Raw genomic sequence first — 57,671 nt, 5'->3', positions numbered from 1 at the left:
GACCGGCGACAGGCGCGTGCGTGCTCTGCGCCAATGGCCACCAGCGGCCATCGTGGCGGTACTCCAGCCGCCAGCGTGCCGGCGGCGCCACGCCGCTGTCCGCACCCGGCGGATGGTCGGCCCAGAACAGGATGCGGCTGCGCTGCAGCGTCACCGGTTGCGCCCAGCTGTACTGCAGCCACTGCTGCGGCGGGTTGTGCGGTGTCCAGCTGCCCCATAGCTGCGGCGGCAGGGGATTGCGCTTGACCCGCCCGTCGTTGAGCGCGGCGATCCAGTACTGGTGCGGGATGTCCGGGCCGTTGGACGCGCTGGCCTGCGCATAGCGGGCGACGTTGCGCTGCGGTGTCAGCGGCGGCTGCGGTCGGCGCGTGGCCACCACCGGCAGAATCCGCGCCGGCTGCCGGGTGTTGTCCCACTGCAACCGGTCGATCGCCACGCTGCGGCGGAAATGCCCGCCGCCCTTGGCGTCGGCGGTGTGATAGACCAGGTACCACTGGCCATTGAATTCGACGATGCCCGAGTGCGAGGTGGTCGAGGAGACCGGCGGCAGGAGTACCCCGCGGTAGGTCCACGGCCCCAGCGGCGACGGCGCGCTGCCGTAGGCGATGCAGGCGTGGTACAGCGTCGGCGTGCAGTCCGACGCCGGCCCGGCACGGTTGCCGGCATAGGCCAGGTAGTAGGTGCCGTTGCGCTTGAACAGCCACGGCGCCTCGAAGTAGCCGTCCAGCGTGGTCACCGCCACCGGCTGCCCCTTCGGCGTGACCATGTCGCGGTCCAGCTCGATGCCGAACAGCTTGCCGAAGGTGCCCCAGTACAGGTACACGCGGCCATCGTCGTCGACCAGCACGGTCGGGTCGATGTTCTGGATGGTGTTGGGCACCGGCCGCGATTGCGACAGGATCGGTCCCTGCGGATGCGCGTCGCGCCACGGCCCCAATGGGCTGTCGGCCACCGCCACCCCGATCGCGAACGGATCGGCATTGCGCGAGTGCGCTTCCTGCACCGGCGCGTACAGGTAGTAGCGCCGGTCCGGGCCCTGCACGATCTGCGCGCCGTAGGCATGACCGGGTGCGGCCCAGGCGAACACCTGGTGCGGTCGCAGCAGTGCCGGATAGTAGGTCCAGCGGCCACTGCCGACGTCGTCGGTAACCAGCAGTTGCCAGCGGTCCATGACGAAGTCGTTGACCTCCGGCGGTGCTTCATCGCGGCCGGCGATGATGTAGAGCTTGCCATCGGCGACCAGTGGTGCCGGGTCGGCCGCATAGTCGCGGCCGTCGGCCAGGATCGGATTGCCCGGCGCCTGCACCGGCCGCGACCGCGGCACTGCCGGTGCGGCGCCCGCGAGCAGGCCGATGCAGGCGCCCCATGCCAAGAGTAGCGATGCGACCACCCTGCGCATGGGAGGGCGGCTCATGGCGCCGCCTCCGCCTCGATCACCAGTTCCAGTCGCACCGGCAACGCGCCGCTGCCCTCGCGCCCCTGCGCCTGCCCGACCACGCTCAGGCGTCCGGGCTTGGCATAGGCGGCCGGCGCCAGCGGCGCCCAACGTACCGGCACGCGCTCGCGCGAGCCGTCGTTGTACTGCACGGAGACCAGTTCCGGCAGCACCGGCGCCTGTCCCGCAGGCACGTGCAGCGGCGGCGGCGCCTGCACGGTGGTGAGCTGGCCCGGCGCGGTCGCGCGGACCCAAACGCTGGCGGCCACCGGCACGCCGCCATCGGCCAGGCCTTGCACCTGCACGCGGCCCTCGCCGGCCAGCGCCGCCGCATCGACCTGCGACCAGCGCACGCCCAACCAGGCCCAACGGCCGTCGGCGAAGTAGCCGGCGATGCGTGCCGGCAGCGTCGGCGCCTGCCCGGGCGCGATACGCACGTCCACCGCTTCGGTCGCTACCGCGCGCTCGGCGAATACCTGCCATTCGTCGAACCCTACCGCGTAGTGACCCTCGCCCTGCGCCGCGGTCTGCAGCACCGCGCGCAGGGCCGTGGTGACCACCGGCGCGAACGCCACCCGGCTCGGCACGCCATTGCCCTGCACCGGATAGCCGCCGCGCACCGCGATGTCGCGCCATTGCGTGCCGTCGCGGTATTGCAGCGTCCACGCGCGCGGCAACGCCACCCCGCCCTGCGGTTGGTCGTCCCAGAAATACAGCGCCGCCGCGTTCAGCCGTTGCGCTTGCGGCCACTGGTACTGCACCCACACCGAGGCGGGCTGCGCGCGTCCCCAACTGCCCCAGCGGCGGTCGGCGGCGGGCTCCTGGTCCGGCGCCGGCAGCAGTCCATCGTTGAGCGCCTGCAGGCGGTGATGGCCGGCGGTGAACTGCGCGCTCGGCGTAGCCTCGCCCTGCACCTGCAGGGTCTGCCCGGCCGGGGCCGTTGCCGCGATCACCGCGACCTCGGCATGCCCCTGCAACGCGCCATCGTCGGCCTGCAGTTGCAGGGTGTAGGCGCCGGGCGCAGTGAAGCGCACCTCGGTCGTGGCCGCCTGCGGCTGCTCGAACAGCGCCGCGCCACCGGGCGGCACCTGCAGCGTGCGCCAGTGCAGCGCGAGCGTGCCGTTCGGCAGTGCGTCGTCGCCGACCTGCCCAGCTAGACGCACCAGGCCGCCGGCACTGCTGCCGTCTTCCTGCCAGGCCTCGACCTGCGGCGCCTGGTTGCCCTGCGCCGCCGGCACCGCGGCGCCGCTGGCATAGGCCTGGATCTCCTTGATCCCGGTGCGCAGCGCGCCTGCATGGGTCACTTGCACGCGCCAGCGCTGCGCGCGCAGCGGCGGGAAACGGATGCGGTTGCGGTTGCCCTGTGCGATCGGCGTATCGCGCACCTGGCCCGGCACGGTCTTCCACACGCCGGCGTCGAAGTACTGCAGCACGTACAACCACGGCGGCGCGTAGCCGGCGCGCGTGCCCGACGGGAAACCATGCTGTTCGCCCGGAGGCGACGAACTGCGATAGAAGTACACACGCACGTCGTCGAGCGTCTGCGGCCGACCCAGATCCAGCTCCAGCCAGTCGCTAGCGGCGGGCGAACCGGCCGTGCCCCAGAACGGCTCGTTGGCGGTGCTGCCGTCGACCGCGGCCATGGCCGGGAACCCGTCGGCCGCATAGCTCGCGCTGACCGCCGCACCCTGCGCCAGGTTGCGCGCGCCCGGCGGCAGCGCGATGTCGAGCCCGGCATCGGCGAGTACCGCACCGATCCGCGCCTGGCCTGGAAAGCGCACCTGCTGCGGCGCCTGCAGCGCCAGCCGATGCGCGGCCAGCACCTGCATCTGCGCGGCACCGGCATTGACCACATCCGGCAACGCCTGCACGCGACCGCTGGCCGGGTCGTACAGCAGGTGTGCCAGGCGATCGACGGTGAAGGCCAGTTGCCCGTCCAGGTACAGCGAATAGCCCTTCGGCGCAGCGCCGCCGTAGCGGCGACCGTCGCGGTCCCAGACGATGCTCAGGTCGCGGTCGCGGTAGCGCAGCCGGTCGGCGGCGAAATGGTCCCAGCCGATGTCGATCGGATACAGCTCGATCAGGGCATCGCTGCGCGGACGCAGGCCCATCGCATCCTCGATCACGGTGAAGTTGGTGGCGCCGAGCTGGGTGTGGTGGATCCACGAACGGTAGCCGATGCGGCCGCCATCGGCGGCGCTGCCCTGCGCCCAGAACTCGTTCTGGTCCGGGTAGCGGTTGTCGCCGTCGATGTAGTGCGCCCACGCGTTCCAGTACAGCAGCGTGCGGTAGCTGGACGCGTCCAGATACGGGCTGGGGTAATCGCGCAACACGCTGCCGAGCAGGCGGAATGCCACGGTGGAATTGATCACCGAGAAATTGTTGCTGCCCCCCTCGCCGCGCGCCTGCGCATCGGCCTGGTTGGCCGTGTAGAACGGGAACAGCGGGAACTGCCGCGCGTCGGCGAACAGGCGCAGCGCACGCACGTACTTGGGGTCGTCGTCGGCATCGCCGTACTTGGGCATGAGACCGACGCTGAAGGGGTAGTAGTTGTTGGTCTCCTTCCAGTCCACCGCCAGGCGCGGTCCGTCGGCCTGGCGCTGCTTGAGCAGGTCGCCGTGCAGGCCCATGCCGTCGGCCTTTGCGCTGTGGTCCTGCCACAGCACGTCGAGCACGGCGCGGCGGATCTTCGCCGCCAGCGTCTGCATGCGCGTGGCAGTGGCGGCGTCGCCGGCCACCTGCGCGGCCTGCGCGGCGGCCAGCGCATTGGCGTACACATAGGCGCTCTCGCTGCGGTCCATGCGCGGGGCGCCATGGCGCTTGGCCCAGTCGAAGGACACCGCGTCGGCGTCGTTGCCGGTCATCGCCGCCCAATCGTATTCGATCAGGCCATTGCCGTTACGGTCGTAGGCACGCAGCAGCGCCTCCACGTCGGCGCGGGCGTAGTGCGCCAGCTGCCCGGCGATCGCCGGTGGCCCGCCGTGCACCTGGTAAGCACGCCAGGCCGCGGCACTGAGATATTGCGCGTAGGAATTGGACCAGTTCTCCGGTGCACCGGGGTTGTCCACGTACTTGCCGCCGCCGGCGGTCTCGCCGGCGCCGAGCCAGGAACCGTACGCGTACAGCGGATCGCGCAGGTACTTGAGGTCGTCGATGAACATGCCGGTGGTCAGCACGATGGCGTTGTCGTAGCCGAGCACGCCTTCGATCGCCACCGGGAACTGGTAGTCGTTGCCGGGCACCGCCGCATCCAGGAAATTGAAGCGCAGCAGCCACCAGCGGTAGAACAGGGTCTTGTCGAGATTGTCCTCGGGCGTGTCCAGGTACGGCAGGTTGTCGGCCCACCAGCGGTTGTAGGCGACGACGTGGTCGCGGTAGGCCTGCTGCGGTGACTGCGCGGCGATGTGCCGGTATTCCTGGAGCGACGCCGGCAACTCGTGGGCGATCAGCCCCAGCTGTACTTTCAAGGTCGACGCCGGCCCGTGCGCCGGCACGGCCAATGGCCGCGCGATGCTCGCACCATCGACCGAGAAGCCATCGCCGGACAGGCGCGGGAACAGCGTGGTGATGGCGTTATGGGTGACGAAGGCGCCGGTCAATTCGGCACCGTCGGGATGCGTGGCCATCGGTGAGGCCGCGCGCAGGGTCAACGTGTGAGCGACGCCGTCGGCACTGGACACCGTGACCTCGGCCACCGCCACGTTCTGCTCGGTGATGAACTTGATCAATTGCAGGCGCACGCCGGCACCGGCGTAGACGCTGCTGAAATAGCTCGGCGTCTGTCGCCGCTGCGCACTGTCCTCGACCAGCGCGATCGGCACGCCATCGCGCTCCAGTTGCAGGCGGAACAGCGCGTCGTGGCCGGTCTTGTGCACATAGGCCACGTCGCCGACGAAGCCAGGCTCCTCCGGCTTGTGCGTGTACAGGTAGGCGGCGCGGCCACGGGTGAACAGCCAGTTGTTGCTGTCGCCGAAGCCGCCGCCGGTGCCCTGCCGCGCCAGCAGGCGGTCGATCCAGAAATCGCGGCCGGGCGCGCTGCCGGCGCCCGCCGCCAGGTCGGCGGTGAACACCCGCTGCAACTGGCCCTGCCCCCGCCCCGGCGCGAACGCCACGCCGCTGTCCGGCAGCGGATGCGCATCGCCGGTAAAACGCGGCATCCCGATCGCGGCATTACTGGACTGCAGACCTTCGCCATCGCGGTCGAGCACATCGACGCTGGTGGCCGACGCTGAAACCGCCACCGCGAACAGCAGGCAACCTAGAAGGGCGGCGCCGCGCCGCACGCGCGACGCGACGCCACCGAGTGCAGACAGGCGACTCAAAACTCGGTCCTGATCCGCGCCCAGAAGTAACGCCCAAGCGTGTCGTAGGTGAACGCATCGGTGTTGGCCGCACTGGCGTAGCCGTAGTACCGCGGCGGCGTGCGGTTGCCGAGGTTGTTCACGCCCAGCGCCAGGGTGCTGTGCAGGCGCTCGAACTTCCGGCTCACGCTGGCATCGTGGTAGGTCACCGTGCCAACCGGGAAATACACGCAACTGCCGTCGGCGGCGGTGTTGACACAGAAGTCCTCGTAGGCGCTGCCGACCGTGGTACGGCCGATCAGACGGGTGTTCCAGCTCGCGTGCCAGGGACCGTTGTCCCAGTCGAGCGTGAAGTTCGCGCGCCAGCGCGGCAGATTGCCGTAGCTGGATTGTTCGCCCACATAGTTGTGCGGATCGCCGCTGAATTTGTAGCTGGACAGGTAGGTGGCATCGACGCCGGCACGGAAGCGACCCCACGCGGTCTCGGGCAAGGCGTACTTGATGCCAACGTCGTCGCCGCGGATGTCGACCTTGCCGCTGTTGATCGCGAACGGCACGGTCACGCTGACCAGTTGCCCGGTGGGGCCGCGCTCGATCAACGGGCAGTAGGCACTCTGGCCATCGTAGCAATACTGCAGCACCTGATTCAGGCCGACGCCGTTGATCATGTCGTCGAGAGTGACGCGCCAGCTATCCAGGTTCAGCGACAGCCCCTCGGCCCAGCCCGGGTCGTACACCGCGCCGATGTTGTAGGAACGGCCCTGCTCGGGCTTGATCGCGAAACCGGCGTTGGCCGAGCCGGTGGTGAGCACGGTGAAGGTGGAGGTGTTGACGAAACGGCCATTGGTCGGCACGTTGGCGCAGGCCGCGGGATTGCCGCCGCCGGTGTAGCCGTTGCACGGATCCGTGTAGTCGGCGACATCGTCGACCACGCCGTTGTACGGCGAGCCGTACAGGTCGCCCAGCGCCGGCGCGCGGAACACCTGCGAGCCGGTGGCGCGGATCAGCAGGTTGTCGATCGGCCGCCATTCCAGCGCGACCTTGCTGTTGGTGGTGCTGCCCCAGTAGTCGTAGCGCGAGTAGCGCGTGCCCAGGTTGAGGTTCAGCGCCTGCGCGCCGGTCACGCCCTTGAGCAGCGGCACCAGCACTTCGGCGTAGGCCTCCTTGATGGTCTCGTCGTGGCCCTGGTTCATGATGCAGCCGTCGTTGTAGTCGCAGTTGCCTTCCGCATCGGCGGCCGCCACCGGATTGCTGGTGCCCTGCGAGAAGCCGTTCTTGCGGAACGACAGGCCGAACGCGGCCTGCACCGTGCCGGCCGGCATCGCGAACAGGTCGCCGTTGACGCTGGCCTCGGCGAACTTCATGGTGCTCTCGTCGATCAGGTCGACCGCGCTCTGGGTGGCCTTGATCCCGGCGATGGTGGCCGGATCGTCCGGGTTGAACACGTTGATCGGGGTACAGCCGGCGATGACGTTGCCGGGCGTGCCGCACTTGAGGGTGCCGTCGCTGTCGCGGAACGAGGCGCCCACCGCGTTGTTCAGCGCCGAGGTGATGGAGAAGCCGTTGCGCACCAGGGTGTCCTTGTAGTGCGCGTAGCCGGCCGCCGCGTCCCACTGCCAGCTGCTGTCGCCGAACTTGCCGCGCAGGCCGGCGACGATGTTGGTCTGGTACATCGTCGAGGTGTAGACGCGGGTGTTGGCCGGCACCGAGCGCAGCAGGTAGCGGCTGAGCTGGGCGCCGAAGGGGTTGTAGTAGTTCTGCGCGGCGTTGGGCAGTTCCAGGCCGTAGGCGGTGAGCTGCGAGGTGGTCTCGCTGCGGGTCCAGAACATGTCCAGGTAGCCCTGCACGTTCGGGGTGAAGTCGAAGCTGGCGTGCGCCGAGGCGTTGGTGCGCTGCACCGGGGTGATCAGGTACTGGCCGGTGTACGCGTTGTAGCCTTCGACCGCCTGGCTGTAGGTGTGGAAGTCGCTGGCGTTGACCTGGCCAGGTGCCAGGTTGGCGTTGGGGGTCAGCACGCTGCCATTGCTGAGGAAGGCACGGGTGCCGTTGCCGCGGCGCTCCACCACGTCGCCGTTGAGATAGCTCTGCGCGGTGCGCGCATAGTCGCGGTCGCTGTCGTACAGCGCGTTCATGGAACTGCGGCTCACGCCCAGGATCAGCCCGCCGCGGTCCCAGGTCTTGCCCCACTCCAGGCCGAGCGAGCGGCGGTTGCCGTCGCCGTGGGTGCTCAGGCCGTAGTCGGCGGTGGCGGCGAAACCGTCGTACTTGTCCTTGAGGATGATGTTGACCACGCCGGCGATGGCGTCGGAGCCGTACACCGACGAGGCGCCGTCGGTGAGCACCTCGATGCGCTCGACCATCGCCGCCGGAATCGCGTTGACGTCCACGCCGGGCGCGGCGGCGACGCTGCTGGCCGGCCCGGCCATGCGGTGGCCGTTGACCAGCACCAGGGTGCGCTCGGGGCCGAGATTGCGCAGCGAGACCAGCGCACGACCGTGGCTGAAGCCGGAATTGAGCGCCACGTTGGGCATGTTGCCGGCCATCGCCGGCAGCTGCTGCAGCAACTGGCCGAGCGTGTTCTGGCCGCTGTCCTCGATGCGCTGGCGGTCGATGGTAATGACCGGGCTGGCGGTCTCGGCATCGACCCGGCGCAGATGGCTGCCGGTGACGCTGACCCGTTCCAGCGTAGTCGCCTGAGCGTCCTGCGTCTGCGCATCCTGCGCCTGCACCGCTGGCGCGAGCAGGGCCAGCGCGGTGCAGATGGCCGCAGCCAGTGGACCGGGTTGCGGCGCGGCGCGCCAGGAACACGGGAGCAGCGGCACAACGCGTTCGAGCAAAGACGGCATCGGAAATCTCCTGAGCGGCGGCCTGGCGATCGCTGGAGCGCCGCCCTTCCCCAGGCGGCCGCCCCGACGCCAGCACATGTGGCGGATACGAAAACGGACGTGTCCACGCAGGCGCCGCCGGACGGGACGATCCCGACGCCGCCTGCACGGCGACGCGCACGACCCATGCGCTGCGTCCCCGGTGACGTGCAACGAATCTCCCCCTGGACATTCACTGCACGGTCACAATGTGCGCGTAGGACGCGCGCGGCGTCTTGTCGTATTTATCGGGAAAACGTGCGGAATACCGCATTGCCCCGCGGGCCGGCGGGACGTTTCCGACTTTTTCGCCACTCAGCCGTAGACGGCCGAAATCGCCGCCGTCGCCGCGCTGCCGGCCGGGACCAGCACACGCTCGTTGCGCGGCCCGGACAGCACCGCCAGTTGTCCGTCCAGCCGCACCTCCTGCAGGCGGGTGCCAGCCGGCACGCGCAGGGTCAGCCAAGTCCGCGCCGGGCGCTGCGCCGGCAGCGTCACGCTGCCGTCGATGCGCTTGCGCGCCGGGTCCCCATGCAGGCTCAGCGACACCCTGCCCCAGCGCGTCGGCGCCGCCTCGATCGCGATCGTCTCGCCGCTGCCCAGCCAGTCGCGCGGCAGCGCCCGCGCCAGGAACAGTTCCTCGCCGGCGCTGTCCTCGAACACCAGCATCCAGCGCAGCAGCAGCGGGATGGTCATCTGCGCGGGAATGCAGAACAGCGGCATGCCGCCGGTGATGCCGCTGACCTCGCCCGCCGTCCAACTGCCGCGGGTATGCACGTGGTAGCGGTGCGCGTACAGGAACAGCAGGTATTCCTCGATCCGGTCCAGGCGCAGCAACTGCTGCGCGTAGCCGTAGGAGATGAAGCCGAGCAGGTCGCGCGCCTCCGGCGTGGGCGCGGTGATGTTGCCGACCACGCCGAGGCTGGTGCCGCCGTGGCCACGCACGCAGTCGATGACCAGGTGCGCCAGGTCGTCGGGCAGCACATCGGCCTGCAGCAGTTCGGCGTAGGCGCGGTGCGGCCAGCCCTGCTCGCTGGGGTGTTCCTGCTGCAGCGACTGGCGGAAGGTGAGCTTCACCCCGGGCAGCGGGCCGAGGTACGGCGGCTGCAGGTCGCGGCGGACGTTGCCGCGCAGCGTGCGCAGCAGTTGTGCGGACAGCTGCTGCGCACGGCGCTGCCACTGCGCTGCGGCGGCCTGCCCACCCGGCCCGGCGATGCCGGCCCACACCGCGGCCAGGTCCTGCCAACCGCGCACCGCCAGCGCGCTGTTGGCGTAGTACGGCTTCCACCACACCTGCGGATCGGGGAACAGACAGGCATCGGATTCATTCCAACCGTGAATCAGGCCATGCCCCGGTGTCGAGGCCGGCAGGCGCAGGCTGGCGTCGTGCAGCTCGACCAGCACCTGCGCAGTGGCGGCGATCTTGTCGCGGTGCTTGCGCAGCAGCGCGGCATCGCCGGTGTAGCGCAGGTAGCGCGCCAGCAGCGACAGGGTCAGCCCGAACTGGCCGGTCTCCGGACCGCGCATGTTGACCATGCCGTCGGCCTGCACGAAATCACTGAAATACCCGTCCAGCACCGCCGCGGCCTGGCTGAAGCGGCCCCACTCCAGGTTGGCGTACAGCGAACTGGTGAAGGTGTCCTGGAAGCCGTCGTACTCGTTGCCGTAGTAGTCGCGGTCCACCGCGCCGTACTTGGGATAGGTGCCGCCGGGGCGCACCACCAGCTCGCGGGCGAAGGCGAAGCGCGCCATGTCGCGCCAACTCGGGTCCGGGGTCTGCGCCTGCACGGTGTCGCCCAGCTGCGCCTGCCAGTAGCCGGCGAAGGCGAGCAGGCCGCGGTAGAACTCCTCGGCACTGCGCGGGCCGCGCCGCGGCGGGTAGTCCGGATAGCTGTAGCCGTACACCACCTTGCTGACCTTGCCATGCTCGACCAGCGCGCTGCGGTGCCAGGTCTGCACCACGAAGCGGTCCTCGGCCAGCACGTCGGCGAACAGCAGGATGTCGTAGTAGCGGCCGTCGCCGGCCGGCACCACCTTGCGCACCGCCGGCATCCAGCCACCGAGCAGGCCTTCGCTGCGACGCCGCACCAGTTCGTCCTTGCCCAGTTCCGGGAACGCCTGGATGGCGCGGTAGCAGCGGGTACGCCCGTCCGGGTACACCGGCATGGTGTCGGCGCATTCGCGGGTGCCGACGAAGGTGGTCCACGGCAGGCGCCCGTTGTAGTCCTTGGGATCCAGTTGCGAGGCCGGCGGCGGCGCCACGTCGCGCACCTCGTCGGCGCGCGGGTCGCCATCGCGCAGCAAGCGATCGGCGAGCAGATCGGCATCGGCCATCGCCACTTCGGCCAGGGCCATGCCGAAGTACGGCGCCTGCGCCGCCGGGAACACCGCTTCGGTGCGCTTGCCCAGCACCAGCGCCCCGCCCGGCCCGCGCAGGGTCAGATCGCCGTCGGGCTGGCGCAGGTCTTCGTAGACCTCCCAGGTCGCACCGGCCTCGACGAAACGGCATTGCAGCGTATGCCCGGCGAGCGCGTCGGCCGCCAGCGGCCGCAGGTGCGGCGGTGCCGGCGCCCGCGCGGCGCTGGCTGCTGTCGGTGCCGCAGCGGCACGCCCGGCCAGCGCTTCCACGCCGGCAACCGCGCCGACCGCCAGGCCCTGCCGCAGGAAATCTCTCCGATCCATCTACCGTCCCCGATGCAATGCGATCGTCGCATCGTGCGCTGCGCGCGCCGCAGCGTCTTGTGCGCTGTGCCGAGGATGGATGCGGAAAACCGCATAGCCGCGTGGTCGCGGCGGTGCTGCGTCGCGGGAGCGCAGCGCGTCGGTGACGGCTCAGGCGAGCACGTCGAGCAGGCTGCCGATGCTGTCGTCGGCCGCACGCAGCACGCGCGCATTGGCCTGGAACGCGGTGCGCTCGGTCAGGGTGCCGACCATGTCGTCGACCAGATCGCTGCTCTGCCCGTCGGCCTGCTGCACCTGCCCGACCACGCCGCCACCGGCGGTGGCCTGATTCACCGGTACCGAACGCTGGAAGCCCTCGGTAGCGAGATTGGCGATGTTGTTGGCGCGCACCTGCAACCCGGACGTCGCGGCGCGCATGCCGGACAGCGCGATCGAGGAACTGGGAGCGATGGCGGTCATGGCGGGTCGGGGCGCAGGGAGACTTGCCGGGTTATCGGCGGAGTTGGCGGGGGCTTGAGGGGTGGGATTGGGGAGTCGGGATTGGGGATTGGCAAGAGCGGGCGCGTCGGCGCGATGATCTGAAGCCCCTCTCCCCTCGGGAGAGGGGTTGGCGTGAGGGTTCGGAGGCCGGGAGATGCCCCAGAACCTGGTGCACCTCCCGGACCCTCATCCGCCCCTGCGGGGCACCTTCTCCCGAGGGGAGAAGGGAAAAACCAAAGCCCCTCTCCCCTCGGGAGAGGGGTTGGGGTGAGGGTTCGGAGCCGCGCGATGCCCCAGAACCTGGTGCATCTCCCGGACCCTCATCCGCCCCTGCGGGGCACCTTCTCGCGAGGGGAAAAGGGAAAAGCCAAAGCCCCTCTCCCCTCGGGAGAGGGGTTGGGGTGAGGGTACGGAGGCCGCGCGATGCCCCAGAACCTGGTGCATCTCCCGCACCCTCATCCGCCCCTGCGGGGCACCTTCTCCCGAGGGGAGAAGGGAAAAGCCGAGTCCCGCGGGAACAGGAACCACCACGCCTTTGCGAATCCCCAATCCCCAATCCCAAATCCCGGCCCCTACAGCCTGTTCCACGCCGGCGTCGGCTCCCCCAACAGATGCCGCACGAAGAAGTCGTACTGGCGACGCTGCACGTAGTCGATGGGACCGGTGGAGCGGCCGACGGTGTGTACGCCGCCGGGCACGGCGAGCAGGTCGAAGTCCTTGCCGGCCTTGATCAGCGCGTCCACCACCTGTCCGGTCGAGGCTGGGTCGACGTTGCTGTCCTGCTCGCCGACGATCAGCAGCAGGTCGCCACGCAGCTTGGCCGCATTGTCCACGCCGGAGGCGCGCGCATAGCTGGCGTCCACCGGCCAGCCCATCCACTGCTCGTTCCAGCTGATCTTGTCCATGCGGTTGTCGTAGCAGCCCGCGTAGGCCACGCCCACCTTGTAGAAATCCGGATGCCGCTCGAGCGCGCCCAGCGTGCTCTGCCCGCCGGCCGACGCGCCGTAGATGCCGACACGGCCGATGTCGTAGGACGGATCCTGCGCAGCCAGTGCCTTGTGCCAGGCGATGCGGTCGGGGAAGCCGGAATCGCCGAGGTTCTTCCAGGCCACGTCGTGGAACGCCTTGGAGCGGTTGGCGGTGCCCATGCCGTCGATCATCACCACGATGAAGCCCAGGTCGGCCTGGGCCTGCATGCCGATCTGCTTGTCGCCACCGGAGTGGTAGCCGAACGGCCAGAAGGTCTTGGGCACGAAGGAATCGTGCGGGCCGGCGTAGATGTTCTCGATCACCGGGTACTTCTTGTGCGGGTCGTAGTCGCGCGGCCGCACCACCATGCCCCAGATGTCGGTCTTGCCGTCGCGGCCCTTGGCGACGAAGGTCTGCGGCGCGCGCCAGCCGGCGGCCTGCAGCTTGCGGATGTCGCCGCGCTCCACCACCTGCAGCAGGCGCCCGTCGATGGCATGCAGTTCCATCACCGGCGCCATGTCCGGACGCGAGTACGCGTCCACGTAATGGCGGCCGTCGTCGGCGATGGCCACGTCGTGGTCGGCATCGGCCTGGGTCAGCCGGGTCAGGTGACTGCCGTCGAAATCCACCGCGAACAAGTGCCGGTAATAGGGATCCTTGCCCGCATCCATGCCGCTGGCGGTGAACCAGATGCGCCGCTGCGTGTCGTCCACGCACAGCACGTCGCGCACGATCCACTCGCCCTTGGTGATCTGCGTCTTGATCCGGCCGCTGGCACCGTCGAACAGGTACAGGTGACGCCAGCCGTCGCGCTCGGAGATCCACAGGATCTCCTGGCCCAGGCCATCGACATCGTGGTGGTAACTGCGGTCGGCATAGACGAAGGTCTTCGCGTCCTCGCCCACCGCCACGTGCGCCTGACCCGTGGCCGCGTCCACCGCGATCGCGCGCATGCGTTGGAAACCGCGCTGCACGTAATCGAACACGAAGCTGGCGCTGTCGCGGCGCCATTGGATCGGCGAGAGCTGGTACGGATTGGCGAACAAGGCGTCGTCGATGGGCAGGCGCTTGGGCGCGCCGCCGCGCGACAGCGCGCCGAGGTCGAACAGCACCGGCCGCTCGATGTCCACCGCATCGCCGGGCTTGGGATACAGCTGGGTGCGCACGATCGGCTGGCCGCCGCCGGGCGGCGCCGCTTCCACCCGGGTGACGCGGCGGGGAAAGCCAGGCTTCACCCGGTACAGCGCCAGCCGCTGCGAATCCGGCGACCAGGCGATGGTTTCCGGATCGTAGAAATCGTCGCTGCGGCCGTCGTCGGCCAGGCGCAGCGTATGCCCGTCGGCCACCGCGCGCAGCAGCACCGCGTTGCCGTCGACATAGGCGTCCCAGCGCCCGTCCGGCGAGCGCCGCGGGGTGGCGTCGGCCGGCACGCTGAGATCGCGGACCACGCCGAAGCCGCGCGGTCGCGGCTGCGGGCCGCTGTCGGCGCGCGCGCAGACGTAGGTGGTGAGGGTGCAGCGCCACGGCAGTTCGTCGAGATCGAAGGCGATCGCCGCCTGCGCCTTGCCGCCCTCGGGGACGTAGGCGAAGCGCACGAACGGCAGGCGCAGCGCCGGGTAGGTGGTGCCGGTCGCCGCGCTCAGCGCCCGCGCCAGCCGCTGCTGGTCGAACGCCGGCTGCTTGCGCTGGCTGGCCACGTCCTCGACCACGAAGGCGAAGCCGCCCGGCACGGTCTTGCGGTAGTAGAACGCGCCGTCGTCGCGCCACTGCGCCGGCCAGGTCACGTTCTCGGTCAGGCCGATCCAGGCCTCGCGCAGGCCCAGCGAGCGCTGGTAGTCGGCGACGCTGGGTGCGGCCTGGGCAGCCCCGGCGCAGCACGCCAGCGCCATGACAATCGATACGACGAACTTGTTCATGCGGTTTCCGATACCTCCGATAGCACGCTTTGTCGCAGGAGCGGCTTCAGCCGCGACCGGGCTCTACCAGGAAGGCCCATCGCGGCTGATCCCACCAACGGGGACAAGCGCCGCTCCTACGTCCATCCACACACGCGACGGCTACTCCCCGTCGTCCTCTTCCAGCGCCAGTTCCTCCGGGCGCAGGCCGCTGCGCGCGCCCCAGTGGTAGCAGCCCAGCGCGATCGCCGCCACGCACAGCGTGTCCCAGGGATGCGCGATCCAGCCGCTGCCACCGAAGGTGCCCAGCCGCGACACCACCAGCACCAGCGCGAAGAACACGATCAGCCACAGTACGCCGCGCACCTGACGCCACAGCCGCGCGCGACCGGCGGCGTTGGGCAGGCGATACAGCACGTACAGCGCGAACATCGCGATCTGCAGGCCGAGCAGCCACGACAGCGTGTTCCAGGTCGACCAATACACGATCAGGCCGGCGACGATGAACGACAGCGGGCCGAGCAGCGCCATGCCGCGCAGCCGGAACGGCCGTGGCAAGTCCGGCGCGCTGCGCCGCAAGGCGGCCACGGTCACCGGCGCCACCGCATAGCTCAACACCAGCGCCGCCGACACCACGTTGATCAGCGCCTCCCACGAGGGAAACGGCAGGGTCCAGAACACCGACAGGCCCAGGCTCAGCCACAGCGCCGGGCGCGGGATGCCGGAGGCGGCGTCCACCCTGGTCAGCACCGGCAGGAAGCCGCCGCTGCGCGCCCAGCCGTACACCACCCGCGGCGTGGCGTTCATGTAGATGTTGCCGGTACCGCTGGGCGAGATCATCGCGTCGCAGATCACCAGCGCGGCCAGCCAGCCCATGCCCAGCGCCAGGGCGATGTCGTGGTACGGCAGCGAGAACGCCTTGTCGATGCCGCCCCAGCCGTTGGCCAGATGCTGCGCGGGCACCCCGCCAAGGAAGGCGAGCTGCAGCAGCACGTAGATCACCGTCGACAGCGCCACCGACAGGATCAACGCGATCGGGATGTTGCGCTGCGGATCGCGCACTTCGCTGGCCACCGACACGATCGGGGTCAGCCCGAGGTAGGCGAAGATGATGCCGCCGGCGGAAATCGCCGCCTCCACTCCGGCCGCACCGAACGGCGCGAAGCCCTGTACATGCAGGTTGCGCGCATCGAAGTGCGCCATCAGCAACACGATCACCAGCACCGGCACCAGGAACTTGAACACGCTGACGATGTTGTTGGCGGTAGCGAAGGTCTTGACGCTGTAGTAGTTGAGCAGGAAGAACGCGACCAGCAGCGCCAGCTGCAGCAGCCAGCCGGCGACGCTGGGATGAGTGCTGCCGGCCTGGTTGAGCCACGGGAACCACGCCGCCGCGTATTGCCGCGCCGCCTCCACCTCGATCGCGATCAGGCTGGAGAAGGCGATCAGGGTGATGAAGCCCATCAGCCAGCCGAGCAGCACGCCGTGCGAGTACTCCGGGTAGCGCACCACCCCGCCGGCGCGTGGCAGCGCCGCACCCAGTTCGCAGTACACCAGGCCCAACAGCAGCACCGCCACGCCGCCGGCGATCCACGAGACGATGCCGGCCGGCCCGGCGATCGCCGAGACGTGGCTGGCCGAGAACAACCAACCGGAGCCGAAGATCGAGCCCAACCCGATGAAGGTCAGATCGGTCAGGCTCAAGCGCTTGTGGAACTTGCCTTGTGCGGCCATGGCGTCTCCCGCTGGAAGTGGTGTCACTGGCGATTCAACGATCTGCGGCGCTTCCTACCCTCACCCCGACCCCTCCCCCCGGTGGGAGAGGGGCTCGGCTTTTCCCTTCTCCCACCGGGAGAAGGTGCCCCGCAGGGGCGGATGAGGGTACGGGCGCAGCCTCGTGCAGCTGAACACCGCATGCGCTTCGCGCCCGACCCTCACCCCAACCCCTCTCCCGGGGGGAGAGGGGCTTGTCCCTCCCTTCTCCCACCGGGGGAAGGTGCCCCGCAGGGGCGGATGAGGGTCCGGGCGCAGCCTCGTGCAGCTGCACACCGCATGCGCTTCGCGCCCGACCCTCACCCCACCCCCTCTCCCGGGGGAGAGGGGCTCGGCTTTTCCCTTCTCCCACCGGGAGAAGGTGCCCCGAAGGGGCGGATGAGGGTACGGGCGTAGCCTCGTGCAGCTGAAACACCACATGCGCTTCGCGCCGACCCTCACCCCAACCCCTCTCCCGGGGGGAGAGGGGCTCAACTCCTCAATGCTCTACTGCTTCGTCTCCTGCGCCCCACGGCGACTTCCCACCCTCGGCAATGAACCGATCGATACGCTGCTCCAGCACCGGCAGCGGCACCGAGCCGGTTTCCAGCACCGCATCGTGGAAGGCGCGGATGTCGAACTTCTCGCCCAGCGCCTGCTCGGCCTTGCGCCGCAGCTCCAGGATCTTCAGCTCGCCCAGGTAGTACGACAGCGCCTGTCCGGGCCAGGCGATGTAGCGATCGACCTCGGTGGTCACCTCGTGCTCGCTCAGCGCAGTGTTGTCGCGCAGGAACGCCTGCGCCTGCTCGCGCGTCCAGCCGTCGTGGTGGATGCCGGTGTCGATCACCAGCCGGCACGCGCGCCACATCTGGTAGGTCAGGTAGCCGAAGCGGTCGTACGGGGTGTCGTACATCCCCATCTCCTGCCCCAGGTATTCCGAGTACACCGCCCAGCCCTCGCCATACGCGGAAATGAAGGTGTAGCGGCGGAAATCCGGCAGGTTGCCCTGCTCGGCCGCCAACGGCATCTGCAGCGCGTGCCCGGGCGAGGACTCGTGCAGGGTCAGCGCGGTGAGGTTGTACAGCGGCCGCGACGGCAGGTCGTAGGTGTTGACCAGGTAGATGCCGGGACCACCGCGGCCGCCGGTGTAGAACGGCGCCAGGTCCGCCGGCACCGGCTCGATCGCGAAGCGCTGCCGCGGCAGCCGGCCGATGTAGTCGCCGATCTTGCCGTCCACGCGCTTGGCGATCCACGCCGCGTCCTTGAGCAGTTCCTCCGGGGTCTTGGCGTAGAACTTCGGATCGGTGCGCAGGTAGTGCAGGAACGCCGGGAACGTCTGCTGCCCGGGCGGGGTCTTGAAGCCGCTATCGGCGATCGCCTGGTCCATCTCCTTGCGCAGCCGCGCCACTTCCTTGAGCCCCACCGCGTGGATCTGCTGCGGGCTGAGGTCGAGCGTGGTGTATTCGCGGATCTGCGCGCGGTAGTACGCCACGCCGTCGGGCAGCGATTCGGCGGCCAGCGCCGGGCGCGCCTTGGGCAGGTATTCCTCGCGCATGAAACGCAGCAGCTTGGCGTAGGCCGGCACCACCTGCTGGGCGATCGCCGTGCGCGCCTGCGCGCGCAATTGCGCCTGCAGCGGCGCCGGGATCGTCGCCGGCATCTGCTTGAACGGGGTGTAGAACAGATTGGTCTCGCCAGTCGCCTGCGCGACCTCGGCGATCGACTGGTCGCGGCCCTGCAGCGTCACCGCCGGCTGCGCGAAACCGCGCGCCAGGCCGGCACGCATGTTGGCGATCTGCTCGTCGAAGTAGCGCGGAATGTCGGCGAGCTGCCCGAGGTAGCGCTGGTAGTCCTCGCGGCTGCGCAGGGTGGCGCGCGCGGTGAAGCCCAGATCGCTCCAGAACGCGGTGTCGCTGTTGAACGGCATTTCCCAGGCGCGGAAGCGCTGCTGGTCGAGCAGCACCTGCAGCTGCTGACGATAGACCTGGTAGTTCACCTGGTCCTGCGCCGACAGTTGCGTCGGGTCGATCGCGTCCAGGTCGTGCAGCACCTGCTGCCAGTACGCGGTGCGCTGCGCCTGGGTGGCCGGATCGACCTTGGGCAGGTGATCGGCGGCCTGGCCCTGCGCGTCTTCGTCGTCGGCGCCGGCGAACTGCTCCTGGCGCCATTTCCACTCGCGCTGGTACAGCGCCTTGAAGCGCGCACTCGCGTCGCCGGCGGGAGCCGCGGCGGTCGGCGTGGAGGTCTTTGCCGGCGCAGCGCTCGCGGCGCCCTGCCAGGCCAGGGTGCAGGCGATGGCCAGGGCCAGCGCGGTGCGCAGTCGGGAACGGGAGGTCATCATGGGGTCTCCGGAGTGGCGGGGGCGCCGGCCTGGACCTGGGCGATCCAGGCGTCGATGCGCGCGTCCAGCAGGTCCAGCGGCATCGCGCCGCCGCCGAGGACGGCATCGTGGAAGGCGCGGATGTCGAAGCGATCGCCCAGCGCGCGCCTGGCCTTCTCGCGCAGCGCCAGGATGTCCAGTTCGCCGAGCTTGTAGCCCAGCGCCTGGCCCGGCCAGACGATATAGCGGTCGGTCTCGGACTGGATGCTGGGTTCGTCGTCGGACGGATGCGCGTGGAAGAAGTCGATCATCTGCTGCCGGGTCCAGCGCTTGGCATGCACCCCGGTGTCCAGCACCAGCCGGTTGGCGCGCAGCAGTTCGCCGGCCAGGCGGCCGTAGTCGCTGTAAGGATCGCGGTAGAAGCCGACTTCCTTGCCCAGTCGCTCGGCGTACAGCGCCCAGCCTTCCACGTAGGCGTTGTAGCTGGACTGCTGGCGGAACGGCGGCAACGGCAGGGTCTGCGCAAGCGAGATCTGCAGATGATGGCCGGGCACGCCCTCGTGATACGCGGTGGCTTCGATGTTGACCAGCGTGCGATGCGCGTAGTCGCTGGTATTGACCATCACCAGCCCCGGCTTGCTGCCCTGCGCATCGCTCTGCCAGTACTCGGCACCGGGCGCGGTGGCGCGGAACGCGGGCATCGCGCGCACCTCCAGCGGCGTCTTCGGCAGCGTACCGAACAACGTCGGCAGCTTCGGCTGCATCTGCGCGATGTCGTCGCGGTAGCGCTGCAGGATCTGCTCGGGCGAGGTGGCGAAGAACTTGCGGTCATGGGCCACCGCCTTGCGTAGCGCCGCCAGGTCAGCATAGCCGAGTTGCCTGGCGATGGCGCCCATCTCGCCCTCGATGCGCGCGACCTCGGCCAGGCCGGTCTGATGGATCTGCTCGGGCGACTGATCGGTGGTGGTCTGGGTGTGGATCGCAAAGCGGTAGCGGCGCTCTCCATCGGGCAGCGACCACAGGCCTTCGTGGGCCCGGCCCTGCGGCGCGTATTCGTTGGCGACGAAATCGGCCAGCTTTCGATAGGCCGGCCGCACCTGCTGGTCGATCGCCGCGATCATCGCCGCGCGCAGGCGCGGCCGCTCGGCCTCCGGCACTGCCGCCGGGAACTGCTGCAGCGGCGCCGCGAACGGGCTGTCGGCGCCGGCCGGCGCGGCGATCTCGCGCACCTGTGCGGGAATGCGCTCGAGCAGGTACTTCGGCTGCACCAGCCCGTCCTTGGCGCCGGCGCGCGACAGCGCCACCACCTGGTCGAGCAGCGCCGGGATCGCCTGCAGGCGCGTGATGTAGTCCTCGTAGTCCTTGACGCTGGCGAACGGAAACGCCTGCGCATAACCCGGCAACGCCACCTGGATGCCGCCGACCGGCTCCAGCGGCATCTCGTCGTTCTTCAGCGCGATCGCCTCCAGCCGGTCGCGCAACTGCCGCTGCATCATCTGCAGGCTCAACCGCTCCTGCGCCGACAGCGCCTTGGCATCGACCGCATCGAAGCGCGCCAGAAACCCGGCGGTGGCCTGGCGCTCGGCCTCCAGCGCGGCCGGCGAATAGTCGGTCCAGCGATCGTTGTAGCGGCTGTCGCCGATGATGCTGGCGAACTCGGGATGGTGGGCGAGCTGATACTGCCACTGCGCATCGAGCAGCGCGGCGAAGGCCTGCCCTGGCGGTACTGCGGCCTTCGCTGCCGCCGGCGCGGCCGGTGCGGAGGAGGTCGGCGCTGCGGACGGCTGGCAGGCCGCCAGCAGACCCAGGACCAGTGCGCCGACGGCAGACAACCGCATGCAGTTCATCGCGAGACTCCGTGGGATGCGCCGTAGCCGCTGCACGGCGCGGGTGCGGCCGTGCAGCGTGCCGCGGCGGCCGTCGCCCGCATCAGGCGAACGGCCGGTCGATCGCCGGCGACGGCGGCGTGAACCACTGCGCGCCGTCGTCGGTGACGTAGAAATGATCCTCCAGGCGCACGCCGAATTCGCCCGGCACCACGATCATCGGCTCGTTGCTGCAACACATGCCCGGGGCCAGCGCCAGCGCATTGCCGCGCACCAGGTACGGCGCCTCGTGGATGCTCATGCCGCAGCCGTGGCCGGTGCGGTGCGGCAGCCCCGGCAACTGGTAGTCCGGGCCGAGCCCGGCACGCTGCAGCACCTTGCGTGCGGCCTCGTCCACCACGGCGCAGGCCACGCCCGGCCGCACCGCGGCGAACGCCGCCGCCTGCGCCTCGTGCTCCAGTTGCCAGATGCGCCGCTGTTTCTCGCTGGGCTCGCCGAAGATGTAGGTGCGGGTGATGTCGGAGTGGTAGCCCTGCACCGTGCAGCCGGTATCGATCAGCACCAGTTCGCCCGGCCGCAGCGCCTGCACGCCGGGAATGCCGTGCGGATAGGCAGTGGCGTGGCCGAACTGCACGATGCAGAAGGTCGAGCCGTTGTCGGCACCGAGCGCGCGGTGCGCCTGGTCGATGAAGCGGGTCAGTTCCGCGGTGGTGATGCCTTCGCGCATCAGTCCGGCGGCCAGCCGCTGCACGTGCAGGGTCATGTCGCAGGCCTGCTGCATCAGCGCCAGTTCCGCCGGCGACTTGCGCATGCGGCAGCCGTCGACGATGGCCGCCGCATCGCGGATCGCGATCCGCCCCAGCACCGCGGCCAGGCCGGTGTGCACCGCGAAGGCCACGCCCGGGTCCAGCGCCAGGCTCTGCGCGTCCAGTTCCAGCAAAGCCTCGGCGACCAGCGCGTGCGGATCCTCGTGTTCCTGCCACAGGCGCTTGCGCACCGGCAGGCACAGCACCGCGTCCAGCGAGCCTTCCTCAAACGCCGGGCAGATCAGCAGCGGATCGCCTTCGGCGGTGAGCAGCATCGCCACCAGGCGCTCGCTGGCGCCCCACGGCACGCCGGTGAAGTAGCGCAGCGAAGCGCCGGCGCCGATCAGCAACGCGTCGGCGCCGTGCGCGCGCATCAGCGCGCGCGCGTTGGCCAGGCGTTGCCGGTACTCCTGCTCCTGGATCGCGGGCGCCCGCTGCGGCCATGGCGCCAACTGTGCCTGCGCCTGCTCCAGGGTCAACCCGCCGATCTGGGCCTGCTCGCTCATGCGCTGCGCTCCACGTCGGCGGTACTCCAGCAGCCGTCGATCAGCCGCTGCACGCCGCCGGGATTGCGATCGCGCAGCAACGGCGGCAGCAGCGCGTCGGGCACGCCGTCGTAACTGTGCAGCGCGGCGAAGCGGCGGATCGCCGCGGGCATGCCCACGGCAGTGAAGCCCGGATGGCCGGTGCTCGGATACGGGCCGCCATGGTTCATCGCCGGGCTCACCGCCACGCCGGTCGGCATCTTGTTGCAGATCAGGCGGCCGACCCGCGGGCGCAACGCCGCGGCCAGCGCGGCGAAGTCCAGATCGTCGCTGCCGTCGGCAGCGCGATAGAGCGTGCCGGTGAGATTGCCTTCGAAGCTGCGCGCCAGGGCGGTCAACTGGCCCATGCCACTGCCGCGCACGATCAGGCTGACCGGGCCGAACGCTTCGGTCTGCAACGCCTCGGGCTGCCGCAGGAACGCCTCGGCCGACACTTCCAGCAGGGTCGGCGCATGCCGATAGCCAGGGCCGGCGTCGGCCTCGCCGCCGGCCAGCACCGTGGCACCGGCATCGCGCAGCGTACCCACGCTGCGCTGCAGATGCTCCAGCACGCCGCGCGAGAACAGCAGCGAAGGCGCCGCCGCAGCGAAATGCGCGGTGGCCGCGGCGACGAAGGCATCGCCGGCCTCGCCCTCCGGCACCACCACGATGCCCGGGTTGGTGCAGAACTGGCCGCTGCCCATCGTGCAGGAGGCGAAGAACTCCTGCGCCAGCGCCGCGCCGCGTTCGGCCAGCGCGCCCGGCAGCAGGAACACCGGATTGACGCTGGACAGCTCGACGTAGGCCGGCACGCCGGCACGGTCGGCGGCGGCCTTCAGCGCCAGCCCGCCGGCACGGCTGCCGGTGAAGCCGATCGCGCCCAGCCGCGGATCGCCGGCCAGTTCCAGGCCCAGCGTGTTGTCGAAGTGGTACAGCAACTGCACCGTCGCCGCCGGCAGGTCATGGGCCAGCAGCGCCTGATGCGCGAGTTGCGCCAGACGCTGGCTGGTGGCCGGATGCGAGGGATGCGCCTTGGCGATCACCGGATTGCGCGCGACGATGGCCGAGGCGAAATCGCTGCCGGCCACCGCGTTGAACGCGAACGGGAAATTGTTCGGCCCGAACACCAGCACCGGCTTGTGCAGCGGCCCCAGCTGCGCGCGCAGGCCGGCCGCGGTGTCGATCACCGGCTGCGTCCAGCTGTGGCTGCGTGCCGCCTGCGCGGCCTGGCGCAACTGCCCGCTGGCGCGCGGCAGTTCCACCTTGGCCAGGCGCGGCTCCACCGGCAGGCCGGTCTCGGCATGCGCCAGCGCCACCAGTTGCTCGACGTCGGCATCGATCGCATCCGCGTACGCGTCCAGGAACGCGGCGATGCGTTCCGGCGCGGCCGCGGCCAGCGCATCGGCGCTCAGCGCCGCCGCGCTCAGCGCCGCTTCCAGGTCGGCGGCGCCGCTGACCGGGAACGACGGACCGAACTCGCTCCCGTCGCGCGGGTCCTCGGCGCGGAAGCTGCCGCGCTCCTCCAGCGAGGCCTGCCAGTGGCCGGCCAGCAACAGCGGTTGCATGCTCATCTCAGTGCCCGGGATGGGTGGCGATGGCGTGGTCGATCACCTTCAACGCCGCTTCGCGCTCGGCGCCTTCCAGCACCAGCCGCGGCGCGCGCACGCGCTCGCTGCCCAGGCCGACCTTCGCCTGCACCAGCTTGATCAGCTGCACGAACTTGGGCACGGTGTCCAGCCGCAGCAGCGGCAGGAACCAGTCGTACAGCGCCTTGGCCGCCGGGTAGCCGCCGTCGCGGGCCAGCTCGAACAGCTTCACCGACTCCTTCGGGTAGGCGTTGACCAGGCCGGCGATCCAGCCCTTGGCGCCCATGCTCAGGCCTTCGACGATCGCATCGTCCATGCCCACCAGCAGCACCAGGCGGTCGCCGAGCAGCTCGCCCAGCGCGGCGAAGCGGCGCACGTCGCCGGAGGATTCCTTGACCGCCTGCAGGTTCGGGAACTCGGCCGCCAGCTCGGCGATCTGCGCCGCGCTGAAATCGGTCTTGTAGGCGATCGGGTTGTTGTACAGGATCACCGGCAGGTCGGTGGCGCCGATCACCGCGCGCACGTGCGCGCCCATCTCGCGCCAGTCGGTGGAGTACACGTACGGCGGCAGCACCATCGCACCGCCGCAGCCGACCTGCTTGGCCGCCTGCACCAGGCGCACCGCTTCGTCGGTGGACAGCGCGGCGATGCCCGGCACCACCGGGATGCGGCCGTCGACCGCCTGCACCAGGGTCTTCAGGATCGCCAGCTTGTCGTCGAAGCTCAGCGTGGCCGCCTCGCCCAGCGAACCCAGCGGCACGATCGCGGTGCAGCCGGCGTCGACCATGAGCTGCGCATGCTTGGCCAGGAACGCGTGATCGATGCTGCCGTCGGCGTTGAACGGGGTGGTGATGGCCGGCAGCACGCCGTACCAGAAGGAAGCCTTGCTCATGGAAGTACACCTTGTGGAGAGTTGCGAAGGGATGCCGCGCGCGAAGGCGCGGCGCAAGCGGCGTCCGGACCCGGGTCCGGACAGGGATGGGCCAGCGCGTCCAGACGCGCCGGGAACAGCGGCGGCCGGCGGCCGTCGTCGGAGAAATCGGCGGGACGCGCGGCCAGCCCCAGTTCGGTGAGCGCGCTGCCGCAGATGCGGCCCTGGCACGCGCCCATGCCGCAGCGCGAGGCAAGCTTGGCGTCGCGCAGATCGGCATGGCCTTGCAGCGCCGCCAGCGGTACGTCCTCGCAGCGGCACACCAGCGTGTCCGGCGCGGCCAGCGCATGGATGCGGGGGTCCAGCGCGAACTGCCGCTGCAGCAGCGCGGCGAAAGCGCGCGCGCGCCGCCGCTGCGGCTGCAGCGCCTGCGCATCGGCGTCCTGTCCGGCAGCCAGGTGGCCGGCGATGGCGCCTTCCACCCGCGCGCAATCGCGCCCGCCGATGCCCAGCGCCTCGCCGGCGGCATACACGCCATCGATGCTGGTGCGCAGTTGCGCATCCACCGCCACGCACGGATGCGCGCCGCTGCGGCCAAGGCGGCAGCCCAGCAATTGCGCCAGTTCCACGTTCGGCACCAGGCCGTAGCCCACGGACAATTGATCGCAGGCGAGACGGCGGCGGCCGCGCGGGCCGTCGATCTCCACCTCCTGCACGCGGCCGTCGCCGTACGCGGCCAGCACCACGCTGCCAGCGTGGTAGCCGACCCCGGCCAGTTGCGTGCGCAGCGCCAGCGCCTGCAGCGCCTTGTCCGGCCAGCGCAGCGGCAACTGCGCGGCGAAGGCCGCCAGCGCGCGCCACGGCGCCTGTTCGACGATGCCCAGCACCTGCGCGCCGTGGCGCTGCAGCGTCGCCGCCGAAGCCAGCAGCAGCGGCCCGCTGCCGGCGACCAGCACGCGCCGCCCGGCCAGCGGCCAGCCCTGTTTGGCCAGCGCCTGCGCGCCGCCGGCGCCGGTCACCCCAGGCAGGGTCCAGCCCGGGAACGGCAACAGCAATTCACGCGCGCCGGTGGCCAGCACCAGCGCGTCGTAGCCCAGCCAGCGCGGGCCAGCGGGACCGTCGGTGAGCAGCCGCCGGTCCTGCGCCAGCAACACCTGGGTCTGCGGCAGGAAGGTCACCGCACTGGCCGCCAGTTGCGCCAGCGCGCGCGCGGCCAGGCGCGGCGGCGGCTGCGCCACGTCATGGCGCCAGATCTGGCCGCCGGCACGCGCCTGCAGATCGACCAGGCCGACGCGGCGGCCATGCCCGGCCGCCGCCAGCGCCGCCGCCAGCCCGGCCGGGCCGGCGCCGATCACCAGGACCTCGTAGTGGGCCGCCGACTCAGCCATCGGTCCACACCTGCATGCCGTCGCGCGCCGGGGTGATGCAGGCGCGCAACTGGCCGACGCGGTCGATGCGCACCCGGCACTCGGCGCACACGCCCATGCCGCACAGCGGCGCGCGCGGCTGGCCGCTGCGCGAGCGGCGGAAATGCGGGGCCACCTGCGCCACCGCTGCGGCCACGCTGCTGCCGTCGAGCACTTCGACGTCGCGGCCGTCGACCTGCAGGCGCAGCATGCGCGCGCTCATGCCAGCGCCCGCGCCGGCGCGTACGGCGCCGGGTCGATGGCCGCCGGCCGCTGCAGCAGTTGGTCCAGCAGCAGGCGCGCACTGCCCAGCGCGGTGGTCACGCCCAGGCCCTCGTGGCCGGCCGCGACCCACACGTCGCGCCGCTCCGGCACCGCACCCAGATACGGACGCCCATCCGGCGTGGCCGGACGCAAGCCGGTCCACACCCGGATCGCCTGCAGTTGCCGCAGCCCCGGCAGGAACGCGAAGGCACGCTCCAGCATCCGCTGCAGCATCGGCATCGATACCGTGCGGTCGGTGGCATCGAATTCGCGCGAGGAGCCGATCAGGATCTGCCCGGTCGGCCGCGGCTGCACGTTGAACGCCACGCTGCTGCCGTCGCTGCCGTGCGCGCTGTCGGCATAGCCCAGTTCCAGCAACTGATGGGCGACGAAGCCCGGATAACGGTCGGTGATCACCAACTGGCCCTTGCGCGCGCGCATCGGCAGTTCCGGCAGCAGTTCCGGCAGGGCGCAGCCGGTGGCGACCAGCACCGGGCCATGCAGCGCGCTGCCGTCGTCCAGGCGCACGCCGGCATCGGCCAGCGCGGTGGCGCGGCGGCCGGCGTACAGCTGCGCGCCGGCGGCGCAGGCGCGCTCGACCAGGTAGCGCGCCATCCGCGGCGGGTACACCACCGCCTCGGCAGCCACGCGCATGCCGCCGGCCAGGCCGGGGACCAGCGCGGGTTCCAGTTGATACAGCCGCTGCGCATCGAGCGCTTCGGCGTGCACGCCGGCCGCGGCCAGGCGCTGGATCTTGGCCGGGATCGCCTCCAGTTCGCGCGCCTCGCGCGCCACCCACAGCGTGCCGCAGCGGCTGAACTCGGCCTCCGGCAGCGGTGCGAATTCTTCCCACAGGCGCAGCGAATACGCCGACAGCGCCAGTTCCGCCGGATCGTCGTCCATCGCCACCAGGTGCCCCATCGCCGCGGCAGTGCTGCCGCCGCCGATACTGCCCGACTCGACGATCGCCACGCGCAGGCCGGCGGCCGCCGCCGCATCGGCGCAGGCCGCACCGACGATGCCGGCGCCGACGACGATCAGGTCGAAACCGCTCATGCGGCGCCGATGCCCCAGGCGAACGGATCCTGCGGATCGATCAGCAGATGCGCGCGCGCGGTGATGAAGGCCTGCCCGGTGATGCGCGGCATCACGCCGCGGGTGCCGGCCGCATAGCGGCCTTCGAACATGCTGCCGAGGATCCCCTGCTGGCGCCACACCTGGCCCGGCGCCAGCTTGCCGTCGGCAGCCAGGCACGCCAGCTTGGCACTGGTGCCGGTGCCGCAGGGCGAACGGTCGTAGGCCAGGCCCGGGCACAGCACGAAGTTGCGCGCATCGGCGCTGGCGTCCGGCGCCGGCCCGTTGATCTCGATGTGGTCGATCTCGCCGCCGTCGGCGCCGCGGATGCCCGCCGCCTCCAGCGCCAGCCGCACCGCCTCGGTGTAGGTAGTCAGCGCGCGCTGGTGGCGCAGCTCCAGCGCGCATGGCGTCTGTTCGGTGATGAAGAACCAGTTGCCGCCCCAGGCCACGTCGCCGCGCACGCGCCCGTACTCGGGCACCTGCACTTCGATGCCGGTGGCATGGCGGTAGCTCTCGACGTTGTCGACCGAGACGCGGCCGTCGGCATGCAGCTCCACGCCGACCGTGCCCACCGGCGTCTCGATGCGGTGCGTGCCCGCGCTCAGCCGGCCCAGTTCGGCCAGCGTGCGCACCAGCCCGATGGTGCCGTGGCCGCACATGCCCAGGTAGCCGACGTTGTTGAAGAAGATCACCGCCGCACAGGCATCGGCGGCCACCGGCGGCAGCAGCAGCGCGCCGACCATGGTGTCCGAGCCGCGCGGCTCGCAGGCGATGGCGCTGCGCCAGCGGTCGAAGCGCGTGCGGAACAGTTCGCGGCGCTCGGCCAGGGAACCGGTTCCCAGATCGGGGAAGCCGGAGACGACGACACGGGTCGGTTCGCCGGCGCTGTGCGAGTCGATGACATCGAGTGTATGCATGGCGCCATGCTCACATTCGGCACCGCCGCCGGCTAGCAGCGTTTGCCTGTCGCAAATGCGGAAATTCGCACAACCCGGCGACGCCCGGCGGCGTCGACTTAGGCTAGCATCGGCATTCAGGGGACGCGCGGCGGCGCGCCCGCACCGCCGCCCACTCCCGCAGGTGAACGCCATGGACACTCTGATTTCGGCACTGGAACTGCAGACGCTGTTCGACGCCTTGCCGGACGTGGTGTTCTTCGTGAAGGACCGCGACGGCCGCTACACCCACGTCAACCTGACCCTGGTGCGGCGGTTGGGCAAGAAGTACCGCGCCGACCTGATCGGCAAGTCCGCCGCGGACGTGTTCCCGCTGCCGCTGGGCGGCAGCTACCTGATGCAGGACCGCCGCGTGCTGTGCGGCGAGGTGATCGAGAACCAGTTGGAAGTGCACCTGTTCCCGAACCGCACCCCGGGCTGGTGCCTGACCTTCAAGCGCCCGCTGTGCGAGGGCGAGGACGTGATCGGCGTGGTCGGCATCTCCCGCGACCTGGGCCAGCCGGACAGCCGCCACTCCGCCTACGAGCGCATCAGCCGCGCCATGGAGCACATGCAGGCGCACTACGGCGACAACCTGCGCGTGCAGACCCTGGCCGACTTGGCCGAGCTGTCGGTGGCGCAACTGGAGCGGCACTTCCGCCGCGTGTTCCAGCTGACCCCGCAGCAACTGCTGACCAAGATGCGCATCGAAGCGGCGATGCGCCTGCTGCACGGCGACGACAGCATCGCCAGCATCGGCCAACTGTGCGGCTTCGCCGACCAGAGCGCCTTCGCCCGCCAGTTCAAGGCCACCGTGGGTATGACCCCGCGCGACTACCGGTCGATGAAGGGCAAGCTGTGAAGAGCTGGGAATGGGGATTCGGGATTGGGGATTCGTTTTTTGCTGAATGCGGGCGTGGAGATCGCGGTGCTACGAATGCAGAGCCCCTCTCCCCCTGGTACAGGGGTTGGGGTGAGGGTCCGGCGTAACCATTGCATCGAAATACCATGACACATCCGCGCTTGCCCCTGGGGGCTTGGCTTCACCGGGAACGCCCCAGTCGCGGTTGATCCATCAAAGGCATAAAACCGCGCCGACGCACACGCGTTCACGACGCACAAATCCCACCCCGCTAACCATCCCAGCTCGCCCTCCTCTGCACCGGCCGCTCAGGTCGCAAGTGGTAGCATTCTTCGTTTCCGGTCCACGCGTCATCCATGGTCAGCCTATTCCGCCGCAACAAGCCCCAGGACAACGCCGGCGAGAGCCGCACGCAGCGTTACAGCATCGAGGAACTGGCCGCCGCCTTCCCCAAGCCGGCAAGCGCCGAACCCGCGGCGCCTGCGCCGTCGGCGCCGCCTGCCGCTGAGGCCGCGCCCGCCGCTCCCGTCCCCGCCGCTGCCCCGGAGCCGACGCCCGCGCCGGTCGCCGAACACCCCGTGCAGGCGCCGGCCCCGGTCGCTGTGCCGCAGCCACAACCGACGCCGCTGCCGCCCGCAGCGCCCACGCCGCCACCGCAGGCCTACGTGCCGGCCCCGGCCGCCGCGCCGGCACCGAGCGTACCGACGCCATCGCCCGCCCCGGCCGCCCCGGCGCCGTCCACCGCGTCCGTGCCCGCCGCCGACGCCGACCTGGTGCGCAGCGACGCGCTGCCAGCCGCCCCGGCGGGCAAGCCCGGCTGGCGCGAGCGCCTGCGCAACAGCAGCTTCGCGCGCAGCGTCGGCAGCCTGTTCTCGCGCAATCCCAAGCTCGACGACGACCTGCTCGACGAGATCGAGACCGCGCTGATCACCGCCGACGTCGGCATCCCCGCCACCACCGCGCTGATCGAGAGCCTGCGCAAGCGCATGAAGGCGCGCGAGTTCGTCGACGCCAGGGCGCTGCAGCAGGCGCTGCGCGCCGACCTGCTGGCGATCCTGCAGCCGGTCGCCAAGCCGCTGCAGATCGACCGCAACGCCAAGCCCTTCGTGGTGCTGACCGTCGGCGTCAACGGCGTCGGCAAGACCACCACCATCGGCAAGCTGGCCAAGCGCTTCAAGGACGAGGGCCACAGCCTGATGCTGGCCGCCGGCGACACCTTCCGCGCCGCGGCGGTGGCGCAGTTGCAGGCCTGGGGCGAACGCAACGGGGTGAGCGTGATCGCGCAGGGCCAGAACGCCGACGCCGCCTCGGTGGCGTTCGATGCGCTGCAGGCCGGCAAGGCGCGCGGCACCGAAGTGCTGATCGCCGACACCGCCGGCCGCCTGCACACCCAGACCGGGCTGATGAACGAACTGGGCAAGATCCGCCGCGTGCTCGGCAAGCTCGACGCCAGCGCCCCGCACGAGGTGCTGATGGTCATCGACGGCACCACCGGCCAGAACGCGCTGTCGCAGCTGCGCCAGTTCCACGCCGCGGTCGGCGTCACCGGCCTGGTGGTGACCAAGCTCGACGGCACCGCCAAGGGCGGCGTGGTGTTCGCCCTGGCCCGCGAGTTCGGCATCCCGATCCGCTTCGCCGGCATCGGCGAACGCCCCGAAGACCTGCGCGTGTTCGACGCCGAGGCCTTCGTCGACGCGTTGCTGCCGGACGCCCTGGGTGCGTAACGCCTAAGCCCCTCTCCTCCGGGAGAGGGGTTGGGGTGAGGGTGCGGCGGAGTTCGCCAGGCCGGCACCGGCGGTACTCCAACCGCACCAGGCTTCGCCCGCACCCTCATCCGCCCCTGCGGGGCACCTTCTCCCGGCGGGAGAAGGAACAGCAGAGCCGCTCATCCGCCCCCTCCCGCTCCTTCTCCGGCGAGAAGGACACTGAAGCCAGCATGCGCCAGCCCTCCGACACCTTCCCCGCCCGCCTGCTCGCCTGGTTCGACCGCCACGGGCGCCACGACCTGCCCTGGCAGCATCCGCGCAGTCCGTACCGGGTGTGGCTGTCGGAAATCATGCTGCAGCAGACCCAGGTGGCGGTGGTCATCCCCTACTTCCTGCGCTTCCTGCAGCACTTCCCGACCCTGCCCGACCTGGCCGCCGCCGACAACGACGCGGTCATGGCGCAATGGGCCGGGCTGGGCTACTACGCCCGCGCGCGCAACCTGCATGCCGCCGCCAAGCGCTGCGTGGAACTGCACGGCGGCGAGTTGCCGCGCGATTTCGAGGCCCTGCATGCACTGCCCGGCATCGGCCGCAGCACCGCCGGCGCGATCCTCAGCCAGGCCTGGAACGACCGCTTCCCGATCCTCGACGGCAACGTCAAGCGCGTGCTGACCCGCTATCACGGCATCGCCGGCTACCCCGGCCTGCCGGCAGTGGAAAAACCGCTGTGGGCACTCGCGCAAGACCATGTGGCCGCGGTGCCCGACGGACGCATGGCCGACTACACCCAGGCGCAGATGGATTTCGGCGCCACCCTGTGCACCCGCGCCAACCCGGCCTGCGTGCTGTGCCCGTTGCAGGACGACTGCGTGGCGCGCCGCGACGGCCTGGTCGAGGCGCTGCCCACGCCCAAGCCGGGCAAGACCCTGCCCGAGCGCGAAGCACTGGCGCTGTTGCTGGAGAACGCCGCCGGCGAGTTGCTGCTGCAGCGGCGTCCGCCGACCGGCATCTGGGCCTCGCTGTGGACCTTGCCGCAGGCCGACACCGACAGCGAACTGCGCGCCTGGTACGCGCGCTGGATGCGCGGGCGCGACTACGAGGATGCCGAAGCGCTGCCGCCGATCGTGCACACCTTCAGCCATTACCGCCTGCATCTGCAGCCGCTGCGCCTGCGCAAGGTCGCCATGGGCGATGCGCTGGGCGACAATGACGATCTGCGCTGGGTGGCGCGCGCCGACCTGTCGGCGCTGGGCCTGCCCGCACCGATCCGCAAACTGCTCGACGGCCTCTAGCGCGCACGCGCGCGGCGTCGCGCGCATCGCCAGGAATTGCCATGTCCCGCACCGTCTTCTGCCAGTACCAGCAACGCGACGCCGAAGGGCTCGATTACGTGCCGTATCCCGGCGAGCTCGGCAAGCGCGTGTTCGCGCACATCGGCAAGGCCGGCTGGCAGGCGTGGCTGGCGCACCAGACCATGCTGATCAACGAGAACCGGTTGTCGCCGCGCGACCCCAAGCACCGCGCGTTCCTGGAAACGGAACTGGAGAAGTTCCTGTTCCAGGGCGGCGCCGACAAGCCCGAAGGCTACGTGGCGCCCGACCAGGCGCCCTGAGCGGCGCCGCGGCTTGGACTCACGCGCACGCACCGTCGCGTGGACACCGCCAATCACGCGCTTCGTCACGCATCACGCCATCGCGTAGGAGCGGCTTCAGCCGCGACGAGGCTTCCCGTGGAAAGCCGTCGCGGCTGAAGCCGCTCCTACGCGTGCGCACTGGGCTATTAGGGCTTGCCGCACGCTGCATTGCAGCGCACCTAACGCAACCGGCCACACCCTGTAACGTCAGGGAGAGGCGGTGCAACATCGCACTCGCCCAGCCGCCGCCTCGCGAATCCCGAATCCCAGTACTGCCTCAGCCCCCAGGCGCCTGCTGCGCCCGCTCCTGTACCTTGGCCTCGCGCAGTTCCTTCTCCGAGCTGCGCAGCGCCTTGACGTCGAGCGGCCGGATGCTGTCGATGCGGCAAGGCAGGCGAATCGCGCCGGGGCCGCCGCCGAGCACCAGCACGTCGTCGAACTTCGCCGAAACCTGGCTGCCGAAATGGGTGATGGCGATGCTGGGGGCGAAATCCAGGTCCTGGCAGGGGCCGGCGAATTCCAGCAGGTAGGCCTGGTTCGGCCGCGTCCACACCGCCAGCGCGCTGTCGCCGAGCGCGGTCCAGCCGCTGAGTTGGTTGAAGTACTGGAAGTCGCGCACCGGCGCGCCGGCGTGGGCGCGATACAGGGTCAGGCGCTCGTCGTCGCTGAGCCGATTGGTGGCGCAGCCGGCCAGCACCGCGGTGGCGAGGAGAGAGGACAGCAGCAGGCGTTTCATGGCAATGCTCCTGATGGTGTGGAGCGCATCATGCGCCCGCCGCCGTGCACGCGCGCGTGGAGCCGCGCGCGGCGTTCAGCGACAAGGCAGCCACGCGCCGGCAGGCGCGCACCGTCACTGCGCGGTGCCGCGCGCCGATTCGCAGAAGCGCTGCCGGTACTCCAGCGCCTTGGGCATCAGCGCCTGCAGGTTCTGGATGCGGGTGCCCGGATTGGGATGGGTGGAGGCGAACTCCGGCGGCGCCTGGCCGCCGCTGCTGGCGCTCATCCGCTGCCACAGCGGCACCGCCTCGCGCGGGTCGAAACAGGCCGCGGCGGCCAGCATCAGGCCCACCTCGTCGGCTTGGGTCTCGTGGCTGCGCGCGTACGGCAGCAGGTAGCCGTAGCCCATCGCCGCCATCGCCATCTGCTGCTGTTGCGGATCCAGGCCGCCGGCCGCGCCGGCCATCTGCCCGATCTGGGTCAGCTTCTGCTGGGCCATGCGCTGCGCGCCATGCCGCAGCAGCGCATGCGCAATCTCGTGCCCCATCACCACCGCCATCGCGTCGGCATTGCCGGCAACCGGGAACAGGCCGGTGTAGACCGCCATCTTGCCGCCGGGCAGGCAGAACGCGTTGGCCTGCTCGGACGGAATCACGTTGACGTCCCAGTCGAAGCTGCGCGCGTCGTGCCGCGCCTGCATGCCGTGTTCGGCGGCCAGCGCGTCCTCGACCACGTCGACCTTGGCGATCAGCCGCTGCGCGATCGCGCGCACCTGCTGCGCCTGCGGCGCCTGCGGGTCCAGCGGCCGTTCCTGCGCCAGGATCTCGCGGTAGGCCTGCAGGCCCAGCGCCTTTTCGTCCTCCACGTTCAACGAGCGGTCGATCAGCACCTGCTCGCCGGTATAGGGATCCTCGCTGCGGTTGGAGAACCAGTAGTACCCGGCATAGACCGCGAAGCCGAGCAGCACCAGCCAACGCACCCCGCCCAGCGGCCCACGGCGGCTGCCGCCCGGTTCGCCGCCCTGGCGGCCGAAGACCTCGTTCATCCCGCTCCCCTCGCTGATTGGTGACGCAATGTAGAACCGGCACCGGCCAGGCCGCGTCAAATGCCGCGCACCAGGCGGAACCCGATGCGGGCGCTGGTGCTGTCCGAATCCTGCATCAGCCGCCAGGCCGCACGGGTCTGCTCGGGCGCATTGGCCCAGTTGCCGCCGCGCACCACCCGCGAGCGGCAGCCCGGGTTGTACCAGGCCGCGCCATCGGCCGGCGCGCGGCGGTAGCTGGCATGCCAGCAGTCGGCGACCCACTCGCTGAGGTTGCCGGCCATGTCGTGCAGGCCCCAGGCGTTGGCGGAAAAACTGGCGACCGGGGCCGGGCCCCAGAATCCGTCGGTGTAGCCGACGAAGGCGTTGCGCCAGTGCCGGCCGCTGGGCGAGACGTCGCCGCCGCCGGTGAAGTTGCCGCTGCCGCGCGGCGGCGTGCCGGCGTTGCCCCAGGGGTAGCGGCCGCGGCTGCCGGCGCGCAGGGCGTATTCGAACTCGGCCTCGCTGGGCAACCGGTAGTGCCGCCCGGTCTGCTGCGACAGCCAGGCCGCATAGGCCTCGGCGTCGCGCACGCTGACGTGCATCACCGGGCTGTTCGGCGCCGCGCGCGCGCCCTGGTAATCGGACTGCCAGTCCACGCCGTTGCGGCGCACGAAGTTGCCGCTGCGTTCGTCGTAGACGGTGGAATGGCCACGCCGGGTGGCGCGCGGACGCGCATTGGTGGCCTCCACGAAACGGCGGAACTCGGCCACGGTGACCTCGGTGATCGACATCGCGAAGCCGCGGTCGAAGCGCACGTAGTGCTGCGGCATCTCCGCCGGCGAGGCGCCGGGTTCGCTCTCGGCCGCGCCCATGCGGAAGCCGCCGTGCGGCACCACGATCATCTGCGGGCCGCGCCCGCCGTCGCGCATGCCGTCGGTGAACACCTGGCCGGGGCGGAAACTGCCGTAGTGGGTGGCCAGGTCGATGCGTTCGCGCAGCATCGCCGCCACCGGATCGCCGGGATCGGCGATGCGCAGCACGTCGCCCAGGCGTTCGCGCGCCGACTTCAATCCGGCCGGCGTGGCCAGATCGCGCAGGCCGGCATCGCGCAAGGCGGCGATGCGTGCCACCCGCACCTGCTCCACGCGCACGCGCGCGTCGCGCACCGTGGCCGCGTCCTCGCGCACCCGCGCCGCGCGCGCCAGCCAGCTGCCGGCGGCGGCGAAGTCCGAGGCCGCCGCAGCCGCCTCGGCGCGGCGGATCAGCGCGCTCTCCACCGCCGCCACGCCCTGCCGCGCGCGGTCATCGTCGGCATCCAGCAGCAGCGCCTCGCGGAAATTGGCCAGGGCGCCGTTGCCGTCCTCGCCCAGCCGGCCACCGCGCAGGTCGTCCTCGCCGGCGCGGTTGTAGGCCAGCACTCGCGATGCGGTCTCCACCCGCTGCTGCAGGCGCCGCACCGCCGGGTCCTCAGCATCCAGCCACAGCGCCACCATCGCGATACGTGCGGCCTGTTCGAGGGTGTGCTCGGAAAGATCCGGGTCGCGCAGCGCCTGCGCGCCGAGCTGCAGCAGCCGCCGCCGCGCCTTGCGCAGGCCGTCCTGGGCGATGCGATCGTTGGGCGCCAGGCTGCGGATCGCCAGGTACAGCGGAATCGCCGACTGCGCGTCCTCGAACAGGCGGTCCTCGGCCAGTGCGCGGGCCGCCTCGCGTCGCGCCTGCGGCAGGCCGCTGCGGGTCAAGGTCGGCAACGGCGGCTGCCAGCGCGCCACGGTCTCGGCCGCGTCCTCGCCGCCGATGGTCACGCTGGGCGCCTGCACCGGCCGGGCCGGCGGCGACCGCGCCGGTGCGGTCGCCGCGGCGCGCGCAGGCGCGGGATCGGCGGCCGGCGTCGGCGGCTGCCGCGCACAGCCGACCAGCGCTGCCGCAAGCATGCTCCAGACCATCACAACGCCGCTGCTGCGCACCTTTCCTCCGAACATGGCCCTAGGGCGTGTCACCAATGCGACGCCGCCCCACCCGGCGCGCCGTGCGGCCGGCGGAGCGACGTTAGGCTATTCTCGCCTGCCTGAGCAAACCCTGCAGTCAACGGAAATCACGTGCCTTATTGGATCAAGCAACCCGCCGAGCTGAGCGAACGGCTGGCGCAGCGGCCGGCCCGCATCGGCCTGGATACCGAATTCGTCCGCGAGCGGACCTACTGGCCGCAACTGGCGCTGGTGCAGATGGCGGTGGGCGACGAAATCCTGCTGATCGACCCGCTGATCCCGGGCATGCCACAGGCGCTGGCGCCGTGGCTGAGCGACCCGGACATCCTCAAGATCATGCACAGCGCCAGCGAAGACCTGGTCGCCTTCAAGTGCGCCTGCGGCACCCTGCCGCGACCCCTGTTCGACACCCAGATCGCCGCCGGCCTGGCCGGCCTCGGCGCCGGCATGGGCTACCAGAAGCTGGTACTGGAAATCACCGGCGTGCACCTGGCCAAGGGCGAAACCCGTTCGGACTGGCTGCGCCGCCCGCTGTCGCCGGCGCAGCTGGAGTACGCCGCCGACGACGTGCGTCATCTGTTCGCGCTGCACGACGCGCTGCAGGCGCGCTTGCAGACCCTGGAGCGCAGCGACTGGCTGCACGAGGACGGCGAACGCCTGCTCGGCACCGTCGAGCACGACGACGGCGAACGCTGGCCGCACCTGGGCATGCGCGCGGCGCAATTCATGGACCGCCCCGCGCAACTGCGCCTGCTGCGCCTGTTGCGCTGGCGCGACGCGCAGGCCCGGCACAGCGACAAGCCGCGCAGCTGGATCCTGGACAACGAACTGGCCGCCACCCTGGCGCGGTTCCCGCCGCAGGACCCGCCGGCCATGCTGGCCCTGTTCGACAAGCACCCCAAGGCGCCGCGCAAGCTCAGCGATGCGCTGTGGCAGGCGCTAACCACGCCGCTGGCCGACGAGGCCGACGCGCCGCAGGCGCTGGCCGCCAGCGACGACAACAAGGCGGCGCTGAAGCGGCTGCAGGACGCGGTGGCCACACGCAGCGCCGAACTCGGCCTGCCCGACGGCCTGCTGGCCTCGCGCAAGCACCTGGAAGCGCTGCTGGAAAGCGCGCAATGGCCACAGCCGCTGGCGGGCTGGCGCCGGCGAGAACTGGAACCGCGGCTGCAGCCGCTGCTGGCCGGCACGCGTTGAGCGGTGCGGCCGAGTCCGGCCGCGATCGCGCCGTCGCGTGCCACCTGCGCCCGGCGCATCGGGCATAAAAAAGGCCAGGAGATCCTGGCCTTTTTTCGTCCGCTCAATACTTGAAGAGCGGGAACTTCAGATCCGGATGGCGCGCCTTCCATTCGTTGTAGGCGGCGGTGCCTTCCCAGGCGGCGAACGCCTTCGGCGTGCGGCCGCGACCGGACCAGGTTTCGCCGGTATGCGGCAACTGGTACTTCGGCTTGACCTCGCTGCGGCCGCCGGCGGCGGACTTGCTGCTGGCCGGCTTGGACGCCGCGCTGGTCACGTAGGCGGCGATCTCGTTGCGCTGCTTGGCGCTGAAGAACTCGGCGAACTGTTCCAGCAGCGACAGCACGTTGGCATGCGCCGCATTGGTTTCGCCCTCGCGCGCCTGCCGCTCCTGCTCTTCCAGCTTGCGCATTTCTTCCTGCAGCTTGGCCTTGGCTTCGGCGATCTGTTGCAAGTTGCGAACTTCCGTCATGTGTAAAAGACCCGTCTTTAGTAAAAGGTGTGAAGCGGACGGCTTGTTTCGTCCGGAACGAAATCACCGCGGGAGATTTCGGCCGCCGAGTATATCGACTCCCTGCGCACGCTGTAGACAGCATGCTGAGCGCGTTCGCGGGTCCCGACCGGCCCCCGCCCCGGCACCGCGGATGTTGCATTGCCCCCCCCTTGGCATGCGGCCCCGTGCCCAGTTACACTACGCGTCTGATGTGGGGCGGTAGCTCAGCTGGGAGAGCGTCGCGTTCGCAATGCGAAGGTCGAGGGTTCGATCCCCTTCCGCTCCACCATCTTTCCGTCTTCGACGGTGCAAGCAAGGTCAGACAGCCACCAGGCTCTCTGGCCTTTTTTGTTGGCCGGTCCTGGTTGTCGTCCGATCCTGGCGCTGACCGCGCCCGATCACGCCGCTCCTGCATGCGCGACCGGCGATGGCGCGCCCCGGGCCCTCGGCCTTCTCACTAAGGCAAAGCGGCGGGACGCCGACGCGCTGCGCGCCCCGCCGCTCGCTCGATCAGCCGTTGTCGTCCTGCGCGGCCTGATCCTGGCCGGAGCGCGGGCCGCGCTCGTGCGCCTCGCGCAGCTTCTGGTCTTCCAGGCCGGGCCGCTGCTTGGCGGTATCGTCCTGGGCACGGTCCTGCTGGCCCTCGTGGATGCCTTGCTGCTTGCCGGACTGGGTGGTCTCGTCTTTTGCCATGGTCTGCACCTCGCTGGGGCGGATGCCCCTCCGCTGCCACCCTAGCGAGGGCGCCGTGATGCACCGATCACGGCGTGCCGGGCATCACGCCGCCAGCGCCGGCGTGCCGGCCTCGGCGATGTCGTCGCTGCGCAGCAGCCGCGCACGGTCCAGCAGGATCACCAGCCGATCCTCCAGCTTGCCCATGCCTTGCAGCAGGTCGCGGCGGATATCGCTGCCGAAGGCCGGCGGCGCCTCGATCTGCTGCGGCGGCAGTTCCAGCACCTCGTTGACCGCGTCCACCAGCAGGCCGAACGACTGCGTGCGGCCGCCCTCGTCGGTGGCGGCAGTGGCGATGACGATGCAACTGCGCCGGGTGACCTGGCTGGGCGCGCGGCCGAGCCGCGACTGCAGGTCCACCACCGGCACCACCGCGCCGCGCAGGTTGATCACCCCGCGCACGCAGGCCGGCATGGTCGGCACCGGGGTGGGCGTGCGGTACTCGATGATCTCGTGGATGCCGGCGATGTTGAGCCCGAACAGTTCGCGATCCAGCTGGAAGGTCAGGAACTGGCAGCCGCTCTGCGGCGTGTCTCCGGCCGCGGTCTCGTAGCGATCGTTGTGCATGATCTTCCCCTTCAGAAGTTGACGAACTGGCCTTCGTCCGGCGCATCCGCCAGCGCGTAGGCCGGAACCTGGCGTGCCCGCGGGCGCAGGCCCTTGCCGGCGCTGCGCACGGGCCGCGTGGCCGCCGGCCTGGGCGCCACCGGTACGGCACGGCGTGGCGCGCCCAGTTCCTGTTCGCGGTTGAGGCGGAAGAAGCCCATCGCCTGCTGCAACGATTCGGCCTGGGTGCTCATCTGCTCGGCGGTGGCCGCCAGTTGCTCGGAGGCCGCCGCGTTCTGCTGCGTGGCCTGGCTGAGCTGGGCCACCGCCAGGTTGATCTGGGTGACGCCGGAGGACTGCTCCTGCGAGGCCGAGGCGATCTCCTGCACCAGATCCGAGGTCTTCTTGATGCTGGGCACGATGGTGCCGAGCAGGTTGCCGGCGCGATCGGCCAGGCCCACGCTGCTGGCGGCGACCTCGCCGATCTCCTGCGCCGCCACCTGGCTGCGCTCGGCCAGCTTGCGCACTTCCGCCGCCACCACGGCGAAGCCCTTGCCGTGCTCGCCGGCACGCGCGGCCTCGATCGCCGCGTTCAGCGCCAGCAGGTTGGTCTGGTAGGCGATGTCGTCGATGATGCCGATCTTCTGCGCGATCTGCTTCATCGCATGGGTCGAAGCCAGCACCGCTTCGCCGCCCTCCACCGCTTCCTTGGCCGCCTGTGCCGACATGCCTTCGGTGACCTTGGCGTTGTCGGTGTTCTGCGCGATGGACGCGGTCATCTGCTCCAGCGAGGCGCTGGTCTCCTCCACGCCGGAGGCCTGCTCGGTGGCGGCCTGGCTCAGCGACTGCGCGGTAGCGCTGACTTCCTCGGAGGAGCCGGCCAGCGACTGCGCGCTGGCGTTGACCTCGCCCACCACTTCCGCCAGCCGCTCGACCATGGCCTGCAGCGCCACCATCGCGCTGGTGCTGTCGTTGGGACGGGTCGGCACCTGCACGGTGAGATCGCCACGCGCGATCCGCGAAGCGACTTCCATCACCGTGCTCGGCTCGCCGCCGAGTTCACTCATCAGCGAACGCGCGATCAGGAACCCGATCACCGAGGCGCACAGCGCCGCGACTAGGCTGCCGACGATCAGGGTGAGGTTGGTGCGCTGCTGCAGTTGCTCGGCCTCGGCGGCGCGCACCGCCAGCAAGTCGCTCTCGGCGCGGCGCACTTCGGCCATGCGGTCGCGCATCGCATCCATGTAGGCCTTGCCCTTGGAGGCGCGTACCGACGCGGCCAGCGCTTCCATCGTCGCCTGGCCCTCGTTGACGTTCTTGCGCAGCGCGATCTGCGGATGCACCGCCTGGCTGAGCCATTGCGCCTGGGTCTGCTTCAGCGCGTTCAGGCGCTCCTGCTGCTTGGGATTGTCCGCGGTCAGCTCCTGCGCCGTGCGCAGGTGGCTGTCGAAGCTGGCGACGCCGTCGCGGTAGGGCTGCAGGAAGGTGTCCTCGCCGGTCAGCGAGAAGCCGCGGGTACCGGTCTCGATGTTGATCAGGCTGCTGAGCGCGGCATCGACTTCGGCGATCACCTTGTAGGTGTGGGTGTTCCAGTAATTGGCCTGCGACAACGCCGACACGTTGAAGTAGGCCACGCCGGCCAGGGCCAGCAGGATGCACAGGACCACGGCGAAGCCGCCGTAGAGTTTGGTTGCGACTTTGAGATTCTTCAGCACGGCACTCTCCCGACAATGGGGCAGTTGTGACAACGACAGCGACACGGAACTGGCGGCGCCACCGGCGCCGCCAGGGAATGGATCAGGCGTGGCCCAGCAGCGCTTCGCTGCGGTCGCGATTGCCTGCGCCCGGGCGGCGCGCGGCCGCGGATGGCGTACGCGCCGACCAGCGCGCGCCGGCCGCACGCAGCGGCGCCGCCTCGCTTTCATCCAGCACGTGCGTGGCGCGGCGCGTGGCAGCGGACAGCTGGAAGAAGGCCATGCTCTCCTGCAACTGCACGGCCTGCGTGCTCATCGATTCGGCGGTGGCCGCCAGCTCTTCGGAGGCGGTGGCGTTCTGCTGGGTGATCTGGCTCAGCTGCACCACCGCCGCATTGATCTGGTTGACGCCGGAGGACTGCTCCTGCGAGGCGGCGGTGATCTCCTGCACCAGGTCCGAGGTCTTCTTGATGCTGGGCACGATGGTTTCCAGCAGTTGTCCGGCGCGTTCGGCCAGTTCCACGCTGGAACCGGCGACCTCGCCGATCTCCTGCGCGGCCACCTGGCTGCGCTCGGCCAGCTTGCGCACTTCCGCGGCCACCACCGCGAAGCCCTTGCCATGCTCGCCGGCACGCGCGGCCTCGATCGCCGCGTTCAAGGCCAGCAGGTTGGTCTGGTAGGCGATGTCGTCGATGATGCCGATCTTGTGCGCGATCTGCTTCATCGCCGCCACCGTGGCCACCACCGCCTCGCCGCCTTCCAGGGTCTCGCGGGCCGCCTGCGCGGCCATGCCGTCGGTGATCTTGGCGTTGTCGGTGTTCTGCGCGATGGACGCGGTCATCTGCTCCAGCGACGCGCTGGTCTCCTCCACGCCGGCGGCCTGCTCGGTCGAGGCCTGGCTCAACGACTGCGCGGTGGCGCTGACTTCTTCCGAGGCGCCGGCCAGGCTCTGCGCACTGGCGTTGACCTCGCCGACCACCTGCTGCAGCTTCGCGACCATGCGCTGCATCGCCAACAGCAACTGCGCGGTCTCGTCGCGGCCGCGCACGTCGATGGACATGCTCAGGTCGCCCTCGGACAGCGCATTGGCCACGCTGACCGCCTTGCCGATCGGCCGGGTCACGCTGCGGCTGATGAACACGCCCAGGCCCACGCCGAGCAGCACGCCGCCGATCACGATGGCGAGCATGGTGCGGGTGCTGCTGGCGTAGATCTCGTCGGTGGCGTCGTTGGCCTTGGACGCATTCGCTTCCTTGATCTCGCTCAGCTCGGACATCAGCACATCCAGTTCGTCGGAGCTGCTGCGTACGCTCTTGGACAGTGCGGCCAGCTGCGGATTGCCTTCCGGCAGCGGCTCGCGCATCACCGAGTCGACGAACTGGCCGCGCCGCTCCAGGTAGGTCTTCCACACCTGGTCGAAGCGGACCAGCTTGGCCAGCGTGTCCGGGTCGTCGAACGAGGCCCTGGCCTTGTCCATGTGCTCGACCACCTTGGCGGTGTACTTATCGAGGCTGGCGACGTGCTTGGCACGGTCTTCCGCCGTGCTGGCCAACTGCAGGTTGGCGCGCGAACGGCCGGCATTGATCAGGTTGATGTTGGCCTCTTTCAGGTGCGACAAGCCGAGCAACTCGCGTTCGTACAGCACCGTGGCGTAGTCGTTGATGCGGCCCGAGTTGCGGATGCCGACCCAGCCGATGCAGGCGCCGATCGCCGCCACGATCAGAAACGCCGCCGTCAGCCTGACCCCGATTTTCATATTGCCCAACATGGTGTGTACCCCGATTTGTGTGTGTCCGCTTGCGCCGGGCGATGCATCCGGCTGCGTTTCGCGGCGCCTCGCGGAGCAGTCCCGCTCGCCAGGTCGCGAGGGGGAACGCTGCGCTGCAACGTCATGCGTGAGGGCTATCGGCGCAATTGAGGACGCCTTTAAATCGCGTGAAAATTGCGGAATCCCGCATAACGCGGATGTTTTCGCGACATTCGTGAATGCGCAACGAACCTTGCGCCACGGCACTCAACACAGAAAAGGGAACACGAGGACCGCTCGGCGCGGATGCCGCAGTTGTTCTGCAAGGGCAGATGCCCCCGGTTTTGCGCCGAGGACGAAGTGGGATACCAACCCCTTTAATTTGTAGACAGAATGTGAAAGCAGCGCCGATATACCGCAAACGCACTGAGCGGGCGCGGGCAAGGCGCAGCGCCTTCACACCATCGGCAGTGCCACGACCGTTCGCCGTTCCGCCGCACTGCCACCGCGCAACAGCCGTTGCGCGCGCGCATGCGCTTCGGCATCCATGTCCTGCAGCGCTTCGAAGCGCTCGCCGACCCAGCTCGCCATCGGCACGCCGTCCCGGTACAGCACGCGCGCGCCCGCCACCCGCGGCACGCGCGCGCCGGGCAACACGCTGCCGAGCAGGTTGGCCGGATCGGCGGCGGCCACGCACACCCAGCTGCCGTCGCCGGGCTGGCGGCGCACGTGCCGCAGCAGGCCGATCGCCTCCGGCAGGGCGAACTGTTCGCCGGACAGGCCATCGATGAAGCGCCCACCGCGGATCTCGCCACGCGCCTCCAGGCGCTGGTAGACCCGCAGCAGCTCGCGCCACGGCGGCAGCCACACCGCCTCGCGCTCGAGCAGGCGCCAGCAGACCACGCCGTAGCGGCGCAGCAGGGTGCGCGCGACGTGCTCGACCGCCTCGCTGCGCGCGGCCGGGTCGTCGGCCTCGACACCGGTGCGCAGTACCGCCCAGCGCCCGGCATCCTGGATGCCGCCGTACAGCGCCATGCGCGGCCGGCGCCGCGACAGCGCCGAGGGCCGCTTCGATGTCGGCACCAGCAAGGCGCGCAGGCCGGCATAGCTGTCGCAATGGACCCGGCCGGCGGCGACCAGTTCGGCCAGTGCCGCCTCCAACTCGGTGGACAGCAGGCGCGTGGCCTCGGCGATCTCGTCGAAGAACGAGGCGCCGTGCGCCTCGAGATGGTCGGCGACCTTGCGCGCGCGCGACCCCAGCGCGCCGGCCTCCGGCGCTGGCGACAGCCGCGACCACTGTCCGGCGCTGCGTCGCGGCAGCAGCAGGATCGGCGTGCTGCGCAGCGTCGGCGCGGCGCCGCCGGCGCCGGGACGCAATCGCGTCCACAGCGTACGGCCGGCGCTGCAGGCCTCGTCCAGCCATGCCGGGCGGTAGTCGCGCACCCGCGCCGGCAGCAGTTCCGCCTCCCACAGCGGCGCCGCGGCCTCCACGCCCTCCAGTTGCGCCAGCACCGTGGCCAGCGCCTCGGCGCCCTCCACCTGGCCCAGCGCATCCAGATGCTGCCAGCGGAACAGGAAGCGCGCGTAGTCGCGCGGCGCCACCGGCTCGATCTCGCGACGCAGGCGGCCGAGGGTGTAGCGGTGGATGCGCGCCAGCAGGTGCCGCTCGCACCACTCCTCGGCATCGGCATCGGCGCTGAACCGCCCGCCCAGCACATAGCCGTCCTGCTGCAGCGCCAGCAGCCCGGCCTGCACCTCGCGCAGCGGCAGGTGCAGCGGCGCCGCCAGCGCCTCGGCGGTGACCGGCCCCAGCCCGGCCAGGCGCCAGCGCAGCAGTTCGCGCAATGCGCTGTCGCGCTCCCACTCGGCGACCGCGTAGCCCTCGGGCACGGCGATGACCGGTTGCGCGCCGGCCTGCGGATACAGCGGCGCCACCGCCGCCAGCGCCTCGGCGGCCACCCACAACGCCGCCGCACCGCCATCCACGCCATGCAGGCAGGTGGCACGCGCGTCTTCCGCCAGTTCACCCAACCACTGCTGCCACTGCGGCTGCGCGGCGGCCTCGTCCATGCTCACCACGCCGAGCGTGAGCAGCGCCTCGTGCATCTCGTCGCGGCTGCGCGGCTGCGGCCAGGCCTCCTCGCGCACCGCGGCGATCGCCTGCGGATCCAACTGGCCGAGATCGTCGGCGTTGTCCGGGTCCTGGTAGCGGCGACTGTGCACGGCCTGGGTCCGCCGCTCCTCCAGCGGGGCGTCGTCGAGGAAGGCATAGGGCCGCGCATCCAGGGCCTCGGCCGCCAGCGGCGACGGCGCGGTCAGTTCGCGCGCCAGTACGCGCACGTCGCCGGCCTCGAGGCGGCGCAGCAGCTGCAGCCAGCCGGCGCTGTCCATCGCCTCGTCCAGGCAGTCGCGCAGGGTCTGCGCCACCAGCGGATGCTCGGGAATCTCGCGCTCGCCGACCAGGTTCTCCGCGCAGGCCACCTGATCGGGGAAGACCGTGGCCAGCAGGTCCTCGGACTTCATCCGCTGCAATTGCGGCGCGACCTTGCGCCCGCCGGTGAAGCGCGGCAGCGCCAGCGCGTTGGTGGCATTCCAGCGCCAGCGCACGCCAAACAGCGGCGCGTCCAGCAGGGCCTGCACCAGCACGTCCAGCGCCGAGGCGGCACGCAGGTAGCGCGCCACCTCGTCCAGGGCGAAGCTGTGCCGGGTCGACAGCGACAGCACGATCGCATCCTCGGTCGCCGCCGCCTGCAACTCGAAATTGAAGGTGCGGCAGAAGCGCTTGCGCAGGGCCAGGCCCCAGGCCCGATTGATGCGGCTGCCGTAGACGCTGTGGATCACCAACTGGGTGCCGCCGGTGGCGTCGAAGAAACGCTCCAGCACGATGCACTGCTGGGTCGGCAAGGCGCCCAGCGCCGCATGCGCGCGGCCGAGGTAGTCGACGATCTGCTGCGCGGCAGCCGCATCCAGCGCCAGCGGGCCGCACAGCCACTGCAGCGCCTGCGCCGCCCCACCCTGCGCCAGCGCCTGCTCGACCTCGGCCCGCAGCCGCGACACGCCCAGCGACAGCGCGTCGCTGCGCCCGGGCGCTTCGCCGATCCAGAACGGGATATTGGGTGGCGCACCGCGCGCATCCTCCACCCGCACCCGCCCGGCTTCCACGCGCAGGATGCGGTAGCTGGCGTTGCCGAGCTGGAACACGTCGCCGCCCAGGCTCTCCACCGCGAAATCCTCGTTGACCGTGCCGATGGTCTGCGCCTGCGGCTCCAGCACCACGCTGTAGTCGCCGGTCTCGGGGATGGTGCCGCCAGAGGTGAGCGCCGCCATCCGCGCGCCGCGGCGCTGGCGAACGCGGCGATGTACCGCATCGCGATGCAGATAGCCGGCGCGCGGCCCCAGTCGCGTGCTGAAGCCTTCGCTGAGCATGCGCAGCACCGCGTCGAACTGCGCGCGCGGCAACGCCGCATACGGCCAGGCGCCACGCACCAGCGCATACAGCGCGTCTTCCTCCCACTCCTGGCAGGCCACCTCGGCGACGAGCTGCTGGGCGAGCACGTCCAGCGGCGCATCAAGCATGCGCAGCGCATCCAGTTCGCCGCGGCGTACGCAATCCAGCAAGGCCGCGCACTCGACCAGGTCGTCGCGCGACTGCGGGAACAGCCGCGCCTTCGGCGTGCCGCCCACCGCATGCCCGGAGCGACCGGCGCGCTGCAGGAACGCGGCGATCGACCGCGGCGAGCCGAGCTGGCAGACCAGGTCGACGTCGCCGATGTCCAGGCCCAGTTCCAGCGACGCGGTGGCTACCAGCACCTGCAGTTCGCCGGCCTTGAGCCGGCGCTCGGCGAGCAGCCGGGTCTCGCGCGCCAGACTGCCGTGATGCGCCGCCACCGCCTGCGCACCGAGCAGTTCGCCCAGGTGGCGGGCGGTGCGCTCGGCCATGCGCCGGGTGTTGACGAACACCAGGGTGGTGCGGTGCGCGCGCACCAGTTCGGCCAGACGCGTGTACGCCTGCTGCCACTGATCGGCGGACATGGTCACGCTGAGCGGTGTCGGCGGCACCTCCAGCGCCAGGTCGCGGGCGCGCGCATAGCCGATGTCGACGATGGCGCAGTCCGCCTGGTCGTCGTGCACCGCCGCGCTGCCGACCAGGAAACGCGCAACCGCATCGATCGGCTTCTGCGTCGCCGACAGGCCGATGCGCAGCGGCGGCACCTCGCACAGATGCTGCAGCCGCTGCAGCGACAGCGCCAGATGGCTGCCGCGCTTGTTCGCCGCCAGCGCATGGATCTCGTCGACGATCACCGTGCGCACATGGCGCAGCGTCTTGCGCCCGGACACCGAGCCGAGCAGCACGTACAGCGACTCCGGCGTGGTCACCAGCACGTGCGGCGGACGCCGCCGCGCCTGCGCGCGCTCGCGCTGCGGGGTGTCGCCGGTACGCACCGCGGTGCGGATCTGCACATCCGGCAGGCCCAGCGCCGCCAGCTCGGCGCGGATGCCCTGCAGCGGCGCCTCGAGATTGAGCTGGATATCGTTTGAAAGCGCTTTCAGTGGCGACACGTACAGCACCTGGGTGCGGTCCTGCAGGCCGCCGTCGCGCAGGCCTTCACGCACCAGCGCATCCAGCGCGGCGAGGAACGCGGTGAGGGTCTTGCCGGAGCCGGTCGGCGCGGCAACCAAGGTGTGCCGTCCCGCCTGGATCGCCGGCCACGCCGCCGCCTGCGCCGGCGTGGGCGCAGCGAAACGCTGTTCGAACCAGCGTGCAACGGCGGGATGAAAGCGCGTGTGCGCCAACGACATGCGATCTCCTGTACCGCCGAGGTGCGGCGCGCAGCGATGCCACGTTTTGCGCATTGTCCACGCGACTGTCTCGCGTCATCGCCTCGCCAATGAAAATGGTGACGTTATCCAGGCGATCAAGCACATTCACACGGGAGCGCTGTTTTTAGGGGGTTTTCCATTAAGCGTTCATCGAACGACATAATGTCTACCACTCGCTCCGCATCACGCGGTTATGTTGTCGACGACATCACGTATCCCGGCCTAGCGTTTGCGCAAACGCACAAGCTTTGTTTCTGGGAACGGAATGCGGCACGGCAACACCAGCGAACACCGGTATCGCCCATCAACCGCGCACGGGACGCTCCACGTCCCACGCGCGATCGCGGCGGCGCGCGTTCGCGTCGCCCCGCCTCCGTCTCCCTTCGATGTCGAACTGCCGTCGCCTGTTGGCGTGCGGCAGCGATGGCGGCGGCATCCGCCATCGGGTCCTGCATTGCCGGACTGCGCATGCGTTTCACCTCTCCACCGCCATCGCCAAGGAGCATCACCAATGGCACAGAGCAGCCCGTACCTCTCCAACAACGACCTGAGCCAGCGCCGCGGCAGCGACGCACCACAGTCGCTTGGCGTCGCGCCGAACGTGTTCGAAGGCAACGACCCGACCGCGATCGCGCGCGCACTCAAGCAATCGGCCGACCTGCACGCACGCCGCCGCACCGGTCCGTATCGTTCGGCCATGTCGATGCTGACCTTCTACATCAATCGCGCCGGCGATCAGTTGCCGGCGCAACGCCGACAGATCCTCGAGCAGGCCAAGGACGAGTTGCGCAGCCTGTACGGCAAACCGCGCAAGGGCGACGCCAGCGACAGAGCGTAAGCGGCCGCGCAGCGTGATGGAGCGATCAGTTCCGCACGCTGCCCGGGCCTGGCGCACGCCGCCCGTTGCCGTCCTCCGACGTAGTGCCACATGATGCGGACATGGCCAAGGCATCCGGCATTTCGGACCTCATCCAGCACGCTGCCGCCGCGACGCAAGACGACGCGGCGCTGCTGTCGCGCATCATCCTGGCGCAGGGCGAGATCGCCGCGGCCGGCGGCGATCCGCTGCAGGTGGTCGACGTGGTCACCCGCCGCGCGCAGGAGCTGACCCGCTCCAACGGCGCGGTGGTGGAGATGTGCGACGGCAAGGACATGCTGTACTGGTCGGCCAGCGGCGTCGCCGAACGCCACCTCGGCCTGCGCCTGCCCAGCAATGGCAGCCTGTCCGGCCTGTGCATGCGCAGCGGCCAGGTGTTGCGCTGCGACGATTCGGAAATCGACCCACGGGTCGACCGCGAGGCCTGCCGGCGCATCGGCCTGCGCTCGATGCTGGTGGTGCCGCTGCGCTACGGCGACCGCAGCATCGGCGTGCTCAAGGTGCTGGCGCCGCAACCCGATGCCTACAGCGCGCAGGACGTGCGCACGCTGGAACTGCTGGCGACGCTTGTCGGGGCGACGCTGGCGCTGGCGATGGACCGCGCGGCGCTGCAGACCGACATCGCGCGCCGCCAGGACGTGGAGAAACACGCGTTCCGCGAGAAGGCGGCGATCGCCACCCGCATCCGCGAAACCATCGCCGGTGGGCGCCTGCAGATCGTGACCCAGCCGGTGCTGGCACTGGCATCGCAGCGCATCGTCGGCGTGGAAGCGCTGTCGCGCTTCCCGGCCAATCCGGCGCTGCCGCCGCTGCGCTGGTTCGACGATGCGAGCCGGGTCGGGCTGGCGCTGGAGCTGGAACTGGCCGCCGCGCGCAAGGCGCTGGACCTGCTGGCGCAGTTGCCGGCACCGGTCTACCTGGCGATCAACGTGTCCGCGCAGACCCTGCTGCATCCGCAACTGCAGGCGCTGCTGCACGGCCACGACCTGTCGCGGATCGTGCTGGAGATCACCGAGCAACTGCAGGCGCCGGACTATCCGCGCCTGTCCGACCACATCGGCCTGCTGCAGCGGCAGGGCCTGCGCATCGCCCTGGACGATGCCGGCACCGGCTTCGCCAGCCTGCGCCACCTGCTGCACCTGGCGCCGGACATCATCAAGCTGGACCTGACCCTGACCCGCGGCATCGACGCCGAACCGCGCCGCCAGCGGCTGGCGATGGCGATCCTGTCCTTCGCCGCGGAAACCAATGCGGACGTGGTGGTCGAAGGCATCGAGACCGAGAGCGAACTGGCGACGCTGCAGGCGCTGGGCGCGCGTTACGGCCAGGGCTACCAGCTCGCCCATCCCGGGCCGCTGTCGGCGCACCTGGCGCGTTATCCGGCGATCGGCGACGGCATCGGCTGAGTCGCGGGCGATCGAGCGTTGCGTGCCAGACACGCCCGCCACGAACATCGTGTGTAGGAGCGGCTTCAGCCGCGACCGGGCGCCAACGGTAATGCCCCGTCGCGGCTGATCCCAAAAAGGGAACAAGAGCCGCTCCTGCAGTGCCCCCGCCTCGCCCCAGAACCCACACCGGCGTCGACAAGAACGCCACGCGCCAGACGCGGCACCTGCGCAAATGCGAGGCAAGAAAAAAGCGGGCCGAAGCCCGCTTTTTTGAAACGGCAGTGGACGCCAGCGGCTTATTCGGCCGACACGCCCTCGCCTTCCTCGACGGCCTTCATCGACAGGCGGATACGGCCCTGCTTGTCGACTTCCAGCACCTTGACCTTGACCACGTCGCCTTCCTTCAGCTTGTCGCCGACCTTCTCCACGCGCTCGCTGGAGATCTGCGAGACGTGCACCAGGCCGTCCTTGCCTGGCAGGATGGTCACGAACGCGCCGAAGTCCATGATCTTGGCGACCTTGCCTTCGTAGATGCGGCCCGGCTCGACGTCCGAGGTGATCTGCTCGATGCGCGACTTGGCGGCCTGCGCCGCGATCGCATTGACCGAGGCGATGACGATGGTGCCGTCGTCCTGGATGTCGATCTGGGTGCCGGTTTCCTTGGTGATCGCCTGGATGGTCGAACCGCCCTTGCCGATCACTTCGCGGATCTTGTCCGGGTGGATCTTGATGGTCAGCAGGCGCGGCGCGTAGTCGCTCAGCTCCGCACGCGGGCTGGTCAGCGCGCTGGCCATCTCGCCGAGGATGTGCAGGCGGCCGGCCTTGGCCTGGGCCAGGGCCTGCTTCATGATCTCCTCGGTGATGCCTTCGATCTTGATGTCCATTTGCAGCGCGGACACGCCCTCGGCGGTACCGGCGACCTTGAAGTCCATGTCGCCCAGGTGATCTTCATCGCCCAGGATGTCCGACAGCACCACGAAGTCATTGCCTTCCTTCACCAGGCCCATGGCGATACCGGCCACCGGCGCCTTCACCGGCACGCCGGCGTCCATCAGCGCCAGCGAGCTGCCGCACACCGAGGCCATCGACGAGGAACCGTTGGATTCGGTGATTTCCGACACCACGCGGATGGTGTACGGGAACTCTTCCATGGTCGGCATCACCGCCAGCACGCCGCGCTTGGCGAGGCGGCCGTGGCCGATCTCGCGACGCTTGGGCGCGCCGAAGCGGCCGCACTCGCCCACCGAGTAGGGGGGGAAGTTGTAGTGGAACAGGAAGTTTTCCTTGTACTCGCCGGAGACCGCGTCGATCACCTGGCCGTCGCGGGCGGTGCCCAGCGTGGTGACCACGATCGCCTGGGTCTCGCCGCGGGTGAACAGCGCCGAGCCGTGGGTGCGCGGCAGCACGCCGGCCTTCACGCTGATCGGGCGCACGGTGTCCAGCGCACGGCCGTCGATGCGCACCTTGGTGCTCAGCACCGAACCGCGCATGGTCTGGTATTCCAGCTCGCCGAACTCCTTGGCCAGGTCGGCAGCGACCCAGTTCTCGGCGGTGGCGCGCGGCGCCAGCTGCGCCAGCACGTCCTTCTTGATCGCCGCGATGGCATCGCGGCGCTGCAGCTTGTCGCGCACCTGGAAGGCGGCGGCCAGCTGATCGCCGACGGCTTCCTTCAGCGCGGCGATCATGGCCTCGTTCTTGGCCGGGGCGACCCACTCGGACGGCTTGGTGCCGGCTTCGACGGTCAGCTCGTTGATCGCGTTGATGACCTTCTGCATCTCGCGGTGGCCGAAGGTGACCGCGCCCAGCATCACTTCTTCGGACAGCAGCGCGGCTTCGGACTCGACCATCAGCACGGCGTTGGCGGTACCGGCGACGACCAGCTCCAGCTGCGATTCCTTCAGGTCCGACACGGTCGGGTTGAGGATGTACTCGCCGTTCTTGTAGCCGACCTTGGCGGCGCCGATCGGGCCCTTGAACGGAGTGCCGGCCAGCGACAGCGCGGCCGAGGCGCCGATCAGCGCGGCGATGTCGCCGTCGATGTCCGGGTTCATCGACATCACCGTGGCGATGATCTGCACTTCGTTCTTGTAATCCTCCGGGAACAGCGGACGGATCGGACGGTCGATCAGACGCGAAATCAGCGTCTCCTTCTCGGTCGCACGGCCCTCGCGCTTGAAGAAGCCGCCGGGGATGCGGCCGCCGGCGTAGAACTTCTCCTGATAGTCGACCGTCAGCGGGAAGAAGTCCTGACCTTCGCGCGCGCTCTTGGCGGCGACGGCGGTGACCAGCAGTACGGTGTCGTCCATCTTGACGATGACGGCACCGCCGGCCTGGCGGGCGATCTCGCCGGTTTCGAGGGTGACGGTGTGCTTGCCGTACTGGAAGGTTTTGGTGATTTTTGCCACGGGGTTTCCTTGGATGATGCTGTCTGCAAATGGACCGCTGACGGCCCATGCCGCTGGCGGGTGGCCGGGAGGATCCGGCCGGTGACGCGGAGCGCTCCCCGGGTCACGGTACTACCCAAAACAAAACCGCGGCGCATCGCTGCGCCGCGGTGGGGTTCGTTGCCTCAGCGACGCAGGCCGAGCTTCTCGATCAGCGCCTTGTAGCGCTCGCCATCCTTCTTCTTCAGGTAGTCGAGCAGGCTGCGGCGGCGGTTGACCATCTGCAGCAGGCCGCGGCGGCTGTGGTGGTCCTTCTTGTGGGTCTTGAAGTGGCCGGTCAGCTGCTCGATGCGGGCGGTCAGCAGGGCGACCTGCACTTCCGGCGAACCGGTGTCGGCAGCGCCGCGCTTGTTTTCTTCGATGACTTTCTGGGTGTCGATGGACATGAGGTTTTCTCTGAGATGCGGGGCCGGCAGGAACGTGCGAAGGACGCACCGCCTGGCTCGCCGATTGCGAAGGATTGCGCCGGAGCGCAGCGTGCCGGAAAGGCCGCGAAATTGTACCGGCCCTGGCCCGGAGGAACAAGGCGTTAAGACAGCGTCATGACTGAACGACAGTCAGGTGGCAACCGATGCGCCTGCCGTTGCGGTCACGGATTGAACATGCGCTGCGGCGCCAGCAGCCCGCTGGCATCGACCTGGCCCAGGCCCAGCGGCACCCCGTCGGCGTCGAACACCGCGGCCAGGCCGGGCGCCCAGGCCGGATCGCGCAGGCGCTGGCCCATGCGGAAACGCTGCGCCGCAGCATGCTCCAGGCGCACCGGCGGGAAATCGGCCAGGCCGGCGGCCAGCGGCAGCACCAACGCCTCCAACGCCGCCGGATCCTGCGCGGCCAGTTGCTGAAGATGCTCCAGGGTCACCATCTGCGGCGTGCGGAACGGCTCCACCCACAGCCGCCGCAGCGCGGCGATGTGCGCGCCGCAGCCCAGCGCCTCGCCCAGGTCGCGGGCCAGGCTGCGGATGTAGGTGCCGGACCCGCAGGCCACATGCAGGCGCAGGCGGTCGCCGGCGTGGGCAAGCACGTCGATCGCATGCACCTCGACCTCGCGCTCCGGCGCCTCGATCGCCTCGCCGCGGCGCGCCTTGACGTACAGCGGCTCCCCGCCCTGCTTGAGCGCGGAGTAGATCGGCGCGCGCTGGCGGATGCGTCCGCGCAGCGGCGCCAACGCCGCCTCCAGCGTCGCCACGTCCAGCGGCGGCACCGGCCGGGTCCGCAGCACCGCGCCCTCCGCATCGTCGCTGTCGGTGGTGACGCCAAGCACCACCTCCGCCTCATAGGCCTTGGCCGACCCGAGCAACAGCCCGGCCAGCTTGGTCGCCTCGCCGAAGCACAGCGGCAGCAGCCCGGTGGCGAGCGGATCCAGGCTGCCGGTGTGGCCGCCCTTCTCGGCACGGAACAGCCGCCGCGCCGCCTGCAGCGCCGCGTTGGAACTCATGCCGATCGGCTTGTCGAGCAGCACGATGCCGTCGAGGCGACGGAAGACGATACGGGGCAGACGCGGGCCGAAGACGGGCATGGGTACGGGCGGGATTGGGGATTGGAGAGTCGGGAATGGCGGATCCGGCCTCGGCATGGCGCAGGCGAACGGCGCGGGCGGAAAGCGCAGGCACGCACGGGACAGCGGAAAACCGCTCGAATCGAAGAACGCCGTGATCGCGGCTGCGAAACGGGCGCTCGCGTTCGGCGCCCGCACTCACACAATGCACGCCGACGCCGCGGCGTCGGCAGCGGACTCAGTCCTTGCGCGGCGCCGTTTCGGCGTCTTCGGCGGCGGCATGACCGTCGTCGTCCCGATCCTGCTGCAGTTCCGGCATGTCGCGCAGCAGGTTGTCGATGCGCTCGCCGCGATCGACCGAATCGTCGTAATGGAAATGCAGTTCGGGGACGTGGCGCAGCTTCATCGCCCGCGCCAGTTCGCTGCGCAGCTGCGGCGCCAGTTCCTTCAGGCCCTTGACCGCCTCGGCCGAGCGTTCCTGCATCAGCGCGGTAACGAACACCTTGGCATGCGCCAGATCGCGGGTGACTTCGACGTCGGACACGCTGACCGACGGCAAGCCGTGATCGCGCACGGCCGCATGCACGATCGTACCGAGGTCGCGCCGGATCTGCGCGGACACGCGATCGGTACGGTGGAAAGATTTGGTGGGCATGACGGAAGCTCTCTCTTTTGGAAATACGGGATCGGGAGAGACTCGCAGAAGCGATACGCACGTCGCGCACCGCTTTTACGAATCCCCAATCCCGATTCCCGAATCCCAGCTCTTACAGCGTACGCTGCACTTCGATGCGCTCGAAGCACTCGATCTGGTCGCCGGCCTTGACGTCGTTGTAGGCCTTCACGCCGATACCGCACTCGGTGCCGTTGCGCACTTCGTCGACGTTCTCCTTGAAGCGACGCAGCGATTCCAGCTCGCCCTCGAACACCACGGTGTTGTCGCGCAGCACGCGGATCGGCTTGTTGCGCTTGACCACGCCCTCCACGACCATGCAGCCGGCGACGGCGCCGAACTTGGAGCTGCGGAACACGTCGCGCACCTGGGCGATACCGATGATCTCTTCGCGGATCTCCACGCCCAGCAGACCGGACGCCACCTGCTTCACCTGGTCGATCACGTCGTAGATGATCGAGAAGTAACGCAGGTCGATGCCGTTGGTCTCGATGATGCGCCGCGCCGAGGCGTCGGCACGCACGTTGAAGCCGATCACCGTGGCCTTGGAGGCCAGCGCCGAATTCGCATCGGATTCGGTGATGCCGCCCACGCCGGAGTGGATGACGTTGATGCGGATCTGCTCGTTGGACAGCGCGGTCAGCGACTGCTTCAGCGCTTCCACCGAACCCTGCACGTCGGCCTTGATCACCAGGTTCAGCGACAGCTGGCCCTCGCCCTTGCCGAGCTGCGACATGATGTCTTCCATGCGGCTGCCCGCGGTGGACACCAGACGCGACTCACGGCGCTTGGTCTCGCGCTGCTGCGCCACGTCCTTGGCCAGGCGCTCGTCGTCGACGACCACGAAGTCGTCGCCGGCATCCGGCACGCCGGACAGGCCGAGCACCTGCACCGGGATGGACGGACCCGCCGAATCCGGCTGCTTGCCGGTCTCGTCGAACAACGCACGCACGCGGCCGTACTGGATGCCGCACACCAGGTAGTCGCCCTTCTTCAGCGCGCCCTGCTGCACCAGCACCGTCGCCACCGGGCCGCGGCCCTTGTCCAGCGAGGACTCGATCACCACGCCGCTGGCGCGGCCTTCGGCCACCGCGCGCAGTTCCAGCACTTCGGCCTGCAGCGAGATCGCGTCCAGCAGCGTGTCGATGCCCTGGCCGGTCTTGGCCGACAGCTCGACGAACTGGGTGTCGCCGCCGAACTCTTCGGCGACCACGTCCTGCGCCAGCAGCTCGTTCTTGACCCGCAGCGGATCGGCGCCGGACTTGTCGATCTTGTTGACCGCCACGATCAGCGGCACGCCGGCCGCCTTGGCATGCTTGACCGCCTCGACCGTCTGCGGCATCACGCCGTCGTCGGCCGCGACCACCAGCACCACGATGTCGGTGAGCTTGGCGCCGCGGGCGCGCATCGAGGTGAACGCGGCGTGGCCCGGGGTATCCAGGAAGCTGATGACGCCGCGGTCGGTTTCGACGTGGTACGCGCCGATGTGCTGGGTGATGCCGCCGGCTTCGCCCGAGGCGACCTTGGTGCGGCGGATGTAGTCCAGCAGCGAGGTCTTGCCGTGGTCGACGTGGCCCATGATGGTGACCACCGGCGGCCGGGGCAGCTTCTCGCCCTGCGCGTCCTCGGTGTGCGCCAGCAGCGCGTCCTCGGCGTCGGCACTGCCCGCACGCACCGGCTTGTGGCCGAGCTCTTCGGTGACCAGCGCCGCGGTGTCGTGGTCGATGGTCTGGGTGATGGTGGCCATCACGCCCATCTTGAACAGCGCCTTCACCACGTCGCCGCCCTTCAGCGCGAGCTTCTGCGCCAGGTCGGCCACGGTGATGGTGTCGCCGATCGCCACTTCGCGCACCACCGGCGCGGTGGGACGCTCGAAGCCGTGCGCGCCGCCGCCGCTGCGCGACGGCTCGGCCTGGCGACGGCCGCCGCTGTGGCTGCCGCCGCGCGGCTTGCCGCGCACGTTGGAACGGCGCGCGCGGTCGGCCGCGGACAGGTGCAGCTGGCCGGCGAAGCGGCTGGTGCTGTCGTCGTCCTCGACACCGGCGACCATCACGTGCGAGCCGCGGGTCTTGTGCTTGTTGTTGGCATTGTTGCGGTCGTCGCTGCGCGGCGCCGCCGGCTTGGCCGGATGTGCCGCACCGGCCGGACGCGGTGCCACCGCCGGACGCGGCGCGCGCGGCGCAGCGGCGGCGTTGCGGTCGGCGGCAGGCGCGGCCGGCGCCGCAGCCGGCGGTGCCGACTCGGCTTCCAGCGCCGCCTGCGCGGCGCGCTGCTCGGCCTCGGCGCGCTCGCGCGCTTCCTGCTCGGCCTTGCGCTTGCGCTCGATTTCCTCGGCGCGCGCACGGTCCTGCTCGGCGAGCTTCTGCTGCTCGGCCAGGTTGCGCTGCTTGGATTCCTCCAGCTTGCGCAGGATCTCGGCGCGCTCGTCGTCCACCCGTCCGCCCGCGGACGGCGCCGCACGCTCGGCGGCCAGGTCCTCGGCCGACTTCACGTAGGTGCGCTTCTGCCGGACCTCGACGTTGACCGTGGTCTTGCTGCGCCCGGCGCTGACCGTCACTTCCTGCAGCTTGCGCCGGTTCAGGGTGATCTTCTTCGGCGCCGCCTGGGCCTCTTCCTCGACCGGCTTGTCGGTCTTGCCGTGGGTACGGCGCAGGAAGCCCAGCAGCTTCATCTTTTCGGTGCTGGTGACGACCTGGTCGGGACCGCTGAACTTCATCCCGGCGTCGGCCAGTTGAACCAGCAGTTTCTCGACCGGCGTGTTCACCAGTTCGGCCAGCTTGCGGATGGTGGTTTGCTGCGACATTCGGATCCTATGATCTGGTTGGCGCCCCCTCGCCGCGTGCGAAGGTAGCGCGGATTCTAAGCCCTGATCGGGTCAGGGCGGCATTCATCGCTGACTCATTCGCCGCGCTCCAGGCGGGCGATCTCCTCGGCGCGGGCGGCCAGGATCAGGGCCGCGGCGCGGTCCTTGTCCAGGTCCTCGATGCCGAACTCGAGGATTTCGTCGGCAGCCAGATCCGACAGGTCCTCGCTGGTGCGTACGCCATGGCCGGCCAGCGCGTAGGCGGTGGCTTCGTCCATGCCCGGCAGCGACAGCAGGTCCGCCGCCGGCACGCCGTCGTCGTCGCTCTCCTCGGCGGCCAGCGCCTCATTGAGCAGCGCGTCGCGGGCACGGGCGCGCAGTTCCTCGACGATGTCCTCGTCGAAGCCTTCCACCGCCAGCAGCTCGCCGACCGGCACGTAGGCGATTTCCTCGACCGAGTTGAAGCCCTCGGCGACCAGGATCGCGGCGATCTCCTCGTCCACTTCCAGCTTGTCCATGAACAGCTGGCGGGCCACGGCCTGCTCGGCCTCGGACTTGGCCGCGACCTGCTCGGCGGTCATCACGTTGAGCTGCCAGCCGGTCAGGCGGCTGGCCAGGCGCACGTTCTGGCCGCCCTTGCCGATCGCCTGGGCCAGGCGGTCTTCCGCCACCGCCAGGTCCATCGAGTGCTTTTCTTCGTCGACGATGATCGACTGCACCTCGGCCGGCGCCATCGCGTTGATGACGAAGTTGGCCGGGTTGTCGTTCCACAGCACGATGTCCACGCGCTCGCCGTTGAGCT

38 protein-coding genes and 1 tRNA gene (2 of these 39 running past the window's edge) are annotated in these 57,671 nt (G+C 70.2%); 8 read left to right on the top strand and 31 right to left on the bottom strand.

Translation table 11 applies throughout. The features are described 5' to 3' along the window. The 16 genes from M3U25_RS02980 to M3U25_RS02905 form a co-directional block, all read right to left on the bottom strand. Positions 1-1,399 carry the 5' portion of a family 43 glycosylhydrolase gene (locus M3U25_RS02980; RefSeq protein WP_355496314.1) on the bottom strand. 182 nt of this gene lie to the left of the window's left edge, so 1,399 of the gene's 1,581 nt are visible here — the first part of the coding sequence; it begins with the start codon at positions 1,397-1,399; its stop codon lies beyond the left edge, outside the window. A gap of 11 nt (positions 1,400-1,410) precedes the next feature. Then, positions 1,411-5,592 carry an Ig-like domain-containing protein gene (locus M3U25_RS02975; RefSeq protein WP_355496317.1) on the bottom strand — a complete coding sequence of 1,394 codons (4,182 nt, stop codon included), beginning with the start codon at positions 5,590-5,592 and terminating at the stop codon, positions 1,411-1,413. 161 nt (positions 5,593-5,753) lie between these two features. Next, a complete protein-coding gene (locus M3U25_RS02970) occupies positions 5,754-8,582 on the bottom strand; it encodes a TonB-dependent receptor (RefSeq protein ID WP_355494989.1) in 2,829 nt (942 codons plus the stop codon). Between the two features lie 333 nt (positions 8,583-8,915). After that, positions 8,916-11,282, bottom strand: coding sequence for a Tat pathway signal protein (locus M3U25_RS02965; protein WP_355494991.1), 2,367 nt, complete (start codon positions 11,280-11,282; stop codon positions 8,916-8,918). A gap of 150 nt (positions 11,283-11,432) precedes the next feature. Continuing rightward, positions 11,433-11,741: a flagellar basal body protein gene (locus M3U25_RS02960; RefSeq protein WP_355494994.1), complete on the bottom strand. Its 309-nt coding sequence runs from the start codon at positions 11,739-11,741 to the stop codon at positions 11,433-11,435. 593 nt (positions 11,742-12,334) lie between these two features. Continuing rightward, on the bottom strand, positions 12,335-14,647 hold the full coding sequence (locus M3U25_RS02955) for a DPP IV N-terminal domain-containing protein (protein WP_355494997.1): 2,313 nt from the start codon (positions 14,645-14,647) through the stop codon (positions 12,335-12,337). A gap of 141 nt (positions 14,648-14,788) precedes the next feature. Then, the gene (locus tag M3U25_RS02950; RefSeq protein WP_242156747.1) at positions 14,789-16,360 is read right to left on the bottom strand and encodes an APC family permease; all 1,572 of its coding nucleotides are present in this window, start codon (positions 16,358-16,360) and stop codon (positions 14,789-14,791) included. 517 nt (positions 16,361-16,877) lie between these two features. After that, a complete protein-coding gene (locus tag M3U25_RS02945; RefSeq protein ID WP_355495002.1) occupies positions 16,878-18,716 on the bottom strand; it encodes a DUF885 family protein in 1,839 nt (612 codons plus the stop codon). Continuing rightward, positions 18,716-20,545 carry a DUF885 family protein gene (locus M3U25_RS02940; RefSeq protein WP_355495005.1) on the bottom strand — a complete coding sequence of 610 codons (1,830 nt, stop codon included), beginning with the start codon at positions 20,543-20,545 and terminating at the stop codon, positions 18,716-18,718. Before M3U25_RS02940 ends, M3U25_RS02945 begins: the two co-directional genes overlap by 1 nt. 82 nt (positions 20,546-20,627) lie before the next feature. Beyond that, entirely contained in the window at positions 20,628-21,836 is a 1,209-nt protein-coding gene (locus tag M3U25_RS02935; RefSeq protein ID WP_242081259.1) for a Xaa-Pro peptidase family protein, read from the bottom strand. Next, on the bottom strand, positions 21,833-23,425 hold the full coding sequence (locus M3U25_RS02930) for an aldehyde dehydrogenase family protein (protein ID WP_355495008.1): 1,593 nt from the start codon (positions 23,423-23,425) through the stop codon (positions 21,833-21,835). The genes M3U25_RS02935 and M3U25_RS02930 overlap by 4 nt, the downstream gene beginning before the upstream one ends. Before the next feature lies 1 nt (position 23,426). Next, a complete protein-coding gene (locus M3U25_RS02925) occupies positions 23,427-24,332 on the bottom strand; it encodes a dihydrodipicolinate synthase family protein (RefSeq protein WP_242081261.1) in 906 nt (301 codons plus the stop codon). Continuing rightward, positions 24,329-25,699 carry an FAD/NAD(P)-binding oxidoreductase gene (locus tag M3U25_RS02920; protein ID WP_355495012.1) on the bottom strand — a complete coding sequence of 457 codons (1,371 nt, stop codon included), beginning with the start codon at positions 25,697-25,699 and terminating at the stop codon, positions 24,329-24,331. The genes M3U25_RS02925 and M3U25_RS02920 overlap by 4 nt, the downstream gene beginning before the upstream one ends. Continuing rightward, positions 25,692-25,940, bottom strand: a complete 249-nt coding sequence (locus tag M3U25_RS02915) for a (2Fe-2S)-binding protein (RefSeq protein ID WP_184502469.1) — start codon at positions 25,938-25,940, stop codon at positions 25,692-25,694. The genes M3U25_RS02920 and M3U25_RS02915 overlap by 8 nt, the downstream gene beginning before the upstream one ends. Continuing rightward, positions 25,937-27,037, bottom strand: a complete 1,101-nt coding sequence (locus M3U25_RS02910; RefSeq protein WP_355495015.1) for an FAD-dependent oxidoreductase — start codon at positions 27,035-27,037, stop codon at positions 25,937-25,939. The genes M3U25_RS02915 and M3U25_RS02910 overlap by 4 nt, the downstream gene beginning before the upstream one ends. Then, on the bottom strand, positions 27,034-27,975 hold the full coding sequence (locus M3U25_RS02905; protein ID WP_355495017.1) for a 4-hydroxyproline epimerase: 942 nt from the start codon (positions 27,973-27,975) through the stop codon (positions 27,034-27,036). Before M3U25_RS02905 ends, M3U25_RS02910 begins: the two co-directional genes overlap by 4 nt. A gap of 172 nt (positions 27,976-28,147) precedes the next feature. Between M3U25_RS02905 and M3U25_RS02900 the strand changes: the two genes are divergently transcribed. The 4 genes from M3U25_RS02900 to M3U25_RS02885 all read left to right on the top strand — a co-directional run bounded on the left by M3U25_RS02900 (position 28,148) and on the right by M3U25_RS02885 (position 32,173). Further along, positions 28,148-28,855, top strand: coding sequence for an AraC family transcriptional regulator (locus tag M3U25_RS02900; protein ID WP_029562152.1), 708 nt, complete (start codon positions 28,148-28,150; stop codon positions 28,853-28,855). A 356-nt stretch (positions 28,856-29,211) separates the two neighbouring features. Then, complete coding sequence (ftsY, locus tag M3U25_RS02895; RefSeq protein ID WP_355495020.1) at positions 29,212-30,579, top strand: signal recognition particle-docking protein FtsY; 1,368 nt, start codon at positions 29,212-29,214, stop codon at positions 30,577-30,579. A 212-nt stretch (positions 30,580-30,791) separates the two neighbouring features. After that, on the top strand, positions 30,792-31,853 hold the full coding sequence (gene mutY / locus M3U25_RS02890; RefSeq protein WP_355495022.1) for an A/G-specific adenine glycosylase: 1,062 nt from the start codon (positions 30,792-30,794) through the stop codon (positions 31,851-31,853). A gap of 41 nt (positions 31,854-31,894) precedes the next feature. Then, complete coding sequence (locus M3U25_RS02885) at positions 31,895-32,173, top strand: oxidative damage protection protein (protein WP_160947078.1); 279 nt, start codon at positions 31,895-31,897, stop codon at positions 32,171-32,173. A 298-nt stretch (positions 32,174-32,471) separates the two neighbouring features. Here M3U25_RS02885 and M3U25_RS02880 read toward each other — a convergent pair whose 3' ends face one another. From M3U25_RS02880 to M3U25_RS02870, 3 genes are all read right to left on the bottom strand, one after another. Continuing rightward, positions 32,472-32,930: a DUF6491 family protein gene (locus M3U25_RS02880; RefSeq protein ID WP_355495025.1), complete on the bottom strand. Its 459-nt coding sequence runs from the start codon at positions 32,928-32,930 to the stop codon at positions 32,472-32,474. Positions 32,931-33,044: 114 nt separating this feature from the next. Next, complete coding sequence (locus tag M3U25_RS02875; RefSeq protein ID WP_242081267.1) at positions 33,045-33,956, bottom strand: M48 family metallopeptidase; 912 nt, start codon at positions 33,954-33,956, stop codon at positions 33,045-33,047. Positions 33,957-34,012: 56 nt separating this feature from the next. Further along, complete coding sequence (locus tag M3U25_RS02870) at positions 34,013-35,914, bottom strand: formylglycine-generating enzyme family protein (protein WP_355495029.1); 1,902 nt, start codon at positions 35,912-35,914, stop codon at positions 34,013-34,015. A gap of 117 nt (positions 35,915-36,031) precedes the next feature. On the opposite strand from M3U25_RS02870, the gene rnd reads away from it, so the two are divergent. Beyond that, positions 36,032-37,117: a ribonuclease D gene (rnd, locus tag M3U25_RS02865; protein ID WP_355495032.1), complete on the top strand. Its 1,086-nt coding sequence runs from the start codon at positions 36,032-36,034 to the stop codon at positions 37,115-37,117. A gap of 103 nt (positions 37,118-37,220) precedes the next feature. Here rnd and M3U25_RS02860 read toward each other — a convergent pair whose 3' ends face one another. Next, entirely contained in the window at positions 37,221-37,628 is a 408-nt protein-coding gene (locus tag M3U25_RS02860) for an H-NS family nucleoid-associated regulatory protein (protein ID WP_019796325.1), read from the bottom strand. A gap of 234 nt (positions 37,629-37,862) precedes the next feature. Between M3U25_RS02860 and M3U25_RS02855 the strand changes: the two genes are divergently transcribed. Beyond that, positions 37,863-37,938 (top strand) — tRNA-Ala (locus tag M3U25_RS02855). Positions 37,939-38,159: 221 nt separating this feature from the next. On the opposite strand, the gene M3U25_RS02850 is transcribed toward M3U25_RS02855, so the two are convergent. From M3U25_RS02850 to M3U25_RS02830, 5 genes are all read right to left on the bottom strand, one after another. Continuing rightward, the gene (locus tag M3U25_RS02850; protein WP_160947082.1) at positions 38,160-38,342 is read right to left on the bottom strand and encodes a hypothetical protein; all 183 of its coding nucleotides are present in this window, start codon (positions 38,340-38,342) and stop codon (positions 38,160-38,162) included. Between the two features lie 84 nt (positions 38,343-38,426). Further along, the gene (locus tag M3U25_RS02845; RefSeq protein ID WP_355495037.1) at positions 38,427-38,948 is read right to left on the bottom strand and encodes a chemotaxis protein CheW; all 522 of its coding nucleotides are present in this window, start codon (positions 38,946-38,948) and stop codon (positions 38,427-38,429) included. Positions 38,949-38,959: 11 nt separating this feature from the next. Then, complete coding sequence (locus M3U25_RS02840; protein WP_242156726.1) at positions 38,960-40,642, bottom strand: methyl-accepting chemotaxis protein; 1,683 nt, start codon at positions 40,640-40,642, stop codon at positions 38,960-38,962. A gap of 82 nt (positions 40,643-40,724) precedes the next feature. Beyond that, positions 40,725-42,389 carry a methyl-accepting chemotaxis protein gene (locus tag M3U25_RS02835; protein WP_355495041.1) on the bottom strand — a complete coding sequence of 555 codons (1,665 nt, stop codon included), beginning with the start codon at positions 42,387-42,389 and terminating at the stop codon, positions 40,725-40,727. Positions 42,390-42,824: 435 nt separating this feature from the next. Further along, positions 42,825-47,168 carry a DEAD/DEAH box helicase gene (locus tag M3U25_RS02830; protein WP_355495044.1) on the bottom strand — a complete coding sequence of 1,448 codons (4,344 nt, stop codon included), beginning with the start codon at positions 47,166-47,168 and terminating at the stop codon, positions 42,825-42,827. 532 nt (positions 47,169-47,700) lie between these two features. On the opposite strand from M3U25_RS02830, the gene M3U25_RS02825 reads away from it, so the two are divergent. Next, positions 47,701-48,027, top strand: a complete 327-nt coding sequence (locus M3U25_RS02825; protein ID WP_355495047.1) for a DUF3175 domain-containing protein — start codon at positions 47,701-47,703, stop codon at positions 48,025-48,027. A gap of 101 nt (positions 48,028-48,128) precedes the next feature. Next, positions 48,129-49,472 carry an EAL domain-containing protein gene (locus tag M3U25_RS02820; RefSeq protein WP_355495050.1) on the top strand — a complete coding sequence of 448 codons (1,344 nt, stop codon included), beginning with the start codon at positions 48,129-48,131 and terminating at the stop codon, positions 49,470-49,472. A gap of 278 nt (positions 49,473-49,750) precedes the next feature. Here the strand turns inward: M3U25_RS02820 and pnp are convergent, their stop codons facing one another. From pnp to nusA, 6 genes are all read right to left on the bottom strand, one after another. Next, positions 49,751-51,859, bottom strand: a complete 2,109-nt coding sequence (pnp, locus tag M3U25_RS02815) for a polyribonucleotide nucleotidyltransferase (protein ID WP_242081273.1) — start codon at positions 51,857-51,859, stop codon at positions 49,751-49,753. A gap of 164 nt (positions 51,860-52,023) precedes the next feature. Continuing rightward, the gene (rpsO, locus tag M3U25_RS02810) at positions 52,024-52,284 is read right to left on the bottom strand and encodes a 30S ribosomal protein S15 (protein ID WP_019797620.1); all 261 of its coding nucleotides are present in this window, start codon (positions 52,282-52,284) and stop codon (positions 52,024-52,026) included. Between the two features lie 203 nt (positions 52,285-52,487). Further along, positions 52,488-53,414 carry a tRNA pseudouridine(55) synthase TruB gene (gene truB, locus M3U25_RS02805; RefSeq protein ID WP_355495055.1) on the bottom strand — a complete coding sequence of 309 codons (927 nt, stop codon included), beginning with the start codon at positions 53,412-53,414 and terminating at the stop codon, positions 52,488-52,490. Between the two features lie 217 nt (positions 53,415-53,631). Then, positions 53,632-54,048 carry a 30S ribosome-binding factor RbfA gene (rbfA, locus tag M3U25_RS02800; protein WP_355495058.1) on the bottom strand — a complete coding sequence of 139 codons (417 nt, stop codon included), beginning with the start codon at positions 54,046-54,048 and terminating at the stop codon, positions 53,632-53,634. A gap of 112 nt (positions 54,049-54,160) precedes the next feature. Further along, a complete protein-coding gene (infB, locus tag M3U25_RS02795; RefSeq protein ID WP_160947090.1) occupies positions 54,161-56,869 on the bottom strand; it encodes a translation initiation factor IF-2 in 2,709 nt (902 codons plus the stop codon). A 95-nt stretch (positions 56,870-56,964) separates the two neighbouring features. After that, positions 56,965-57,671: the end of a transcription termination factor NusA gene (gene nusA, locus M3U25_RS02790; protein WP_017908136.1), read on the bottom strand. 805 nt of this gene lie beyond the right edge of the window; the window shows 707 of its 1,512 coding nt (coding positions 806-1,512); its start codon lies beyond the right edge, outside the window — the gene reads right to left on this strand; the stop codon is at positions 56,965-56,967.

This window comes from Xanthomonas sp. PPL134 (genome assembly GCF_040595915.1).
In the GTDB taxonomy this organism is placed as follows: domain Bacteria; phylum Pseudomonadota; class Gammaproteobacteria; order Xanthomonadales; family Xanthomonadaceae; genus Xanthomonas_A; species Xanthomonas_A indica.
The sequence above is the reverse complement of the archived record's forward strand: the minus strand, read 5'-3'. Positions and strand labels throughout refer to the sequence as shown.

What these genes read in the sequence shown, in the direction of transcription:
- M3U25_RS02975 (WP_355496317.1), bottom strand. Translation starts at nt 5,592, where the DNA reads ATGCCGCGTTTTACCGGCGATGCGCATCCGCTGCCGGACAGCGGCGTG.
- M3U25_RS02970 (WP_355494989.1), bottom strand. Translation starts at nt 8,582, where the DNA reads ATGCCGTCTTTGCTCGAACGCGTTGTGCCGCTGCTCCCGTGTTCCTGG.
- M3U25_RS02965 (WP_355494991.1), bottom strand. Translation starts at nt 11,282, where the DNA reads ATGGATCGGAGAGATTTCCTGCGGCAGGGCCTGGCGGTCGGCGCGGTT.
- M3U25_RS02960 (WP_355494994.1), bottom strand. Translation starts at nt 11,741, where the DNA reads ATGACCGCCATCGCTCCCAGTTCCTCGATCGCGCTGTCCGGCATGCGC.
- M3U25_RS02955 (WP_355494997.1), bottom strand. Translation starts at nt 14,647, where the DNA reads ATGAACAAGTTCGTCGTATCGATTGTCATGGCGCTGGCGTGCTGCGCC.
- M3U25_RS02950 (WP_242156747.1), bottom strand. Translation starts at nt 16,360, where the DNA reads ATGGCCGCACAAGGCAAGTTCCACAAGCGCTTGAGCCTGACCGATCTG.
- M3U25_RS02945 (WP_355495002.1), bottom strand. Translation starts at nt 18,716, where the DNA reads ATGACCTCCCGTTCCCGACTGCGCACCGCGCTGGCCCTGGCCATCGCC.
- M3U25_RS02940 (WP_355495005.1), bottom strand. Translation starts at nt 20,545, where the DNA reads ATGAACTGCATGCGGTTGTCTGCCGTCGGCGCACTGGTCCTGGGTCTG.
- M3U25_RS02935 (WP_242081259.1), bottom strand. Translation starts at nt 21,836, where the DNA reads ATGAGCGAGCAGGCCCAGATCGGCGGGTTGACCCTGGAGCAGGCGCAG.
- M3U25_RS02930 (WP_355495008.1), bottom strand. Translation starts at nt 23,425, where the DNA reads ATGAGCATGCAACCGCTGTTGCTGGCCGGCCACTGGCAGGCCTCGCTG.
- M3U25_RS02925 (WP_242081261.1), bottom strand. Translation starts at nt 24,332, where the DNA reads ATGAGCAAGGCTTCCTTCTGGTACGGCGTGCTGCCGGCCATCACCACC.
- M3U25_RS02920 (WP_355495012.1), bottom strand. Translation starts at nt 25,699, where the DNA reads ATGGCTGAGTCGGCGGCCCACTACGAGGTCCTGGTGATCGGCGCCGGC.
- M3U25_RS02915 (WP_184502469.1), bottom strand. Translation starts at nt 25,940, where the DNA reads ATGAGCGCGCGCATGCTGCGCCTGCAGGTCGACGGCCGCGACGTCGAA.
- M3U25_RS02910 (WP_355495015.1), bottom strand. Translation starts at nt 27,037, where the DNA reads ATGAGCGGTTTCGACCTGATCGTCGTCGGCGCCGGCATCGTCGGTGCG.
- M3U25_RS02905 (WP_355495017.1), bottom strand. Translation starts at nt 27,975, where the DNA reads ATGCATACACTCGATGTCATCGACTCGCACAGCGCCGGCGAACCGACC.
- M3U25_RS02900 (WP_029562152.1), top strand. Translation starts at nt 28,148, where the DNA reads ATGGACACTCTGATTTCGGCACTGGAACTGCAGACGCTGTTCGACGCC.
- ftsY (WP_355495020.1), top strand. Translation starts at nt 29,212, where the DNA reads ATGGTCAGCCTATTCCGCCGCAACAAGCCCCAGGACAACGCCGGCGAG.
- mutY (WP_355495022.1), top strand. Translation starts at nt 30,792, where the DNA reads ATGCGCCAGCCCTCCGACACCTTCCCCGCCCGCCTGCTCGCCTGGTTC.
- M3U25_RS02885 (WP_160947078.1), top strand. Translation starts at nt 31,895, where the DNA reads ATGTCCCGCACCGTCTTCTGCCAGTACCAGCAACGCGACGCCGAAGGG.
- M3U25_RS02880 (WP_355495025.1), bottom strand. Translation starts at nt 32,930, where the DNA reads ATGAAACGCCTGCTGCTGTCCTCTCTCCTCGCCACCGCGGTGCTGGCC.
- M3U25_RS02875 (WP_242081267.1), bottom strand. Translation starts at nt 33,956, where the DNA reads ATGAACGAGGTCTTCGGCCGCCAGGGCGGCGAACCGGGCGGCAGCCGC.
- M3U25_RS02870 (WP_355495029.1), bottom strand. Translation starts at nt 35,914, where the DNA reads ATGTTCGGAGGAAAGGTGCGCAGCAGCGGCGTTGTGATGGTCTGGAGC.
- M3U25_RS02860 (WP_019796325.1), bottom strand. Translation starts at nt 37,628, where the DNA reads ATGACGGAAGTTCGCAACTTGCAACAGATCGCCGAAGCCAAGGCCAAG.
- M3U25_RS02850 (WP_160947082.1), bottom strand. Translation starts at nt 38,342, where the DNA reads ATGGCAAAAGACGAGACCACCCAGTCCGGCAAGCAGCAAGGCATCCAC.
- M3U25_RS02845 (WP_355495037.1), bottom strand. Translation starts at nt 38,948, where the DNA reads ATGCACAACGATCGCTACGAGACCGCGGCCGGAGACACGCCGCAGAGC.
- M3U25_RS02835 (WP_355495041.1), bottom strand. Translation starts at nt 42,389, where the DNA reads ATGTTGGGCAATATGAAAATCGGGGTCAGGCTGACGGCGGCGTTTCTG.
- M3U25_RS02830 (WP_355495044.1), bottom strand. Translation starts at nt 47,168, where the DNA reads ATGTCGTTGGCGCACACGCGCTTTCATCCCGCCGTTGCACGCTGGTTC.
- M3U25_RS02825 (WP_355495047.1), top strand. Translation starts at nt 47,701, where the DNA reads ATGGCACAGAGCAGCCCGTACCTCTCCAACAACGACCTGAGCCAGCGC.
- M3U25_RS02820 (WP_355495050.1), top strand. Translation starts at nt 48,129, where the DNA reads ATGGCCAAGGCATCCGGCATTTCGGACCTCATCCAGCACGCTGCCGCC.
- rpsO (WP_019797620.1), bottom strand. Translation starts at nt 52,284, where the DNA reads ATGTCCATCGACACCCAGAAAGTCATCGAAGAAAACAAGCGCGGCGCT.
- truB (WP_355495055.1), bottom strand. Translation starts at nt 53,414, where the DNA reads ATGCCCGTCTTCGGCCCGCGTCTGCCCCGTATCGTCTTCCGTCGCCTC.
- rbfA (WP_355495058.1), bottom strand. Translation starts at nt 54,048, where the DNA reads ATGCCCACCAAATCTTTCCACCGTACCGATCGCGTGTCCGCGCAGATC.
- infB (WP_160947090.1), bottom strand. Translation starts at nt 56,869, where the DNA reads ATGTCGCAGCAAACCACCATCCGCAAGCTGGCCGAACTGGTGAACACG.